Origin of the sequence: Nostoc sp. NZL, assembly GCF_015714705.1 — a bacterium.
GTDB lineage: Bacteria > Cyanobacteriota > Cyanobacteriia > Cyanobacteriales > Nostocaceae > Nostoc > Nostoc foliaceum_A.
This window is the reverse complement of sequence record NZ_WBKL01000095.1, coordinates 1-57,671: the sequence shown is the minus strand read 5'-3', so window position 1 is coordinate 57,671 and position 57,671 is coordinate 1. Positions and strand designations below refer to the sequence as shown.

The window sequence follows — 57,671 nt, the reverse complement described above, 5'->3', positions numbered from 1 at the left end:
GAATAATCAACATTCAAGTTATCGGCACCAGCACCACCATTGAGGGTGTTATTGCCCGATGCCCTGCGATAGACTGCTTCGCCGTAGTCGCCGTACTCGTCGTACTCGTAGCCAGAAGCGGAGAGATAATCATTGCCATTGTCTCCATTCAGCAGATTATCGCCTGATGAATAGTCAACATTTAAGTTATCGTCACCAGCGCCACCGTTGAGGGTGTTATTGCCAGTGGTGTTATAAAAGCTTCCTCCGTAGCCGCGGCCGTAGCTAGAGCCGGAGAGAGAATCATTGCCATCGCCACCAGATAGCAGATTAGCGCCTCGTGAATAATCAACATTTAAGTTATCGTCACCAGCGCCACCCTTGAGGGTGTTATTACCTGAAGTGTTATCAAACCTATAGCCCTCGAAGTCAGAGGCAGAGAGGGAATCATTGCCATCGCCACCAGATAGCAGATTATTGCCTGTTGAAATGTTAGCACTCAAGTAATCGTCACCAGCGCCACCCTTGAGGGTGTTATTACCATTGGCAAGATTGACGTTAAGATAATCATTGTCATTGCCACCATCGAGGAAGTTATCGCCTGTTGAAAAGAAAGCACTCAAGCTATCGTTACCAGCACCACCCTTGAGCGTGTTATTACCAGACACCTCAGGGTCGTAGTAGCCACCAGAGACAGAGAGAGAATCATTGCCATTGCCACCATCCAGTAGGTTATCGCCTGCTGAACTGTCAGCGTTCAAGCTATCGTTACCAGCGCCACCCTTAAGCGTGTTATTACCAGACACCACATCGTAGTTACCTAAAGCCGAGAGAGTATCATTGCCATCGCCACCACAGAGCAGATTATTGCCTGGTGTAGAGTCAACATTCAAGTAATCATCACCAGCGCCACCAATGAGAGTATCATTCCCAGCCTCGCCCCGCAGCAGGTCATTACCAATACCACCGTCGAGGGAGTCATTGCCCGTACCACCAATGAGGGTGTCATCCCCCGCACCACCAATGAGAGTATCTTTTCCCGTACCACCCCGCAGCAAGTCGTTGCCACTTTTGCCATCGATTTTGTCATTACCGCCTTGACCATTAACCACATCATTTGAGTTGTCTAAACCCTTAATGTTGTTGTCGAGGTCATTGAGAAAGGTCACTGTGTTCTTGATGCCCAGACTAGTATCAGTGGAGTTGGCATCCAAGACATTGAAGCTGTCAGTAATGCTAGTTTGCCCATCAAACAAGATATTACCAATAGCTGGTCTTGTTCCAGAAGCTCTCAAATTATCCAAGTTTTCTAGTTTGAAGTCTTTTAGGATAACTATGGTATCAGTTTCCTCTTCAAAGGTGATTTCCAGATTCTTGCCATTTTGGGTGAGTAGTAAATTTCGAGCCGTCAAACCAGCACCCTGGAATTTGATGGTATCCACTTCAGCAATGACTGCTGCTGTCGGATTAGTTCCTTTACCTACGCCACCAAAACCAGTGATTGTATCAGTACCGTCACCCAATTTGTAAACAAATTTATCCTTGCCGCCACCACCAGTTACAGTGTCGTTACCCTTCTTCGCTGTGATGGTATCGTTGCCCGCTTTGCCGTTAACCCTGTCAGCGTCGTTACTGCCCACTAGAGTATCATTACCGTTGGTTCCAAGGATATTTGTCATAACTTTAACCTACCTAAATTGATGTTTTTTTTCAGTAATTTGAAGTTCTTAGCCCTGAGTTAATACTGTTTTAGAACACAATAAATCGCCGAGAGTTAATACTTTCGGTATATTTTTATGTCACCCTTGAGGGACAGTAATGTTTCTCAAAAATCCACTCTATTGATCAGCTTACAACTAGCATCTATCTAATTAACAAGGTCTCACGCACTGTACAAATTCATAGCCAGATGGATGAAATGAAATAAGTCGTTTCAGGCTTTTATAACCATTCCCGATTAAATAGCAATCACTGAAAAATATTGCTAAATCAAGCTTAAATGCCTAAAAATAACACTTCATACTTTAATTTTTTGCCAATGCGTCAGTCCTAGTGACTTGAAAATAGGGAACAGTTGACTCTTGATAGAGAAAGGGATTTTCATACCCTTGTTGTAGGCTATTGCCCGTGGGTATTTAGCTTAAAAATAGGGAACATCTCAATAACTTGATATTAACTAAATACTGAATATTTACTTAGATGTCTATACTTCAAGAACTATCTTTGCATACTCTTCACATTATATGCCGAGAAATGTAAATAAGCTGGCGCAATAAAATCAAACTAAGTGAATAAAAATGAACTAGGTAAAACCCTTATAAATATTGCCTTTTGCCTCTTGCCTCTTACCTCAACCCAGCAACAATTATTTACACCGATTTATTTATTTGCTAGGCAATTCTCTTGGTGTATTCTTCACATTTTTAGAGTTTACCTAGTTTGAGCCGTACTCCTTCTCTACGGAATGCTGCGCGAATGTAAAAGCAAGGTAAGGACACCTCGACAGGAAAAGACAGGGTTCTAAAGGAGCAAACTTTGGATATGCTTGAAAGACTGACAAAAAAATATATCTTTTTCTTTTTGACCGCAGCGATGCCTGCGGTTCTTTCTAGCCTACGCCTGGCAATGTCTTATATTTAAGCAAGAATTGCTAGAGGTTACCAAAATTACCAACGCAGAGATGATTCAACTTAGCCAAGAACACTTGCAAAATATTCGCACCCATGCCGAAAGCACCTATCCAGAGGAGTGCTGCGGTATAATTTTAGGCTATCTGGCTAATGATGACAAAACTGTGGTAGAAGTCATGCCAACAGAAAATGCCTGGAATACAGAAGCGGCTGCTGAGTTCTCAGGGGAACACACAGCAGAAAGTAAAAAACGGCAATATGCGATCGCACCTGAAGTTATGCTAAAAACACAAAAAGAAGCACGAGATCGCTCACTAAACATCATCGGCATTTTTCATTCCCACCCAGATCATCCTGCTATCCCTTCAGAATGCGATCGCTTATACGCTTGGCTAGGATACTCGTATATAATAGTTACCGTCCAAAACGGTAAAGCTGGAGAACTCCGAAGCTGGAGCCTTGACGATCATCATCAGTTCCAAGCAGAGGCAATTGAAAATATAATTTAACGGCTTAATTTCAAGACGGATATCGTTTTTCGATAGGATTAATATTCCGCTCTCCCAGATCATAACTGCTATGCTCAATCCCAATCTGGATGAAATCCAGTTGACCAAAGACGATTACGAACGCTACTCCCGACACCTAATTTTGCCGGAAGTCGGACTAGAAGGACAGAAGCGCCTGAAAGCGGCCAGTGTACAGTGTATCGGTACAGGTGGACTAGGTTCACCACTACTTTTATATCTGGCGGCGGCGGGTATTGGACGCATCGGGATTGTAGATTTCGATGTTGTCGATACTTCCAACTTACAACGCCAAGTAATCCACGGTACATCCTGGGTGGGTAAACCTAAGATTGAATCGGCAAAAAACCGCATTCACGAGATTAACCCCTATTGTCAGGTTGATTTATACGAAACCCGCCTGACTTCCGAAAACGCCCTGGAAATCCTCCAACCCTACGATATCGTCGTGGATGGTACTGATAACTTCCCCACCAGATATCTAGTTAACGATGCCTGCGTATTGCTGAATAAGCCCAACGTCTACGGTTCAATTTTACGCTTTGAAGGGCAAGCTACTGTATTTAACTACCAAGGTGGCCCTAACTATCGTGACCTGTTTCCAGAACCACCACCACCAGGAATGGTTCCCTCTTGTGCAGAAGGTGGCGTATTAGGAATATTGCCAGGAATTATTGGTTTAATCCAGGCAACAGAAACGGTCAAAATCATTCTGGGACAAGGTAACACCTTGAGTGGACGGTTGCTGCTATACAACGCCTTAGATATGAAATTTCGGGAGTTGAAGTTGCGTCCTAACCCGATTCGCCCAGTAATTGAAAAGCTGATAGACTACGAACAATTCTGCGGAATTCCACAAGCTAAGGCAGAGGAGGCGAAACAGCAGATGGAAATGCAAGAAATGACCGTTAAGGATTTGAAGGAATTGCTGGATAGTGGTGCAAAAGATTTTGTACTGCTGGATGTCCGCAACCCCAATGAGTATGATATTGCTAAAATTCCTGGTTCAGTGTTGGTGCCCTTACCAGACATTGAAAATGGGAATGGCGTTGCCAAGGTAAAGGAAATATTGAACGGTCACCGCTTAATTGCTCATTGTAAGATGGGCGGACGATCAGCAAAAGCCCTTGCCATCCTCAAGGAAGCCGGGATTGTTGGGACGAATGTCAAAGGCGGAATTACCGCTTGGAGTCGAGAAATCGATCCTTCAGTTCCAGAGTATTAACAAAAGAGGCAGGAGGCAGGAGGAATACTGCTCCGGAGGCGGAGCAACTCCGTCTCCGCTCTGTTTCCTACCACGACTAGAGTGAGTTTGCGGTTGAAGTCTCCCATTCCTCCATCTCTTGATGACCTTTTTTGAATTAAAAGTTAAAAATTAAAAATTAAGAAAAAGAATAATTTTTAATTAATTTTGGGTACAGAGCCAACAATGAATCAAAGATTCAGTGGTCTACAAGACGCTCGCGGACTCGCTAACGCTACGCTATCATTGGTGGGTACAGAGCCAACACTGATAGCGCAGCGTAAAGCCAACGGCATGACTTCTGTATGAGAGTCCACGTACCCTTACAGGGAAGCAAGCTACGCGCAACTGGAATTTTTAATTAATAATTTTTAATTTTTAATTGGAGCGAAGCGACTTGACTACCTCGACATCTCGTCTCAATATTTTATGGGTGCAAGTTTGGGTGTTGGCAGCAGTGCAGGGAGCAATTACCCTCACCTGGTTAATTTATAATATATATTTGCCGCAACTTTTGACTCAGTTTGGTTTTCCCGCCTCATTGGCAGTTGGTTTGGTGCTAGTCGAAAATGCCTTGGGTGCAATACTGGAACCCCTAATGGGTGGACTTTCAGATCAAGCTAGGCGCTGGGTAGGAACTAGGTTTCCCTTCATCTCAGGAGGGATGATTTTGTCAGCGACTTTGTTTATTGCCATACCATGCGTTGTCAGCTTGATCCCGCCTACTACCGTGATGCGATCGCTCTTACCTATAGTATTGGTAGCCTGGGCATTAGCAATGACAATATTTCGCTCTCCAGCTATGTGCTTATTGGGGATGTATGCAACACCAGCCCAGTTACCTTTAGCAGTAAGTTTCGTCACTTTGGTAGGTGGTGTAATTGGGGCTTTTAGACCAATAAGCCACAAGTTTATTCTTAATTTAGGGCCAGTTTATACCTTTGCGATCGGTTCTTTCGTCATGCTGGGTGCAGCTGCTGTGCTGCGGTTAGTCAATCCCCCAGAAGCGCCAGTGGATAGGCACCAAGCAGAAACAGTAAAATTGCCCTTGCAGAAATTGGCTTTGATTTTAGGAACTGGCTTCGGTGTAGCTTGGGGTATCCGATTTCTCATGGATGTCTTGGCAAAAGTACTGAAAAACCAACTGAATACTGATAATATTGATGTGCAAATGGTGTGGATTGGATTAGCGATCGCAATTGCAAGCATACCAGCAGGGATGTTCGCCGTCAAAATTGGTAATAGTCAAGCAATGCTTTGTGGCATCTGTGCAATCATTCCCTCGCTACTGATAATGATATCTGTGGGCGCACAAATTCCGATAATTGTGTTGCTCGTCGCTGGCTTTAGTTTAATTGTCAATGGAGCAATTCCTTTTGCTTTAGGACTCGTACCCCAGCGATGGGCGGGATTAGGAATTGGGATGTATTTTGGTGGGTTCGCTTTAGCGATGAGTTTGTTTGGCGTTCTATTTCCCCAACTACAAGGGATAACACCTCCTGTTGGTGCAATTGCAGGTGCATTGGCATTTTTGTTAGCTGGTGTTTGCATTGTAGTGAGTAGCATTTCTGAAACACAAATGAACGCAGAGTAACGCAAACTTATTCTATGCTTACCTCTGCGTTTAAAATTCCAACCTTCTAATATGCGACAGAATCAGGACTAAGCTTCCTTGGCGCTATAGGCGCTTGTGCCCGCAAGCTTGAAGCGATGGCTACGCCCGTCGCAGGCATCGCATAATTTATACTTTAATTCAGTAACACCAAGTTTTTTATATCATGAAACAGAAATGGGCAAGCATATACAAATGCACTCAGCTACTTTGGAGTATTTTGTTAGTGTTGGTAATTTGGAATCTACCCCAATACGCTCTAGCAGATATCAACCCACAGGAGATAAATGCAATTATTCGTACACGAGATATTGCCCTCCAAGCCCTAAATACTCGCGATTTTGCTAAAATCCAGCCTTACTTGCACCCAAACTTCACAATAACAACAGTTGATAACCAGATTTTTCACAAAGTTTCTGAGTTTGAAAGGTACTGGAATCAGCAGTTTTCCAGTTCCATTAAAGATATCAAAATGCAGCTAAAGGGAGAAACTCTCAGAAATTTTCTCACTCCAGAGATAGATGTCGCCTCTGGAGAAGCGATCGCATCTTTTTCTTTCAAAGATGGCAAAGCGGCTGATATGGCGTTGCGATGGACAGCAGTGCTGCAAAAACTCCAAGATAAATGGACGATTCAATCGCTGCATTTCTCTTCCAATCTGCTGGATAACCCGGTCTTGAATGCTGCTCAACAATTGGGGCGGATTCTAGCAGTTGCAGCAGGCGTAGGCGGTTTCCTTCTGGGAGCAGTGACGATGCTAGTATTGCGTCGCAGGACTAAGCAACGAACAGAAAGGATATAGAAGAGAGTGGCAAAAAGCACTTTTCAACTAAGAAAAAATACTAGCTTTTATCGCCGTCTCAAAGCAACCATAATACTTTTATTGGTCTGGGGTGGCGTGAGTTTGCTGCACTGGCTACCAGAAACACAATGGTTGTTGCTGGGATTAACGGCAATCCTGGCTGTGCAAACGTTACGGATGCTGATAGCAAAACCAGCGGCTGCGGTGATGGAGAGTCAGATTTTTTTACCGCCAGTCTCGATTTTAGTTCCGGCTAAAAATGAAAGTCCAGTCTTGGCTAATCTAGTTTACAGCTTATGCCAATTGAATTATCCCAGCGATTCTCTAGATATCTGGGTTGTTGATGACGGTAGTACCGATGAAACCCCCCAGGTTTTGAGGGAATTACAAACTCAATTTCCATCTTTGCAAGTTCATCGACGGAAATCAAAAGGTGGTAAATCAGGGGCGTTGAATGCGGTGTTTCCCTTTACGCAAGGGGAGATTATCCTAGTCTGTGATGCGGATGCTCAGTTACCTGCCAATTTTCTCCGGCAAACAGTACCTCTGTTTCAGAAGCAAGCGATCGGTGCAGTGCAAGTGCGAAAAGCAATTTCTAATGCTAATACCAATTTCTTAACCCGTTGCCAGCAGATGGAAATGAACTGTGATAGCTTTCTCCAAACCCATCGCATTGCTATTGGTGGAATGTCTGAACTGCGGGGTAATGGGATGTTAGTTCGTCGGGAATTGTTAGAAAAGTGTCAAGGTTGGAATGAGAACACTGTCACGGATGATTTGGATCTTTGCTTCAAACTCTATTTAGCGGGTGCAGAAATTGAGTTTGTTACAGTTCCATCAATTCAAGAAGAAGGTGTAACTACTTGGGAAAAACTTTGGAATCAACGTTGTCGTTGGGCTGAAGGTGGCTACCAGCGTTACCTAGATTATTTTCCGCAAATTCTTACTTTAGGTTGTGAGAAAGAAATTGATTTATTATTGTTTTTTTTATTGCAGTTTATTCTACCAATTGGACTAATACCCGATTTACTTTGGACAATATTTTATAGCCATCATCCAGTTCTGTTTCCCCTCCAGACACTACTCAGCATCATTTTGACAATTGCCTTTATTGCTGGACTTTACCAATTTCAAAATTTAAGAGGATGGTCTTTGCTTTGGGCAACAATTCAAGGATCATTATACATGGTGCATTGGATTCCTGTGATGATTGTGACGACTTTAAAGATGTGTGTGCAAAAAGAGCGATCGCGCTGGGTTAAAACTGAGCATTGTGGTGGAAAAAATTATGGTTGAAGAATCAGATAATCTGATAGAAAAGCAGAAAAAATACTTTATGTTAATTGGAGTAAGTGTTTATGAAGGTCAAGCAATTGAATATAAGCTGAAAAAGCTTAGTAAATTTATTCATCCTAATATTGACGATTCATTGCCTGAAATTACCAAAGAAGATTTTTTAGCGAGAGAGAAGATTTTAGATAAAAGAACACTAGGGTTTATTTTCAACTATTTAAAGCAAAATAAATTTTTATTAAATGATGATGCAGAATTTTTAGTTAATAGGTTTGTAAATTATAGAAATACTATTATTCATCACCTTATAAAATTACCAGGCTTTAATCTTAATACAGAAGAAGGTATAGATCGAGGAATACAGTTTTTAGAGGAATATAGAAAAGCAATAAAAGATATAAATGATATTTTTGATCCAATTTTTATTTCTGCACATATATTATTATACGAAAATGTCGATAATATAGATGACATTAACAAGTATCAAAATAGTCTAAATAATTTGTATTCACTCTTGAATGAATCCTTAACAAGAGCGGGTGGCTCTCTTGAAATAGAGGTTCAAAATAATCTTGATGAACGTTTTGATTACCAGATAAAAAATAATTTTAATAAAAACAATTCTTCTACATTTAACCCGCAAGCAGAAAAAAATAAATTATGGCAAAATACTAAAATAGTTCGTGCATTGAGTCGTATTGGAGCAGAGATAGCAAATCAAGATGGATGGATTTCTTTATCTATTTGTGAACAACGGCTAAAAACAGAGTACCCAGAAATAAAACCTAATGATTATGGCTTTAATAATATTCTGGAAATAATCAAAATATCTAATTTGTTTAAAGTGAAAAAATCAAAATGGAAGAAACACAATAAATATAAAATTTATTTTCGGTTTTATCAAGGAAAAAATGAAATTAGCTGAAATTATCAAATTAGAGAATTATGTTAGATTTGCTGATTCAAAACGGGTTAATTTTCGATGGCTTAGGCTCTCCACCTGTGCGCGGAGATATCGGCATTCAAAACGGACGCATTGTCACCCTTGCGCCCTCCTTAACTACCCCAGCGCGTGAAGTGGTTGATGCTTCTGGTTTATGGGTGACACCTGGATTCATCGACATTCATACCCACTACGATTTAGAGTTAGAAATTGCACCAGGATTGAGTGAATCAGTTCGTCATGGTGTTACTAGCGTGGTTATTGGTAACTGTAGCTTGTCTGTTGCGATCGCAGAACCCCAAATCCTGGCTGATATTTTTCAGAGAGTAGAGACACTTTCCCATCGGCTGATTGCAAAATGGTTGAAAAAGTCGGTTTCCTGGCAGACACCAGCAGAATATTTACAGCATTTGCAACAGTTACCACTTGGCCCCAATGTTGCCCCAATGTTTGGACACAGTGCTTTACGCGCTCATGTGATGGGATTAGAACGCAGTTTAACTGTTCAGCCGACAAAATTTGAACTAAAACTTATGCAGCGCATAGCCAGAGATGCAATAGATGCTGGCTTTATTGGCATTTCTATTGATATGTTTCCCTGGCATCGGATGAGTGGAAAATGGCAAGGCTGTACAATTCCTTCCCAACACGCCAAATTTAAAGAATATGCGATGTTAGCAGATTTATGTCGACGGTGCGATCGCGTTTTTCAAGTCACACCCAATTTACAACGGCTCGCTTCCTTTGTGGATATTTTGCGGATGGGTTCAGGGATTGGACAAAAACCGCTGCGGCTAACAGTCCTCTCAGCCTTAGATGCCGTACACGATCGCAAACTATGGCGAATATTTTCCCCCCTACTTTTTATTTGGAATCGGCTTCTAAATGGTAATGTGCGCTTTCAAACCTTAACGGAACCCTTCACCATTTACTCTGATGGATCTGTGACTCCCTTATTTGAAGAATTTTCCACAGGCGCACAACTCAATGGCTGTCAGTCACGAGAAGAAAGGCAACAACTATGGGCATCGGAAATATTTCGTCGTCAGTTTCGCCAAGAATGGCTCAGTAAACGGCGTAAATCATTCCATCGTCGGTTAGATTTGATGGAAGTTATTCACTGTCCCGAAGCAAGTTGGCAAGGGTTAACTTTTGCTCAAATTGCTCGTCAAAAGCAACAAGAACCAGTGGATTTATTTATCCACGCATTACAAAAATACGATACAGATTTACGCTGGGTGGCGACAGGAGCGAACGATCGCCTAAAACCCCGTTTAGCGATGATGCAGCATCCGCATATTTTGCCTGGTTTTACTGATGCTGGCGCTCATGTCCGTAACCTGGGCTACTATGATGGAGCTTTATCTGTGCTCAAACAAGCAGTTGCAACGAAGTTCCTTTCACCAGAAGCTGCAATTTGCCGCGTTACTGGAGAACCTGCTGGTTGGTTCCGTCTTAATACGGGAGTTCTCAAAGTTGGTGCGAAAGCAGATATAGTTTTACTCGATCCCAATGCTTTAAATCAGCCAATTAGCCCGCAGGTGCAGATATCAGATCCCGTTTTAGATGGTGAACTTCGGATGGTTAAGCGTGGCTCGGATGAGATTGTGCAAGGGGTTTATATTAATGGAGTTCGGGTTGTTTGTCGGGGGAAAGTGAGCGATCGCTTGGGGCGTGAAAAGTTGGGAACGGTTTTGTTTCCTTGTTGAATTATCTCACGCGGAGGCTTGAGAGGGGAGGATTGAATTGCTTTTACCCCACACCAGCAATCACTTGTCCAATATCTTGAGGAGTTGCACCTGTGGCTAACATTGCCCGGATCAACAATTCAATTGATACTGAAGCATCGCCATTTTCAGCTTTAGCAATCCGAGGTTGGCTGGAACTAATTTTAGCAGCGAGTTCACTTTGAGTCATCAGTTTTTGCCGACGCTCCTTCAAGTTTTGGCTGAGAGCTAGCTTAATTTCAACCAAGATAGTTTCTTCGGGTGTTAACTCCAAAAAATCTGAAACTGTGCCAATTTTCCAGCCTTTAGATTCCAAACGTTCTCTCTTGGCTTGATCCATCACATTACTCCTGTTGATCGGTATCATATTTACTCAGACGCTTTTTGCAGACCTCAATTATCTTCTTCGATGTTGTTCTCGTTGTTTTATTAAAAACTTCAACAATCAAGATTGCATCGTCATCAATTCGATAAATGATCCTCCAGTTTTTATCTGCATCTCGAACACGTAATTCATAACAGTGAATTCCTATACTTGGCATAGGGCGTGAATGTGGCAACCCAAGGGATTCACCTTCCTGTAATTGTCTGAGCAGAACACCCGCTTCTATGCGTGCTTCTTGACTGAAAGGTGGGGTTTTAACTTCACCATGTAACCAAACTAAAGGTTTACTTTGATCTCCCATTCTGTATTTATATCATATCTGATATATCGAGAAATTTACTTAAAGGTTATGGGCAAACTACATTGATGTTGTGTTGGTCATAGCTTCTAACGCTACGTTAACGAAAATATAACGCACTATTTTTATGAGAGTAATACCTACAGCGGGTGGAGCGATCGCTTTATTCAGGACAGGTATGACTTTGCTATATTAGATAGTGCCTCACCAATAATCACTCCTAAATAACTTGTAAAATTTAAACAGCAAAAAATCCTACCATTCTTATGAGTGAAAAACTTCAGACCGAAAAAGACAAGCTACAGGCAAGCACTAGTATAGAGATAAATCAAGAAACAGAAAACGAAAAAGTTTTATGTTCTCATTGCCAGCGTACTGCTACGAACGGTATTAAATGTAAAGGGATTTGTGTGGCTGATAATGACTATTAAGGTATAAATTATGTTGATTTCTCATACACTCTCTTATGATTAATATCAATTCTAATCCTAAACAAAAGCTAAAAAATCGAATTAATAATCAAATTACAGATCATCCTTTTACAGATTATTGGGATATTTTTCTTCTTAAACATCAACATCCAATTAATATTACTTTACACATTCTCGGAATATTATTTTTTTACGGTTTACTCTTTTATACTTGGAAGTTGCAAAACTTTTGGTTGCTCTTGGGCTTACCGTTAACTCAATTGGTGGGATTAACTGGACATTTTTTATTTGAGCGTAGCCATATTGATTTACAAGATGCTGTATTTTCTTGGCGGGCTTCTTATTGTTTAGGTAAAATGTTATTTAGAATTTTGACGGGTAAATATCGAGATGATATTCGCCAACGACAAGAAATATTAAATAATTATCTATCAAACAATTATGCAAATATTCAATAATTGGAATGTAATTGCTAAAGGTTGGTACATTGCCTGTCCTAGTCATGAAATACCTAAAAAAAGAGCAAAATCTGTAGAAGTATGCGGTCATAAAATTGCCATTTTTAGAGGTGAAGATGGGCAAGTACGCGCCTTAGATGCTTACTGCCCTCATTTGGGGACAGATTTAGGAATTGGAAAGGTTGATGGCAATTGGATTCGTTGTGCATTTCATCATTGGGCATTTGATGAAACAGGAATTTGTCAAAATATTCCCTGTCAATCAGAAATTCCTACCCAAGCTAAATTACAAGCTTATGCAATAGAAGAAAAGTATGGATTTATCTGGATTTATCCAGATGCTAAAGCACCAGAGGGAGTGGCTGATTTTGATGAATTGAAGGGAAAAGAAATTGTTGCACAAGCTGATATTGCATTTGCAAGAAGTTGTCATCAACATATTTGTATGATGAATGGGATTGATGCTCAACATTTAAAAACAATTCATCATTTAGATATCAAAATGGATCTGTCCCTACATCGCAGCGAATTAGGCACACAAATCGACTTTACAATGCGGGGACAATTCCCTCAAACCACCTGGAGAGAAAAGTTAGGTCAAAAATTTCTTGGTTCTACATATCAATATTCAATGCGTTATGCTCATGGTTGCATTGGGTTGTTAACAATGATGAAAGATGTTAGGCTTTTTCCGCCACTGTATATGATATATGCTTATACTCCAATTGCACCTGGAAAAACGAGAATTCAACCGATTTATGTAACTGAAAAGCGTCAAGGTATTCTAGGGTATCTGCTAAGTCAGTTTTTGCTATTCTGTACGCGCTTGGCTTACTATATGCTTAGGGATGAAGATGGTAAGATTTACGACAATATCCGCTTTAATCCGAAGTTGCTCCTTAGTATTGATCAACCATTAGCTGAATATATGGAGTATGTAAATCAGCTAAAACCGTCTCGATGGTCAAAAAATAGGGGTGTAGAATAATACATTGGGTTAGGGACAGCGTAACTTAACAAAAACTTTGGTAATCTTGGGTTTCTTAATCCTTTGCAGAATAGGAAATGCCTACTAACCCTTACTGAAAAGGCGCAAGATGTGAATATGAAATTGTAGCGTAGATAACCATTTTGTAATCTGTCACATTACACCGTAAATTTACCAAATTGGTCGATAAAGTTTTAAATAAATACATCTTACCAATCGATTTTAGGTAATTTCCGAGTAATGAAGAGTTTGCTGATTCCTGTTCAAAATTTGCAACCAAGCGATCGCATCGCCATGTATGCGTTACTGCAAAATCACTTCCAAGGTATAACCTGGGATGGGTTTCAAATTGATCTAGAGCGCAAAAACTGGGTTTTGTTGTTGAGAGATGAGACATCCAACGCACTGAAAGGATTTTCAACTCTGATGTTATGCCAAAAGACTTATTTGGGAGAAAAAATTAGTGTGGTGTATTCTGGCGACACTATTGTTGATCCTAGTGCTTGGTCGAGTACAACACTACCACGTAGTTGGATTGCCGCTATCAATTTTCTGCGTCAACACTATGCAGAAAATAAACTTTACTGGCTGCTAATTTGCTCTGGTTTTCGCACTTATCGTTTTCTCCCGACTTTTTGGCAAGATTTCTACCCGCGTTATGATGTTACAACACCTGCCGATGTTAAGAATCTAATGGGGAATTTAGCACGCGAATATTATGGTAGTTTATACCAAGAATCAACTGGTATCGTCAATTTCCCGCATCCCCAAATTCTCTGTGAGGCGTTAATTGAAATCCCCACAGGAAGACAGACTAACCCCCATATCCAGTTTTTTGAAGAAATAAACCCCGGCTATCGATTAGGGGATGAATTAGTTTGTTTAACTGAAATTAACTATGACAATCTCACTCGTGCTGGAAAACGGATGTGGGAGTCAGAATCATCGTTACAATTTGTGCAAGATTGTGTTCTCATTTAATTCTTATGGTATCTACAAACCCACAATCAAACTTTAACAATCCGACACAATTTATAGAGGGATGGTACTGGACATTACCATCCAAAAAATTAAAAATTGGCAAGGTAAAAGCTCTAAAGTTGCTAGGTAGAAATCTGGCAATTTATCGGGGAGTTAGTGGTCAGGTAGTAGCTATAGATGCTTATTGTCCACACATGGGCGCACATTTAGCAGAAGGTAAGGTAGAAGGTGATGGAATTCGCTGCTTTTTTCATAATTGGAAGTATGACAGTCGCGGAATTTGTGTAGATATTCCTTCTCTCGGAAAACTGCTACCTGTGTGTATTAAAACTTGGCACACAGCAGAAAAGTACGGCATGATTTGGGTTTGGGTGGGAGAAGAAAAGCCAAGTTCGCTGCCTTTTGTACCAGAACTAGAACAGGCAGATTGTGATTATATATTGGGGACTCGATTTATCAAAAACTGCCATCCCAATGTCTTACTAATTAATGCGATTGATGCTCACCACTTCAATACAGTACACAATTTGCCTTTAGAGATTGTATTTGATTCTCAAAACCTTAACCCCAATGCTATTAGCTTCAGCAACACTACACGAGGAGGGGATGATTCGTGGTTAGTTCGCTTGATTCGTCCTTTATATCGCAACGAAGTTACTTATAGTATGTGTTACTGGTATGGTAGCACTGGCACTGTGACGCTAGGGCCAGATTTTCTGCATTTCTACATTATATTTACACTGCGAATGATAGAAGGTGGTAAAACTGAAGGGCAAACAATTCTTGTCACTCCCAAGCGTCCGGGATTTTGGGGATGGGTTTTAAATCGTGGTTTGTTATGGTTAACTCAGCAAGTTGGTAATTACTTTGCAAAAGGCGATACACAGGTATTTCAAACAATTCAGTTTGATTTAAAGACTCCTACTAAAGCAGATCAATCTATTATGGAATTTATTCAGCATGTTAATCAACAAAAAGCCTTAACCTGGGGAAAGTGGGAAACTGTTAATTATCCAGATATTCAAACCCTATCAACACCTAGCCCTGAACATGAATTCAAAATATAATATTGTCGGTTTTGACCTACCGCATACAGATAATGATGACCGTTTGCGACGGATATTAACAGCAGCATTACCCAATCAGAATAATTATGGTAATTACCCACAATTAAATTATTGGGGTGCTGAATTTTTCAATTTACATCAAGTCAAAATTTTTCAACAATCTAATATTAATGAACAATCTGCTATTTTGGAACTTGCGAACCGCAGTTTATTAGAAGAATCATATTTCATTGAAAAAGCAGGCGTTGGCTACATGGCAAAAATGGTACTTTTAGCAGAAACAATTGAAGAGCGAATGCTTTATGGACTGTTTACAGCTGATGAAGCTACCCACCTTCACCAAATTAGCCATTTTTTACCAGAAATGGAAGTAATTAGCACGAACGATCCGTTTTTGCGCTTACTATCAGAAGTGGTTGAAAGTGCAGATAAAACAGTTTTGTTGTTTGTGCTGCAAGTCGTTTTAGAAGGATGGGGTTTAAGCCATTATCGGCGTTTAGCGAAAGAATGTCGCTATCCAGTTTTAGCAGAACTTTTTTCCAGTTTTTTACAATCTGAATCCCGCCATCATGCTACGGGAAGCACCTTGTTTAATCAAATTACTGTTTCAGCATTGAGTCAAACAACAATTATCGATGTATTGGCACAGTTTTTATTTATGGTACAGGTGGGGCCACAAAGCTTACTCGCAGCAATCGAACAAGTGAAAGGACATCTGACGCGATCGCAAAAAATCCAAATTCTAGAAGAACTGGATACTGAAACCCACAGTGGAACCCGATTACAAATATTGCGATCGCTCATGGGAGGAACATCAGCCCAGTCTATCCTGCAAAATTTAGAAGAACGCGGAGCCTTTAAACCCCTCCCCGCCCATCAATGTGTGTAATCAATATTAATCTTATCTCTGCGTGAAATAAAAACGGATATGGAAAAAACTATTCATCGCAAATTACAAATTAACCACACTCGCAATAAACAGCAAGATCATACTGCTTTAATGGATGAAGCTGTCACCAAGTTTTGCTATGAAGATTGCCAAAACGAGTATTGGAACCCAGAGGAATTTTCTCTGCTATATGGTACACCTTTATGGGAACAGTCCAGCCAACATCAGCGTATAATTTTGAACCAACTTTACTGGGTAGCCTACTACTCACAAATTGTTTCTGCGGAAATTGCAACTATCTTTTTCAATCAAACCAGTGCAGCCGGACTCTACGCCCAAGAGGATTTTCGCTTAATCTGCGATACATTAGACTTGGAATCCGCCCAAGAGCGATCGCACATTAACGCCTTCCGCACAATTGCCAAACAGGTTGAGCAAGCGTTGTTTGGGGAACTTATCTTTACCTACCCCATGCGCGGCCCCTTTACAGAAACGATGGTTTATGCTGATACCAATGCCCTAAAAACTTGGTGGAAAAAAATTCAACTTCAATACTTTGGGCTGATTTCTGCGAATAATACTTTTTTGGCTTGTCAGTATTTCACTGTCCGCGGAGTGCGGACACTAAACGGCAAGTTAGTACAGCACAAACTCAGCAATTATTATCAAAAACATCCTCATCCTGAAGCGGCTCCAATTCCTGCTAAAGTCTCCTATTATCACTTTATGGATGAAAGTTTTCACTTCAATAGTTCGACAATTATATCTCACGATGTTGTCACTTGCCTTAAGCCGCCAAGTGCTTATGAGCGACTGGTTGCTAATTTAGGATTGCTGGGATGTCAGCGCGATCATTTTCATTTTTCTGCTGCAATTAACGGGATATTCTGGTACGATCCGGCGCTGTATAGCAAGATTTATCGGGTGTTGCGATCGCCAATTTTTGAGATGAGTGACAAAGATGCTAAAGAAATAATGCGGCGTTGTTTTACGGAGGAGTCGGAAGGATTGCAGCGCAGTTTTTCAACTCATCAAGAAGCGATGAAATCTTATCAGGTTTATGTTGAAAAACTCGATTATCTTTGGCAACGTAATCGAGATATGTCACTGATGGGTACTAATTCAATTTCTCGATATTTGGCGACTCAACAAAGGGCTTTTAAAGGTTTTGAACGGCAAGAGGATTTGATTTTATCTCACACAGATACGCAGCACCTCGGCTACGCTCAGTGACCAGCGCAGAGAGGAATGGAAGAGTGTTTTTTAGGTAAAATTATTGCGTATCATGGCTGACTTCTGTAAAATATCGTTTCCAGTAAGTGATTTTGTTACTATCACTCTGGAATGTCATCAAAGTTTATCTGAACATCTCACGATTCAGAATTCACCTGTTTTATTTGGTTGTCGGACTGGAATTTGTGGTACTTGTTTGGTTGAGGTTATTGGTGATATTCCTCCTCCTCAACCTGAAGAACAGGAAATGTTAGAGACTTTAGCAGCTAATTATCCTTATGCCCGGTTAGCGTGTCAAGTTGATGTTACAGGTAATGTTGAAATTCGTAAGATTTAGATGGTGATTTAAAAACAACAAAAAGAGCAAGTATGGATTGGTTAAAGCGCGTCACAGAAATTCGTAAAACTTGTAACGTGCCAGCACCAGCCCGAAATGTTGCTATTGCTAGAGTATGGGTAGATGAGACGTTTACTGAGCTATTCGCTTTTAGTGGTAAGCTATTGCGAGAGGGAGCGGTTATTTTACCCAATCAACTGATGTTTAAAACCTTTGAAGTTACCGGACACCGAAGAGATTTAGACTCAGAGTACAAAATATTAGAATCGATCGCCGAAAAATATACAAATAATAGAGAAGTAAAGGGTAAGATTGAGTTATTCACCGAAAGAGAGCCATGTGATTCGTGTGAGTATGTCATTAAGCAGTTTAGGCAGACTTTCCCGAACATTCAGCTAAATGTACATCACGGAAACATTGCGTAAAGGAGTCGGTATAAATGTCAATTCGCAATTTACCCGAACCACTTCAGCTTATTTTTAACGAGAATCAGGTTTCGCCATGTTCAGATTTGGAAATAATTCAATTTGAACAACAACAAGGTATTACTTTGCCCAGTATTTACAAAGATTTTCTCAAGATTATGGGGCATGGTGCTGGTAAGTTTTTGCGTGGCTCAGATTGCTTCTACCAGCATCTACCGCAAATTCAAGAATGGGCTAAACAACTTTTGGTAGAAAATGATTTTCCTGAAGCTTTGCCAGAGGACGCTTTTGTATTTTTCATGCACCAGGGTTATCAGTTTAGTTTTTTCAGGCTTTCAGAAGGTGATAACCCACCAACTTACTCATATTGCGAAGGACAGCAAGAGCCTTATTTTGTCAAAAGTCATGATACGTTTAGTGATTTTATAGCAGTGGAAATCGAGCTATATTTAAAATCTTCGATGTCTCTAGCGAGTTAGATATTTGCCATATCAAATTGACAATCAGCTTTTCCACTATTCAATATCGCACTTGTAAATTTTTGGAAATGTTAGGTTTCTTAATGTTAACTCAACCTACTCGCTAAAACCCTTTTGCTTCAATCTCTAAACTTTAGTTCCAAGGTACTCAACCTTCCAAGATATTTGACGACCTGAACGACCTGAACGCACAAAATGGAACCCTTCGTAGTCAAAGCTGACAGGATTTTTGGTGATGAACGAACTAGATACACCAAGTAACTGAGCAATTTGGCTAGTTGTTAATTCTAAGCCTTGAGATGCTGCCTTCTTCAAAGGTTCCAGATGTTCTGGCAGAAGATCCACTTCTGGCAAGGTAGCTTGAAATTGGCTATCTGATGTGGGTAGAGGTTCGGTACGAATATCAGATAAAGCCAGAATTCTAGAAAAGGACTGAGTAAAGGATGAAGCAATTCTAAGATTGGAAACAATTAAATAAGCGATGAAATTTTGGGTGGAGAAAACAACTACTCCATATTGTACGATTGGAAGCTGGCGATTATTATTGAAACGTCGGTCAGCACCACCATCACGGCGGACATACTTCCAAGTTTTCCCAATCACTGTAGCATCGCTAGGTAGTTCCTCTTGTTCGACGTACTCTAGGTCTTGCAAGGATGCTTGGATTTCACTATAAGGTATCGCACTATAAACACCATCTTGGAATACAAAAAAGCGATCGGGAAGTAGATATAACTTAATGCTTCCAGCATCAATCCCCCAAACGTCAACATTGGTTTTGAGGAGGTTGGGGTTTTGTTTACCAATATTTGATCGCTGTCGGATAAGAGCCGCGTTTGAGCCAGCGTTTCGCTTCCAATCACCAACAGCGACTTTTGACATCAATCGCCATGAGCTTTTCGTCATTGCTAGATTTGAAAAAGACGCAATACTTTCATAAAATTTTTTTTCTGAGTAATCATCAGAGAATTCATAAAAAAGGGGTGTTGTCTTTCGTGCAACATCCTTTTTGTAAACTATATAAGTTACAACCGCTAAAATTATGGACAAAGGAAAGAAAACAAATAGTAAAATTAATGCTGCGATTCCACAATAGAGAGAGTAGTAAGGACTCTTAACTCTCTTGTTAATTTGATCAATAATTTCTGCCGCTGATCTATCTACAATCGCATCCTCATACTCTTCTAAATCTTCCTGTGTAGAACCATGAACTCTTTCTGTAGACTGATACGTTTTTTGTTGGTAGGTAACACCTTGTCTACCAACTTTGATTAAAGTAGCTGGAACTTTCTGTTGTTTTTTAGATAAAGCCATTATGCGTTATGTTATTTATTGTTGTGGGCAGGGGTCAATTTGTTCAAAAAATCGAAGTAATGGTGATTTCTCAAAACAATGCCTGACGACACTATCAGGGTTAATCCACAAATAATTATCAGAAATGGGGGCAAGCTCCAACCTAGATGTTTTTGGTTATTTGATTTAATCTGATAATTATTAGGTGATAATATCTTGTAAATACGAGTTGAAAAGATATGTAAATCATCCTGAGAAGTCAATCGATAAACTCGATTAGATTCTAATAGCTTGGAATTTTTGATAGCTGCGATTAATTTAGGATCAGGCGAACTTGGGCGAAAATCATCCCACTGGTATTCATAACTCTCATAAAATAATCGAAATTCAATAACTTTGAAAATTCTAGCTTCATCTTTATCAGCAACTATAAAATACTTAATTTCATCTATACGCCCTTTCTTGAATAAGCGGTTAATGTAATAAATTGCCTGAGCAATAACCTTTGCTGCAACTTCTATATCTCCAAGCTTGACCGAGTATTTGAATTCAAATAGAATTTTGTTAACTACCAAGTCATGTCTTTCCTGAGTTTTGACAGGTAGAGAAAATTCTCTAACATAAGCTGCTTTAACTTCTTCTTCATTAGTAGCAACCAACAGAACCTGAATAAAATTAAACTCCTGAGCTTGTGACCAGTGCTGCCTATGTTCATTTGTCTGCTTTGCTTGTTCTTCCCACGCTCCCATATAAAATAATTCCTAGCAGTAAGATTTGATAAATACCGACATCATCTTAACTTACTGGATCTACAGATCGACACCCTCTAAGTAACATCCATACCTAGTAATTAAGTAACTATCCCTTTCAAGGTCTTATGGTTGATCGCTCTCTCCCACCCACCATGCAATTTGCAGATTTCTGGTATATTGTCGCACTCAGCGAACAGTTACAACCTAACAAGGTATTATCACGCACCGTTTTAGGAGAATGGTTAGCGATATTTCGCGGTGAAGATGGACAAGCCGTAGCTTTGCGCGATCGCTGTTTACACCGCAATAGCCGTCTATCATCAGGTAAAATCTGTAACGGTGCTTTACAATGTCCCTATCATGGTTGGGTATATGACGGGGTTGGAAACGTGATTGCTGTTCCAGCCGAAGGAGATGACTTCAAACCTTCCCCACAGCGTCGAGCCAAGTGTTATGCTACCAAAGAACAGGATGGCTATGTTTATGTGCGGTTAGCCGATACCCCAAAGGTTGATTTTGAACCCTTTTCTATGCCTAACTACGGACAAACAGGATGGGAGACGGTGCGGGTAATTAACCGTTTTGCTAATAATGTTACTAATTGTGCAGAGAACTTTATTGATATTCCCCATACGGCTTTTGTTCATCCTGGTGTTTTCCGTACTTCCCGCCAACAAAAGTTAGAGATGACTGTTGAACGGTGGAATGGTTCGGTTTTGGTGGAGTATCGCAATGAAAACAATAATTTGGGATGGTACAGCCGTTTTCTGAATTTGCAGGGTGCAGAGATTAAACATAGCGATCGCTTTTATATGCCAAATATTACCTCTGTAGAGTATAAAATGGCAGATAATCGCCATTTGTTCATTACCAGTCAATCTATTCCAGAAACCGATAATTCAACTCTGGTTTACACCGATGTCACCTATAACTATGGTATTTGGAATAAGTTAGCACGTCCCTTTGTGCGGTGGACTGCTCAACACATTATCCGCCAAGACGTGGAAATTTTGGATATTCAGGGAGAAGCGATCGCTAAATACGGGACACAATTTTATAATACGCCTGCGGACACAATTCATATATTTGTCGAGTCAATTATAGCGGCTATATCTCGTGGAGAAGATCCGCGTTTATTGCCAAATAAATCAGTAAAAGTTACATTCTGGGTTTAAGAGGTTGTTTGAAAAGTATTTAGCTGTGATTTTAGGCATTTGTTGATCCCCCCTAACCCCCCTTAAAAAAGCTACGGTGTACACACATCTCTGTACAGACCCAAAATCGTTTTAGATCCCCCTAAATTCCCCTTTTTAAGGGGGATTTAGGGGGATCTAAAACGTTTTTCTACTAAGAAAAGGACTTTTTAAACATCCTCTAAGAATGATTCGTAATTAATTAAAATCGGCGTGAGCAATCAGAAGTGGGAATACAAAACTTTTCACAACTACTAATTTTTGGCTCTTTTATCGGATTAGTTGGTTGGACTATTACCAATCAGGTGGGACGAACTCAACTTCAAGTGAAAAGTCGTGAAGATTGGCTAATAGATAGTACAGGGTTAACGATTCAAGGAATTTTTATTCCCTTACTACAAGCTACTTTGGTTTATTGGCTTTATCAATATTTACTACCAACTCAACAAGGATATTTAAAAGTATCAGTAGTTTCGGCTTTTATTATCAGTTTTGTTGTGGTTGATTATTTATATTATTGGAATCATCGTTTATTACATACTAAATTGTTGTGGAAGGTTCACCAAGTCCATCATACTGTTACTCAGATGGATGTACTAGGAACTTCTCGCAACACACTTTGGACAAGTTTGTTAATTATTTATTTATGGATACACACTTTATTTTTGTATCTGTTAGCAGATCCAACAGGTTATTTACTTGGAGTAAGTCTAACTTCTGCCTTAGATTTATGGCGACATAGCAGCTTAATAATTCCTGAAAGTAGCTGGTTTTATCAACTTTTATCTCCTTGGCTAATTTTACCACAAGATCATGCTTGGCATCATTGCCGCGAAGTCCAAAATTATAACTACGGGGCTAATCTGAAAATTTGGGATAAGTTACATGGAACATATTATGAAAGCAAAAACTTGCCATCTATAATCGGAATTCCTAGCTCATTAAACTTGTTCCAAAAACTTTTATTCCCATTTTAATGACAGTTCTAAGTAAAATTCTTTCGTTTTTTCCCGCCTTTATATTATTGCTAACTGGGGCAGCAATAGTCTACCTCGCCTATTCACCCAATATCTTCAGCATTCTGGCGGTGTTCCTTTCTATTTATGGGCTACCAGTGCTAGTTTATCGCTTGCATGAACGGTTTTATCCTGTGCGGGAGGGGATTAGTTATCTACAAGGTAAAGAATATAGTCCCTGGTGGGGTAGTCATCAAATCCAGGTAATTTATATTGCAATTCCGGCGCTAGAAGCATTGCTGCGATTGATTCCGGGGGTGTTTTCGTGTTGGTTGCGATTGTGGGGTGCTAAAGTGGGGCGAGATGTATACTGGACAACAAGATTGGAGATTGCCGATCGCAGTTTATTAGAAATTGGCGATCGCGTCGTTATCGGGCATGGTGTCGGTATCTATTCTCACATCATTAAACCCCGCAAGCAAAATTTAATGTTGTATGTCAAAAAAGTCAAGATTGGCAGCAATGTCTTTGTGGGAGCCGGTTCTAATCTTGCTGCTGGTGTAGTCATTGGCGATGGTTCTTATTTACCAGTAGCCACCAAGCTTTATCCTAATCAAAAGGTGCAATAATGCGTCCGATTATTCAGCTTTTTGGGCAAATACTCGCACCAACTGCGAGGCGATTTCATCAAGCTTTGGATAACCCAGAGTTAATGCAGACATCTGTACAAAGGGAGATTTGCGATCGCTTAATCAAGAGTGAGTATGGTAAAACTTTAGGGATTCATTCTGTAGATGATTGGCAGCGTGTACCAATTGTAGATTATGATGCGCTTGAACCCTGGTTAAATCAAAAACAGCAGCAAATTTCGCTCACACCAGAACCGATTTTGTTCTATGAAAAAACCTCTGGTAGTAGTGGGGCGGTAAAATGGATTCCTTATACTCAATCTTTGCGGCGATCGTTTAATCAAATGTTTTGTGTATGGGCGCATGATTTGATTGTAAATGGCCCGAAATTTTCTACAGGGAAGCTTTATGCTTGTATATCGCCGCAATTAAATGTAGCTGATAGCCAAAGTTTACAGGATGATTTAGATTACTTAGATGGCTGGTTACGTTGGTTCTTGCGTCCTTGGCTGGTGATGCCAAATAAACTTAATCGGCTGCATGATGCGAATTTGTTTAAACATCAACTTGCTTTGGCATTATTAGAGGCTGAAAAATTAGCAATTATTTCTATTTGGAGTCCTAGCTTTCTACAAGTACATTTAAAATATATTAAAGAAAATCAGGATTTATTGCGAGGAGAATTACACAATCGGATTTCACATCATCGGCTGCAAATCCTCAGCGAAAGTAATATTAGCTGGATGCAACTCTGGCCAAATTTGAAGCTGATTTCCTGCTGGGATAGTGCCAATGCAGCAGATCAAGCTCAGGGATTGCGATCGCAATTTCCAGGTGTATTAATTCAAGGTAAAGGACTCCTAGCAACCGAAGCACCAATAACGATTCCTTTGATTGTCGCTGGGGGATGTGTTCCAGTTCTCGATGAAGTGTTTTTCGAGTTTGAGGATGATACTGGTTCCCTGTATGGTTTGCATGAACTCAATATTGGCAAGGAATACACGATTATTTTATCCCAGAAAGGGGGTTTGTATCGTTATCGAATTGGCGATCGCATCCGGGTAACTCATTACTATCGCCACACTCCCTGTTTAGAGTTTCTCGGACGACATCAAGCTATTAGCGATTTGGTGGGCGAAAAGTTGCAAGAAACCTTTGTAAATAATGCTATTAGTCTGTTGAACTTGCAAGAAACTAATTTTAAAAGCTTGATGCCGATTGCCGATCCTCCACACTATATTCTATTACTAGATTCGGCAAAAGAAACTCCAGAAATTCTTGCTCAAAAACTGGATCAAGCTTTATCAGAATCATATCATTACCAGAGAGCGCGAACCATCGGTCAACTTGCACCACCACAGGTTTTAATCTCTAGTCAAATTCCTCAAGTGTTAGTTTCTCATCGTATCCGCACTGGAAGTATTTGGGGAGGTATTAAGCATCCAATTCTGGCAACATCACCCATTAGCACTGAACTTTTACAAGAATTGAAGTTGGAAATTGTCTAGAAATAGCTTACCAAGTACTAGCCTAATCACAATAAGTTATCTACTTCAAACCTTCACTTTTTTTCTAGACCATAACAGTTGTGAAAAGTGCTTATCCGAAACGTATTGCGATCGCTCCTTCTAACTTGCCTACGGGAGGCTTTGCGAAAGCGCTTGCCATATTCAAACAGGAAATGTAAGATGTGGCAGTTCGGGCGATCGCGCCGGGAGCAATTAAATATGTTCTTGTTGGCTGCTCCTGATCTTCATCGTAGCGAGCAAAACCAGGACAATTGCCAAAACCAACGCGGCATTTCTGAGCATTGAATTATCAGAGTGCTTGAGTGCGATCGCCACCAGTGCCCAGAGTATTACTCCTGTATAAGCGATGTCTCCACGCTGGATGACAATAACTGCTGCAACTGCTGTTGCGATCAATAACATGATGAGAGTCCATATTACAGCAGAAATTCCCCAACCATTCCACCCCTGAAAAGACAAGGCACACGCTACGTTGACAATGGTCGCCACGCTAATCCAGCCTAGATAAATGCTGATAGGAAAGTGAACACACCATTTCTTGAGCCGAGGTACACGCTTGTTGCCAATTTCTAACTGCACATAAACAGCAATCAGGGGCAATAGAATAAAGAGCATTGCAATTACAGAAAGCGCAAAAAGCCGAGACAAAAACAGATACACCCAGATACTTTGAGCAACACAGGCAATCACCAACAGATAACCTGTCTTACGAAAATCAGGTTCATGTCGTTGTTCAGGTAGAGCTTGGTATACCCCAAAAGCAAACAACCCAAGGTAAATCAGACCCCAGATAGCAAAGGCGTAATTGGCAGGGATAATCAGGACATTTTTAAATAAAGTATTGGAAATTTCCCCTATGCTGAGTCCATTGAGCGGAAAAACGTTCGATACTACATTGATAATGAAAGCACCAAAGATTGCAGCCAAAGTAACAAGCTGCCGCCAAAAATCCCGGTAATTGCTAGAGTTGGACTGCTGCATAGGATATTAACTCATATCTTTTATGCTTTTAGCTTACATCTGAAAAAGAGCGATGCCTAAGGCACAAGAATTCAACGAGGATGCGTGACCATATTCTCTGTGTCAACTGGAGCACTCTACCTGTTCTAATGCTGGATCGACCAAAATCACCGTTTTAGTCCCTAAACCTGTAATCAAATGAGTATATGTACTTATTTATAGTTCAAAGAGTTGTCGAAATAACATGATGCATAACTCTAGATGAAATTGTTTTATTATCTAGATGTCGATCAAAATAGACTTGTCGCCTAATAAACTTTTTGAGTTTTTCGAGCGAGGCAGAACAAGGGTTTCAGATACTAATTTTTTATAAACCGACAAGTCTAATGAACTTATGTAATATTTGAGCTTTCTCACAAGTTCCTCACAATCTTTACCTAACCTTTGAGTAAAGCTAACTCAATGGTAGAGGTATGACTTTATCCTCTCAAATACATAATTTACCGATACCAAGGGATTTTGATTAGCTGACTTGTGATTTCTTCGCTCAATTTTATCGAGTTCAAGAGGAATGAAAAATGAGTTTAGAAACTTACCAGAAAGAAGTAGAACACCTGGGAGAATCGCAGGGTCTTAAAGACCACGACCACGATCTGGTTCACGATCTGAGTCGAAGACTCGATGCCCTATGGCGGTATGACCAATATTTTGCTAATGCTGAGGGGTATGATTCAGTACAAGCCTTTTGGAGAAAGGTTAAGGAACAAGAGAAGCAAAACATAGTGGAGTTAAAGAAACTACTCTCGGAACATATTAGGCTTGGTGATTTCTAGGAGTGTTTTCAAAAAGCCTCAATAAAGCTACTTTTCCTCTTATTAACTGAGGAGACAGTTATTTTCAGAGGGGGCTAAAGGCTTTGATCTGTTCAAATTCTTTAGCCCGTTTTTGTATTTGGTTGCCAATGCGATCGCAAATTCCTCTCGTTACGATTAGTTAATTGTTTACTTATTTTGGGGTTTGATAGCGATCGCACTTCCCGGAATTTGGAATGATCGAGTGGGCAAGGAAGAGTCACCTTGCTCCTGGTGGGCTTTTTGCTCTAATTGCTGTAATTATCTAACTTTGTTGCCAATTTGAAGTAGCAGCTTATACTGTTTCCAACCAATCAAAAATTTGGGCTAACTGATCCAATGTTACCAGCCCATATTGCCAGAGGGTCATAGCTAGAAAGTTGGGGGTATGCTCACAATGCCGCAAAGCAAGAGAAATTGCTCCACCAGAAATACCCAACTCTTCCTCTAAAAAATGCACCAATTGATCTGTAGGTTTCATAGCCATGTTAAACAATGTTAATTAAGTTCTAATTTTTGTCTTAGCAATCTTCTAGCATTTTCTTATTTATGTAGCTAAACTTAACAATTAAATTAATCTTTGGGAACTAACAAGCAAATACGGTTTACCGTACTCAAAGAATTAACACCACTCGAAAGGAGAAAACTTTAGCCAAGAGAACGCCGTTAAAGAAGATGCAGAGATTGGGTAACCACTGGGATACGTACAAAATGGGACACATTGGAACATGAAGAATGCTGAGAATTTTCTACTTTACTCAGCACTCAGATCCCTCAATGCCCCATGCCCAATTGTCAAACTAGAGCATATACCTTAGCTTCCCAAGGTACGATGCCTTCTCTGCCTACCCAGTCTGGTGGAACTATCCTTTCTTGAGTGATTTCTTTCCACTGTTTACCAACTGGGGTTGCGGGCCAATTTGGGACTCTATACTCAGAAGCAGGAGGAGTACCATAGTCAGAAAAGTTTGCTACTACAACTACTAACTCATCAGCTTTGTTACCACGTTGCCAGACTAAAACTCGTTTGCCTTCATTGAAGTCAATATGAATGAACTGGGTCTCATTCACAGCTAAAGCATTAGAAGTCTTGCGGAAGCGGACTAATCTTGCAACGTATTGGAATATGCGTTGTCGCCAATCTTCGCTTACACGGTCGAAGTTAACTGGGTCAATTTGTTTGCGATTACTATGATCATCGCTGATGTCCAAATCTTGCTGGTCGGCAAATTCATCGCCAGCTAGAATCATGGGAATTCCTACGGCGGTGAGCAAGCTGACAAATCCTAATTTAATGCGTTCTTCTGTCAGCTTCACGCCATTATTAACCAAATAGTTGAAGAGACGCTCATTACCATAACCGCCGATATCATGGGAAGTTAGGTAATTTACTGCTTGTGAAGCATCTCTAAAGCCTAAGTTGCGGCAATCAATGAGCTTGCGGACACTCCATTCAAAGCTAGGTTCATCCCAGGCGTTCTTACCTAGAATTACCTGCCGGAAGATTTGCTTAAATTTTTCATTCCATAATCCATCTAGACGATTTTGTTGGATAAGCGCTAGTGGTACACTTAATTCTTCTCCAACAACCAAGAAGCGAGACGCTTCCGCTTCGCTAACGTCGCTTCCCCCTCTTTCATGCCATAGATTACGCGCAAAATCCTTAAATTCTTGTAAAAAGTCGTAGTTGGCAACATTATTGACGCTATCTAACCGCAGACCGTCAACCCGATAAAATTCTAGCCAATGGGCAATATGGACTTTTAAGTATTCCCGTGCTGGCACAAACCATGATTTTTGGCCAGTGATGGGGTGATACCCTTCTACCCAATAATTGTATTTAAATAAATCTCCGCCAAAACCATCTCTTGACCCTTGTTCTGGGTCACCACTGCCCCATTTAATGTAAAAATCCAGAAAATTCACATGATGGTAAGGGTTCTTCAGCGAGAATGCCATCACCACATCTATAAAAAAGCGCAACCCATGTTGATGAGCAGCTTTGATCAAATTCACTAAATCAGTTGTAGCTGTAGGTGCTGATTGATGATCTGGGCGTCCTAAATCGAAATCTGCGGCAAAATAATTCGCTGTGCCGTAACCCCACTCGTTAACATAGCTGCTATCTTCTGGGGGTAGTAGTTCGAGGGCGTTGACTCCCAGTTCCACAAGATGAGCGTGGTTATTCAAAGCATCGACTGTGGTAAAAGTTGGAGATTTTGCTTCTTTGACCAACAGTGCTAAAGCATCACGGAATGTTCCATTTCCTTCTTCAATACCAGATGGGCTATTCTTTGCCCAACGGGTAGGTAATTCGTAAATCACCAATTGATTGTTAGTTGGCAGTTCTTTTAAAGGAATATCGTCTTCCCAATTTACAGTTTGTCCTTCGGGATCGCAGGGAGTCAGTTCGCCATTGCGGTAAAGTATAACGCTTGCCGGATGATCTGGGCTAATTGTTACCCCCGATTCCAGCCGCTTATTAGCAAATCTTCGATCTACAGTTGTTGCTGTCGGATCTGTAGCATAGATAATTTGGTTGGCATTATCAGAATAGCCATCTGAGTTGCGGACTTTAAACCAGTAGAAGTAAACTTGTCCTTCGCTCAACCCCACTTCTTGAGCTGATACTTCCCACAGTTCAGGAAATTGAGTTGATTGACGAAGCGGAATTTCTCTAAATTTAGTTAATGGTTCCGGGTTGCTGGGAGGTGTGCTGCCAATATAGAGAGTGGGAGATGGTTCAGAGGCACCGGGACGCCACAACACAAAGTGAGTCTTTTTGCGGCTCAGTAAATCAGTAGGCATTGGAAAAACCTCTAGTTGATGTAATTAAGTCATTTGTGGAGTTATTACACAACACTCAGTTGCTATTCCAGATAATTGAGTTGAATTTTTTCAACCTGTAAATCTTATCGGACGTTTACTAGATAGTCGCACTACTAAAGCCAGATGTTAGTTTGAGCAACTTTGATTGATACAACTTACGTAGAAAATAAGCAATTTTTTATATCTTTTGTTCTAAATAAATAAACTAATACAGTTCAGATCACAAATGCACTTACCGATCGCAACGTTTCCGCGTCTCTACACACCTAAAATTCTCGCTTGGTAAAAAAACTTGACAGCGAAGCGTGTTTATAGTATATTTGTACTATAAACACGCTTAAGTGTTGCATAAAACTTTAACACTCCCGACTACGCCCGCAGGAGAGCACAAAATAAATGAAGCTATCTAAGGTAGACTTGAGCAGTTTAGTAGCGATCGCTCACTCTGATGGATATTTGCAGTTGTTGCTCGATCGAGGCGACGAACTGGAGTTTTTGGAAATACCGGCACCGATACAAGCTTATGAAGGATTACAAGAACTGAACGAGGTGATCGCCGAAACGACCCCACTACCTTTTGAAGAGGAACCAATTATCATGCTACCAGTTGTCTCCTCGATGGCCATGGCTGTAGGTTACGATCGCGACGAACATATTTTGCAAGTTGAGTTTCAAAGTGGGGCTGTTTATCAGTACTTAGGCGTAGACGAGGATACTTGGGAAGATTTACATTCCTGTGACTCAATTGGCAGCTTTTTCAATCAAGAGATTAAAGGCAGATATGACTGCGATCGTTTAGATCATGCAGATTATACTATTGACTAATAATTGTATGTAGGGTTTTCAATAATTCTTGCGTTGTGTAGGGTTTAGCTAAAAAGGCTGTATGTTGATCTGTTTTGTCGATTGGAACTTGTTCACTTGTTGCAAGTCCACTTACAATAATAATCGGCAATAACGGATTTATATTTTGCAATGTGCGAATGGTAGTTGCTCTATCCATATTGGACCAGGACTTACACAAAATAATGAAAAAACGAACCGCAAAGGACGCAAAGGATACAGAGGAATAATAATTTGAGAGAGTTATTGCGTAAGTCCTATGGACATCATAATATCGATAATCGCGGCACTAATTTTCTCTTTATGCTGGGCATAAATTGCTAATGCTTCCATGCCATCACCAGCAGTAATTGCCGTGTAATTATAGTTTTCTAGGGATGTTTTAGTAATTTCTTATCAGATTATTTAAATAACTGAGCAAGCATATAGCTTGATGACTTTAATTATACTAATATGCCTTAAGAAAGGTGAACAATAATTTTGCTAATTTTAAGTAAATTTTGGAAGATTTACACCCTTATAATTTTTTGTCAGCACATAAAACTACTTCCAGTAAAATTTAGGTAGGTAGTAATATACGCAACTATGTTAATGAATTTAAATTGTAAGATGCGTTAGCAGCGTTTGTTCAGAGACAATAGAAAAAGCCCACATAATATGAACGCAGTTATGACGACTACACTTACCTCTGCTGTTAAACCAAGAGCCGAAGATAGTTTTGCCATTACCTTTGCACCATTGTCTCTTGAAGAAATCTATGCCAAATCTGACGATCCGGCCAACGGTGCCGTGGTTGTGATGAGTGGCGTGGTTCGCAATCAAACTGATGGTAAACCTGTCATTGCTTTAGAGTATCAAGCTTACGAACCTATGGCATTGCAGATATTTTATCAAATTGCTGCTGATATTCGCTTATCTACGTCTGATGTGAATCGGGTAGTGATTCATCATCGCACCGGACGTTTGCAAGTTGGAGAAATTAGTGTTTTAGTAGCAGTGGGTTGTCCTCATCGGAGTGAGGCGTTTGAAGCTTGCCAGTATGCTATTGATACCCTCAAACACAATGCGCCCATATGGAAGAAAGAACATTGGCAAGATGGTTCTAGCCGTTGGGTAAGTATTGGTGCTTGCGAAACATCAGGAGAAAATTGTTAAGATTTCTGAGCTATTTTCTTCAAAGAAGTGCAATCTCTTGAAAAGGCAGTGATTCATTCAGCAATTAGCAAACTGATGTGTGCATAGATATAGCCCTTGGTAGACATGGCTAGTTGCTGGATGACACTTTTTTAACTACAGTTAACAGGTAGAATCGCATAATATAATATATTTATTATTCAATATTATTTAAATAATGAGTTTTAAAAAATGAGTTTTAAAAGTTTGTTACCATACGTCTGAGACTGGGAATGGCATCCTAGAGGCTCCGCCTCCCTTGCTGGCGGCAGAGCCGCTTTTGAGTTGCATTTCCAGCCCAGAGGCTGGAAACGAGATTTGAAAAGGCTTTTAGCTTAAGTTGTATGGGCACTGCCGTGCGCCTACACCTGGCGATATAATCTTGTACCGCATCTGAGTGGGAACCGCTATATCAACAACAAAGTGTCTTTGGGCAAATACTGTGATTTGCTTTTAGTTCAAAAACGAACTGCGGTAATTTGCAATGTGTTTTTTGATTTGCATGAAAAATCCGCAACTTTTTTATTTGTCCAAAATCTAAACAAAGTAATTTCTAATTCCTAAACACCTACTTAACAGAAATGTTTAATTTTTATTAAAAATATTTAAATTTGCAAAACAACAATTTTTGTTGCATTTGTTTACATAAACTCCATGACCTATTGAGGTTTGTAAATATTTTGTATTTCTACAAGGAATATTCCTTTAGACTGATCTTCAACAGAAAAATGTGGGGATAAACACAAATGCATTCGTTAAATATCTTTTGTCACGAATTTGTAGTTGCTGTTTCCTGTGTAGCTTGCATTATTGGACTGCTGTTACTGTGGGACGGTAAGCAGCAAAAAAATGATGTGGAAGAAACAGAGCGGATTCTATTTAGAATGAGCTTTAGTTACTGGCTAGTTTACTGTCTAGCCTTTGGCATAGAAAAAATAGTTTTACCCGACTGGGAATCTGTGCTCATGACTTTGAGAATAACTACGGCTCTGTCATATTTTTTAACTTTTTCTTGCATTCTCAGTCTGCCACTACACAAATTTGCAGTCCACCGTGTTGAGGAATAGTCGTGGGGCATGAGGCATTGGAAATTGGATATGATTAAGATTTCATAGCGATCGCTAATGCCGTTTCCAGTTCTGACTGCGCCAAAGGGGTTAAAATAAACACTTCCTGTACCGTCTTCCCCTGCCGTGCAATTACTTTATAGCCGCCGCGAATCGGTACTGAAACACGCAATTGCATTTTCGGGCAATGACCTTTTACCCGCCCAATGACTCCCGGCGTCACGGTTTGAATGCAATCCTGCTGACAAAGACGTTCTAAAATGGGGATAAGACCATCAAGGTGTGTCGAGTGATTCCAAACCAGTCTGCCAGCTTTTTGCGAAGCTGCTCGGAGGGAATCTGCGGTGGGTTTGCCCATAATAATTAAGCTGCTTCTAGAGGTGCCATTGTCAAACCTGCTCGGCGCAGCTGCTGATGATAGAGTTCCGCAGGTTCTTGGGGACCAACCCAGACGATCGCTTGACCTTCATAGTGTACCTGATTAGTCAGATCCCACGCGCGATCGCCACTCATCCCTGGAATATATTTCATCAAACATTCAGTCACGTGTTGGAATGTATTAAAATCATCGTTTAATACAATCACTTTGTAATTCGGATAAGTCTTACGGGTAACTTGATCAGACTGTTTCGGAGCTATAGTTGGTGCTGTGGCCATCCCGTAAACATTTGCTGAAAATATCGTAACCATAGAACAATTAGTCAAGAGTATTTTACAAAACTACATTACAAATAACTAGTTTAGTCCATTGTCTGGGGACTGGAGATTTGGGAGTTGGGAGTTAGAGATTAGCTATTGTGTATGGGGAAAAATTTAGTCCCCATACCCATGCCCAATACCTAATGCCCTACCGCCAATTATCCCAGTTTTCGTTAAAAATTGATGTATCGGGGAAGGCGGTGGGGTTGCCATTTTTTTGTAAAAGCCGTTTGAGCGCTTCTAGTTGTGGCTCTTGTTTGGGTAAGTCATCGACTAGTTGGTAGGGTGCGATCGCATTTTTGATGGCAAAACTAGCAACAGTTCCCGCCGCTGCGCCAGCCGACCATTCAAAGGAATGGACTCGATAGGCAGCAGCGGCAATATGACTGGTACCAATGCTTTTGCCTCCTACTAGCAAATTGTCAATTTTCTGGGGAATCATTGCCCTCAGAGCAATTTGGAAGGGATAAGCAAGGCCTGCACCACGCCTTTCACCTGGACGTTCTATATTACCAGGGGCTTCTGGCGGACTATTCACCATGCAAGGATGGAAATCGATAGCGTAGTGGCCAATACCCACAGCATCGGGAAAAATGGTAGAACGAGTCCGTCGCATTGCTTTGTCTGGTGAAATCCCACCGCTAATTACAGATGTGGCTTCCAATCCTGATAGTGCGGCTCTTAACTGCCGATACATATCTGCTGGCAGAGTTTTGCGGTAATACTCATCATTGTAATCTCGCCGAGATATATCAATTTCCCAAATAGTAAAACCTCCAGGTTGTCCCCAACTAGGGCGGCCAATGATGCGGCGTCCCTCTCGCATATAGGGATATTTCGATAAGCCATGTGCTGTGCCCATTGGGGAATTTAACCCGGAAACAAAGCGGTTATTAGTTCGCTGCTGCTTTACACCCTCCCCCAGTTGGGAATCTGTAGTTCCAGCTACTAACCAGTAATAGTATGAGAGGGCATTTTCTTCAGCGTTGCGGAGGGTTTCTGTTCGCAGTCCTCCCATCCAGCCCCCTGGTTTTAACTGCCCAGTCCCTTGTAACTGTTGGCGACTGTAAACTAAGTTATCCTTGGCTGTTCCGGGGCGGTAGTCGTTACCCCAAGTCCAGTTTTGCATAGAGATGTCCCCTGGTGTCGCAGCAGTAAAACTTACACCACCGAATTTTGCTGGTTTCCCTTTGTTTGGACTCCAAATGCGACGATAGGTAAAAACTAAATCAAAGTTAGCCAGTCGCGTTAATTCATAGCTGAAATATGGTGCGTATTGTAAATAAAATGGAGGCATCGTCTGCGGTTGCGGTTCCTTGGTTGCCTCCATTGCAAAGGTGTAGGTAAAGCCTTGAGGGCAATAAGGGTCATTGTTGGCGCTGGAAGCCGAAGGTTCCAGGTAGGAACGGGCATCAATGCCTAATCGGTAGGGGACATCAGCAAGGGCGATAATTTCTCCAGTTTCGCTCGCGTCTATAACGTACCACTTAGGAGCATCCCCTTTCGCTGCCTTGGGGAGGAAACGGAGAATAGTTTTGGTAAATCGAGACGAGTTTTCGTAGCGATAAGCATCTTCAATACTTTGAGATAAAGTAAAAGTATTGAGAGGTGGTGCGCCTTTTGGTGGTTGATGTTGGATAGCGATCGCACTATTAATTATTTTGCCATCAGCAGCAATTTCTAAGTCCTTAATTACTGTATTGGGAAACCATTGCAACTTCCCTTTGCCTTGTTTCTCGGCATCTTTGAGCATCTGGACTAAAATGGTGTGAGCATCGCGGGGAAGAAAGCAAGAGTCACTTACCCAACAGTCACCGGGGTTAAGTTCACCGTATTTGCGCCCAATCCGGTTTCGTAATTCTAGGTAGCCGCGAGAATAGAATTGGAGAGATCGCTGAGTTGGGCGTTCGTCTAACGCAGATGTCCCTTGAGAAGAAATTTGTCCTCCCAGCCAGTCAGTAATTTCCGTGAGACAAACCGTTCGCCCTGCTAGTAAAGCCTCATAAGCTGTAGCTACGCCAGATAGTCCACCACCCACAACTAAAATCTCGCAATTGACATTTTTATCTGGGGTTCTCGGTGGTGTGGCGATCGCTCCATCAAATGCAACTAAGGTGGATATGAAATTGAGACTGATCAGCGATGTCAAGCTATAAGCTACTTTGTGTCTGCGCTTCATGGTTAAAAAACCGCTCCAAATCCTGTGTCACCTTGTAGAAGGTAGCATCCAGGAAATGATCATCACAAGTTTATAAGAGTAAATATATTTAAATACAATTTTTACACTTAAAATACTGAGTATGGAGGCTAAATTTACCCTGAAGTTATTAAAGCTGAGTTAAAAGTGCTGATTACTGAGTACTTTTTTCCTCATCTATGAGAAACATTGATTCAGACTTCTACACCAAGGATGCATAAGTGATCTTTTATTAATTGTTTGCCTAAATGCATTGGATATGGTGGATGAATATTACCCATTGACCACGCTGGTGAGATTCGTAAGTAGTGTGGCACTCGGCAAAGTGACTTTAGGCTTTCTTCTGTTTTTTGAAAATCCGAACGGATGAAGAAGGGAAGCATTTCTAACATCTGCTGGTGCTTGAATGCGATATTTACACCGTATTCGTCATTTTGAGAATCGAGCATATAGAGTTCGCGTGCTGTTGAGGTATCTTGGCCTTTTTGTGTTTGCGGTAATCTTCCAATAGAGAAGTAATGCAGCAACTCAGGTACAGAGGAATCGTAAAAACCACTTAAGTGAATTAAATCTCGTGCTGGAGAATTCTCATTCCAAGCTTGTCGATTGGTGATGTATTGAGTTGTCTCGTTGCCAGTGCGGAAGCGAATTATTCCAAGCAGGTTCCTAAGTTGGTTATGGTCACGAGGATATACACAAGCATGACCTGGGACATGTTGAAAGTCTAAAACATCCCGGTTTGCAAGGAGATATTCATTTTTTAGTTGAAACCAAGCTTGGCCTCCATTTTCCTCACCACGCTCGTTACGCCATACATCGGCTTCGATTAAGACAAGAGTCGGTTTGTCACCCACTTGAGTTAGTACATCCGCCGCAAATTTTGCAAGTTCTATTCCCTTCAACTGAATTGTTTTAAGATAATTGCGATCGCGGCGTACCCGTGAGAAAATTTGCCCAAGTTCAATCCCTGCGCGTGGGTAAGGAATCCAATCCTGGCTATCAGGAAATAACACATCAACTGCACCAGTTGCCCGCAGACGAACAGCCAAAGCATAGTGAATATTATCTTCACCTTGAGTGGTTTTTCGGCGACAAAGCGCAATTACATCTAGATTTTGTGCAATTTCTTTGGATATTCCTGCCCGTTCATAGACTTCTGAGGGCAGTCCATAGAGTGCCCCAATCTGACGTAGGGTTATATCCAGTACAGCATTCAGAATACGTCCTTCTGTCTTCTTGCTGTAAGATGGCGATGTGTCTGTACTTTGATTTTCTTTGTCAACTGATTTTGGTTTAACCGTTTGCACCATTTGAGAACTGATTTTTTCTAACACACAAGCTTCACGAACTGCTCTATAGATACTTTGTTTAGGATGAACTCCCTTCTTTTTCGTTTGTCCAATTTCAATAATCGCAAAACAGTAAGGCTTAGTAGTAAAGTCAATTGAAGCAATAACCTTATGTTTCAAAAAGTCGCGCCATGCATCGAGTTTCATTTGATGCTGCTTGCGGATCTGTTTGTCAAACTCTTGACCATCTTTAGGTGCAAATCCGGCTGTGTCGAGGGGTTTCAAAATATTTGGATCATCAATCCACACAGATGATACTTTGACATGCTCTGGAAAATCTTCTCCTTCATTGAGCAGGAAAGCATCACGCAATGTCTGGTAAGTTACATCACAAGTATCTCGTTCGCGCCACAGAAGAAAAAGATGTATGGGTTTTGCTTGCAATGCCCGCTCAATAGCATCAGCAATGATCGTTTGTCTTTCTTGACGGCGATTATCTACACGTTGCTTAATTTCTTTTTCAGTCAGCTTTTCTTTTTGTTGTTTTGTAAAACTTGGAGGTTGAGAGATATATTCGTAATCGCGCATTGCCAAGGGTGTTTTTTGACCAGATGGAGCAGGAATATCACACTGCATTGGATTATCAGGTATTAAAACACCGTCTAGAAGCTCTAACACTTGAGCAACAATATCACCGCGTTCCTGTAAACTAAATCCTGGTTTAATACTATGTCCTCTTTTATGGTTTTCATGTTCATACTTGTATCCTTCAGCATGAACTAAATAATATTCATCTCTATTCCAGTTAGGATGATTATCTAAATTGCCGTATCTAGCAGGGTTGCAACGAATGTTATAGGTTGTTTCAAGGGGACGGGCTTTGAATGCAGATAGCAGATTTGGCAATTGAAATTTCCATAGATTACTATCTTCTCTTCCATTGTTCTCAATGGTAAGACGTATTAACGTTGAATCTACTTCGTAACCAGAGAGGCGTTCCTCATTCATCCCCATTAGTACAGAGATATCACGACCATAATTAGTTTCAATTAATGGCTCATGAGCATATCGTTGACAACTTAAATGTAAAAAAATCCACGGTTTAAGCTTGCCATTTTGGTTGAATCGCCCTGCTTGAGTCTGAACGCGAAAATCTAAGCGATAGACAAAATAACCTTCCCTTTCTTTGCCATAGTCATCTGTGTACAGTGCCGGAAATGCTTGACTGACTAGGAATAGTCCAGTACGACCTGAGCCATCGCCTTGTACCTTGCGCCACCGAATTTCTTGCTCTCTTTCCCTGGAGCGAATTACGCACTTTTTTCCATGCAGCAATGTTGCCAAGAAACTCGGAATCGCTTGGAAGCCAAGTCCTTTTTCGGTATTGATGCTTTGAATGAGCGTTTTTGGACTGATAGGTTGCCAATTCCAATTAGTAGGAATTATGGCCATGTTTTCAAGGAAGCGATCGCAAACACTATTCACCTGATCCGCTTTCCCCTTGCCATCAAATTGTTTTGTCCACTCCTGCGCCCAAATAATCACTAACTCATGTATTTGCTCAGGTGTTGGAACTCGTAGCGGATTTTCAACCGTTCCCACAGCTAAAGCTCGATAATCGCCTGTATCAAAGTATTCAAAACCATACGTCAATGTTGATGCACAGGCAAGCAATCCATTGTTTAACTGTCGATACGGCCAACGAATCTTGGATTTACGCTGAGGCAGCAGAACTTGTTCCATGCTGTTACAAAAGTCACCAACAATTCCTAAAAATGGAAATGGAAGTACAGCAATTTTCAGATTTTCAAGTGCATCTGCCGCCACATTCATTCGAGCAGGTAGGAGAATAGGAGGTGGTTCTTTTTTAGGCATTATGAATTTACTAATACAATAAAGTTACCAATGTAGGTCTTCAATTTTTTCGAGTGCATCGGCTAGAGGCTTGTAAAGCGCATTACCTACTGTGTTTTCCTCGCTGGCGTAATCACAGATTCGTAGAAGCATGGCAACCAGAAGGCTTGTCTCTTCTGTATCCACTTCAGAGAGTTCCGGATCGGCTTTCCTAGCAGCACTCTTGGGTGCCCAAGCTTCATCGACAAAATAACCACGAAATGGGACACCTCCACGCAAGAGACGACCAACGGCTTGAATAACTAACCCAGCAGTAGTTGCAGCAAGGTCAAATCGGGGAAAAGCAAGTAATTCTTGATTATCACGTAGGGTTTTGTAGTAGGAACGTTGCTCTACTGATCGCCAGTAACGCGCCGCTAGTTGGCGCACCTTTTCAGCACGTTGTACAATTCCGTCTCCTTGTTGCCATGCTAGAAAGTCTGCTTTATCTGCCCAGTCTAAAGCGCGACGGTTCATTTCTTGGGCGATCGCTTGTGTATCATGTGGATGTGGATATGGACGAGTCAGAAAGTAAACAGCGCCAAATGCGGCTTTACCATTTGCATTCAAAATATTGAAACCACGCCCGATCGCATTCATAGGAGCAACAAGAATCTTTCCCTTAGTTTGCCCAAAAGTTTCAATATCTGCACGATTGAGCGCACCCTTATCAGGTACTTTGACAAATTTCGCTAGCTCATCAAAGTCATCTTCCGTGTATGTCTCTATATTGTCAGGGACTAAGTGATAAACTAAGTCCTGCATACTTGACCAGCAATTGCGAATTTCGTTTGCTGCCCAACGGGCTTGATCGTATGAGTTGACTAACAAAAGAAGGCGATCGCGATCCCTCCAATGGTTATCCAAATCATTTTCTCCAAGACGTTTTAATTCCCTGAGTTCTTGCCCCAAATGACCTGTACCGTTACTACCAACTAGCGATCGCGCTATTTCCTGAAACAAGCCCATTTTCTGGTATTCGGGTTTCCCAGAAATGCGGAGGGGTTTGTTCTTTTGGTTGAATTGGGGAAGAAATTTGAAATGACTTTGAGCGATCGCATCTCTCGCCCCCTGTTCTGGCATTAAAACACCCTGCGGATTACCAACATGGAAGCTGGTAGAATCCGGTAAGTAGGATGTTCCAGAAAGTGCAAGTACATTGGGGCCACGTTGACCATTGAAATCTGTTAATAAACGGTGAAAGTTTAAAATGTAGCAGCGTCCAATATTGGTGTAGGCAAACAGCGTCAATGCATTATTGCTGCCATTTCTGGATCTTTTGTTGTCGTCATTTCCTCTGGAGTAATAAGTGCCAAACTGTCGTCCCGTGGGAGGCAATGGCAAAATATTCAACATTGCAGCAGGCATTCGACGATGGGGTGATTCGTCGTTAATTGATGTCGGTCGATTATGCCATTCATAAAAGACAATACAAGTGTGTCGATCCAAAAGAGCGATCGTCAGCGCAAATTGGAGGCGATAAGCCAAAGTTTCAATAGTATCTACTGGATCTAGCTCATCCCCGTTTGGTGAACGTCGCTGTTGTTGAGTTGATTGTTGCGAACTTTGATTGCGATTCTCCAATTCTGTTCGCAGTCGCGCTAAACGCCGTTCTGTATTTGGGAAAAATTCGAGAATCCAGGCTCTGCAAGCCCTGTAGATATTCTCATCTGAAGCACTTTCTCCAGTACTATTGATCTCTTGCATAAGACGCGCAAGGCGAAAGACTGGATCTCGGTTTGGGTTAGATGAAGGCTGCATTCGCAACGGATCATCCTCGTTGAGTAGTGCATCAAAATAACGCACGATTGGCTGAACAAGTCGAGTATTTGCTCTTGAAACTGCTTCAGATGTATCAGAAGGTTCAAATTCTTCCAATCCAGCAAGACGACGCGCAAATTTGAACAAAAGGGAGTTAGGTGTAAAGTAACCTCGCCTAATCCAATTTCTGAGAAATTGATGTCCAACCTGTTTATCAAGTAGGGTCAATGTTGCTGTAATAGCTTTTTGTGCATCACGTTCTGCGCCAGTCCATCGCTGTGTTAATGGGGGCATAACACGGTTAGTTTTTGAGAATTGTTCTGTTTTCACGCCAATATCATCAAAAACGCCGCTATTACCACCGTCAGTCAAAACAACTTCCTCAGCGTAGGTATCATCAAACCACTTGATGACTGTCTCTACCTCATCAAAGACCACAAAATCTGATTGTTCGTTGACGAGTTCACCGATTTTGATAGGGCGCAACTCTAAATGACGAGGTAATCCTGCCATTGCCATTGCGCCAGGAGTTGTAATCCAAACACGGGCGTTTGGCATATCACGATAAGCTTGTTGGGATGGGCATTTGTCGAAGAATGGACACAAATAGAATGAACCTCGGCTTTTACGTCGCTGCTGGCGATCGCTTTTAGGCATTTCTTGGAGAGAATTACATGGTTCAGTTCCCGGTTTAAGTGCTTTGTTATTTAAGAATTGACGAACAAAATTCTGATTGAGACGACCTTGCAGAGGGCAAGCAGTACCTAGCCAACGCTCACCCCAGTGAGGCTGTCCACGTTGTCGATGTTCCTGATAATCTTTTGAGGCAGAGAAACTCCGCAGATGTGCATCCCGTTTACTGCGCCCCAAGATTGGCACTGCGACTGGATCATCATTCTCTGGATCGTTACAAAACCACCAGTTAATCTGATTAGCTAATTTAATCGCTGATTGCACATCACTAACGACTAACGTAATGCGGCGATCGCAATGATGCCGCAAAATATTAACACTGAACAACTGCGAAACTGTGGTTTTTCCAGAGGCAACCATACCTGCAATGTTTGTAAAGCCATCTAACTCAAGAATTTGCTCTTCTTGCGAAAACAGTGTTCCGTTCTCCTGAACTTTGTGGAAGTTAATTTTGCGAAAGCGCTCAACCCAGTGTCCTCTAGCAGTTTGATCCCAGCCATATTGCCGTGCTAACGCTTCCTCTCGCTGATCAATCCATGCTGCATCTAACTCTAAATCTGATATACGAAGCGAAAACGAAGTACGAGAACGAGTTGTAGCAAACCAAGGTAACGGCTGTATTTGTACATTTTGTACCTGCTGCTGCGTAAATCTGACTGGTACTATAACCGTCTCTTCTCCTGTCTTTGCCTCAAATTGATAAGTGGTTCCGGCTTCTACCTGTTTAACTTTGCGAAGCCGGAAATCTAAATTGGCAATTAGACAACGTTCATACAAATCTTGATGAACTTGATGCCGGAGATTTTTGGCAGCATTAATAATATAGCTATCCCAGTTTTGCGGAGTGAATTCGTCATAGTTACGCCAATCTAGAGGAATCCTTAGATAAGAACGCAGTGCGCCTAACCAAGCGAAACGGGCAGAAAAGGGAACTATTTGGCGAGTATTGGCGATCGCTCGACGTTCCATCTCATTCAAATTCTGTAAGCGTGGATGTCTCAAAGGCATTCCACTCAAAATTGCCCAAGGTGCGGTAACTGGCTCATCATCAAGTTCCAAATGCTCCATGAGAGCAAAGCCAAGCTCTACCTGAAGCAACAATTCAGCTTGAGTACGCTCCAAACCTGCTTCCTTCAACTGTTCGAGGCGGTCTTTAAACTCGGTCGGTAGCTCAAATAGAGTCATCTGGCTCATTGACTATTCCCTCAAGCACTCAATTTTATTGATAACCCGTTCCTCAAATACAGCATCACTCAAAAGATGGGTACTGCTTGGCAGCTTTGTCGCCTGTTCGCGAAGAATTTCAATATAGTCCTCTCGTTCTTGCAGGCGTTGGATGGGAATAACATAAAAGCTATCGTCATAACGCAGCTCGCCCTCACCGAATAGAGGTGTAAGCTTTGGTGCTAAATTGTAGGGGCTTCGGTAATCTTTAATATCCACAGCCCAGGTTGATTGGTCACAGAAGCGTAGTTGTAAGTCATAGCGATCAATGCCTGGATAAAGATGGATGGCACAAAGCTGATCTGAATATTTGCTGTGAAGTTCTTCCAACGCTTTAAATAAGCGCATCTCAGGTATACCCGGTAAACAAATACGCAAATGGATACCAAACTTCAGACTACGCAGCCCTTGTTTCCAGGTGATTTGTCGAATAAACGGCAAATTTTGACGATGATCGTTGCAAGCACTGGGTTTAATACCACGTAACTTTCCATATTTTTTAAACAAAGGCCCGCAGCGATCGCAATTCCAGCAAGCCTCCTCTTGGCACTCTTCGTAAAGTTCGCCAACTTCTTGAATATCAATATGTCGAGTTTTGGAAAATACTTTGCGAAGTTGCGCCGGAGTTGTGTACCCATTCTCGATTAAAAATCGACGCAGCAAAACATATTCCTGTTGAACGCGCTCAGGATCGCGATCGTTGTTGTATAGTTCTTGCAAACGGATAAAAATTTTGTAAAATTGGTAATTTTCTATGGCAATCTGCTTAGTTGTAGCAGTGGCGAACTCAGGTATTTTGTCTTGTTCAAGCAGTTCTTCATAAAAGTATCGACTTGCTTCTTCACTCAATCCCCCTTCGTAGAGTAAACCAAAATCTGAGTCAAACTCTTTTGGTAGTAAACGCGGTGGATACCAAGTTTTCACGGGTTTTTCGAGTAAAGCTAAAAGACCTGTTAGAGTCCGCGGGTATGTTACAGCCGTTACCTCTAGAGCTAGTTTATTGAGGGCATAACGCAGCAGTTCAGGATATGGATACCTGCCATCTCGCCGCATAAACTCTGCTAAACCAAGGATAAGACTATCAAATTCATTACTTCCCATTAGAGGTAATCCTTCTTTGAGAGGATTTACTCAATAACACGATTTTTCATTCGTGATACATTTGTTGCATATACCGTACAACATTATTTAGGCTGTGTCAATCAAGAAACGGTTTATTCTTTGGTGACACAAAACAGGAGAATGGGAAGTTATCTAGATATAGAACGGTTGGGAAGTCTAGTCCGCAAGAAACGCGCTAGCCGAGGACTACGCGAAACGGCGGCGGAGATTGGTAATGTTAGTCCATCTACTCTTTCAAGGGTAGAGAGCGGCAAAATGCCGGACATGGAAACCTTTTTAGCACTTTGTAACTGGCTACAAGTGCCTCCTGCTGAGTTGTTTAGAACCTCAGAGGAGGATCAACTGGATACACCTGAAGCGATCGCTATTCAACTACGTGCTGATAAAAATCTTGATCCGGCGATCGCTAATGCTTTAGCATCCTTAGTCAAAGCAGCATATCGTGATTTGTCTCAAAATGATGGCGAATTGAAGCAAGATCCTTAAATATATGCCATTAATCCAAAGTCTATCCCCTGAATTTAGACAACGCTGTGAAGCGATCGCAACTGAACAACGAAGCTTACTTCGAGTGCGATCGTTTGAACCGTTACCGGCAGACACTCTAGCAGCCAAGCTAGGAGCAACACTTTTTACACCCGATCAGCTTCCCAATTTAGAGCCAGAGAAAGTAGCAGTATTACTTGCTAGCGATGGGTGGTCAGCAGGGATTATACGCTATAACCCACTATGGATTGTATACAACCCGCGTCATGCACCTAGACGGTATGAATCAAATTTGATGCATGAAATAGCTCATGTGTTGTTCAATCATAAGCCTGTTGGCTTTGATTCGGTAACTGGACTACCAAAACGCAAACAAAACAACGAAGATGAAGCAACTTATCTAGGGGGATGCCTTCAAATTCCCAAACGTGGTTTATTATGGGCGACACAACGAAACATGCTGTTACCTCAGATTGCAGCACATTTTGGCGCTAGTGAAGCGATGGTGAAATTTCGCAGTAATGTAACTGAGGTGTCTGTGAAATGCTAATTTTTTATAATATCTACTCTGCCAACAATAATGAATAACTAATAATCTTTAGCTGAAACTATAATAATTTAGTCTCTTTTTCTTAAATTAAAAACTGCTCTTGCTGAAACTAAACTAAACAAGAGCAGTTTTTAATAGCAAAGCCCAAAAAAAGAATTTAGGCATCTTCAAGTTCAAATTGAGCCACCGTAACGGCGTTAAAAGCGAAAGCCATAACTAATGGCATCGGCGACTGCAACCAGAAGGTAAAAAGAACAGCTAGGATTGTGCCAATTACTGCGGACATAGACCACAATCGTTCTTCAAAAGTCAATCCCTTCTCGGCTTTAATCACTCTGAGAACGTGAACTGGAATTGGTTCCGGCATTACCCCACCCGGAGGGAAAGCCCAGAAGTTGTTACGTCGCTCTACAAATAAATCTGTCCAGCCATTTTCTTGGCACCATGCCTCAATCCATTGAAGTGAGTAATGATTCATCATCGGGTTTCGGAGTTCGGTTTGTGGAAGTTGTGTACTTGGTGAATGTAAACTCTTGGAGATTCCTGAAGAACTAACTAATCGCTATAAAATTAACGCTAATTATCCAACTTTTAAGCTTTGTTAAGCAATTGAGACGCTTATAATTACGCTCAAACCTTGCTTTCATTACTTAAAAGGCTAACAGTTGATAGGGGCTGTTGAATTTAAAAGACAACAAACTTTACTTGAAACATTGAAAGTCAAGAATTGTAAATAACTCAGTGAGTATTACTGCTCAATAAAACTCTTTATATCCTGAAATTCAAATCTAAGAATGTACAATTGTGAACAAATAAACAAGCGTAGGCATAGTCCATTGTAGACATTGCTTTATCCAGCCAAACTATTGCTTTAGAATTAGGGATTTCAATTTTTCCCATCATCAAAAGTGATAGGTTATGCTCCCCGTCTATGTTTTGCTAAAGCTTGCTTGATGTGACAGGTAATTTATAAGTAAGTCGGCCTAAATAATTATTGTTGCAATAAGGCAGGGAGCAGGGAGCAGGGAGCAGGGAGAGAAAGAGTTTGAGCTTTATTTACTTTTATTTACATAGTTTGGTTTTATTGCACCGACTTACTTACTCAGTCATTATTGTCCTGATATCTAACTTTAGTGCGAACGCTCCTAGATTGCGTTCTCTACCTCAAGTAGCAGGGAAAATTTTACTCAAGGTGAGAAGCGGTTGCTCTTTTTGCGTTACAAAATATTAAGCAACGGAAATATAACTTCCCCAAGTCCAGTAGCAAGGCTGCGAGCCTCAATTATGATGATCCAGCCTTGCTAATATTCAAATGTGGTAATTAAATGCAGCGATCAGACACCAAATTAACTCTCAATATGTTTTGGCGGCAAGGGTTGGCGTTCCTTCTAGGAATAATTATATGGTGTGTGGCTGATCCCGTACTGGCAGTAGACTGGACTCATCCGCTTTCATTTAGCAATGCCGAATTATCAAGACGTGATTTTTCTGGTGAAAGTTTGCAAGCTGCGGAGTTTTCTAACGCCAATATGGAACTGGCTAACTTTACAAACGCTGATTTGCGGGGAGCAGTGATGAGTGCTTCGGTGATGACAAAAGCAAATCTCCACGGGGCAGATTTAACTAATGCAATGGTTGATCAGGTAAACTTGACTAAGGCAGATTTGAGTGATGCAGTTTTCAAAGAAGCTCTTTTGCTCCGCGCCATCTTTAATGATGTGAATATAGACGGTGCAGACTTTACAGATGCAATTTTGGATAGAGCGCAAATCAAAGAACTGTGCGGTAAAGCCAGTGGTGTGAATTCCAAAACAGGTGTAGAAACTCGTGATTCTCTAGGATGTCAATGAAACGTGTTGGTGTAATTGGTGGCGGACAACTTGCTTGGATGATGGCGGATGCAGCACAAAAGCTAGGAGTAGAATTGGTAGTACAAACTCCTAGTAAAAATGACCCGGCTGTGTCAATTGCGAAAGAAACTATTTTCGCCCCAGTTGATGATGCAACTGCTACGGAGATATTAGCTAGCAAATGCGATATTATCACCTTTGAAAACGAATTTGTTAACCTGCAAGCTTTATCTGATTTAGCACAGCAAGGCGTTTGTTTTCGTCCCAAATTAGAAGCTTTAGCTCCTCTTTTAGATAAATATCATCAGCGTTGCTATTTACGCGACTTGGGCTTACCAGTTCCTCGATTTTTCGCCCTTGACGAGGTGGAAAATATAAAATCAAAAATAGAATATCTAGGTTTTCCATTAGTCCTCAAATCCCGCCGCCACGGTTATGATGGTCAAGGTACTTTCATAATTCAGGATTTTGCTAGTTTAGAGGAGAAGTTAAGTTATGAAAGCACAACACAAACTTCAAATCAATCACTTTTTTTGTTAGAAGAATTTATCCCTTTTGAAAGAGAACTAGCAATAATTGCAGCTCGTTCTGTGGAGGGAGAAATTGTCAGTTATCCAGTAGTGGAAACTCAACAAGAACAACAAGTGTGTCGGCGGGTAATTGCGCCAGCCCAGATTACACCCAATCAAGTAGCAGAAATCCAAGCGATCGCACATACTCTATTAAATAGCCTAGAAGTAGTGGGAATTTTTGGAATTGAGCTATTTCTGGGTGCTGATGGCAAAATCCTGGTAAATGAAATTGCGCCTCGTACCCACAATTCTGGGCATTTTTCTATTGACGCCTGTGAAACTTCGCAGTTTGAGCAGCACCTGAGAGCCGTTTGTGGTTTACCTTTAGGGAATCCGGCTTTGCAGTGCGCTGGCGCTATAATGGTCAACCTACTGGGGTACGAAAATTCTGACAGCGACTACCAAAGCCAGCGTCAACAAATAGCAGAGATTCCCCAGGCGCACCTTCACTGGTATGGGAAGACAGAATCACGTCCAGGGCGGAAGTTGGGACATGTCACCGTTTTGCTGGATAATCATAATCGAGAGCAGGCGATCGCCAACGACATCGCCCACAGCATAGAATCTATCTGGTATCCCAGGTAAATTGCTCAGAAAGTTTCGATGTTGAACACACAACATCTTTTGAAAAGCTATAATGAGTGAGTTGCACTACGACGTTGGTGACTGCCATCAAGTTTTTTGATCTATGCCTTTAAAGACAAGGGAGTCAAACAGTTCTCGTGGCAGTAGACCGGGCATGTACCCGGAAACTTTAAACGAGGAATTTAGGTTCCCACCTGGTTAAACCAGGTCATAAACTTAGGTAAAACGGCGTCGCGGTGAACTTAAAATTATTAGCTCCTACAGTCAGTCAGAACTTGGGAGCTTTAATTGTTTAAATCAGTATTACTTATAGAACAAATAAGAAATTCTAAACTAAAAATCTGAAACAACGCAGATTAAACATTTTGGCTGTACTAATCAAATAAATTTAATCTTTATTAACTTAGAAATTAGCAATAACTGCTGATAAAAACAAAATCTGTATAACTTGATTCTAAATTAGGTATCGTTCAGAGTTAAGATGACAAAATTATCTGAAATTGTGGTTAAAGCTACAAAAATTGTTACAACAACTAACTAATACCGTGTTTCCAGCCTCGGTCTTCCGACTAGAGAGTGGTTTAACTTTTATTCATCAAGAGATTCCCACTACTCCTGTAGTTGTGGCAGATGTTTGGGTGCGTGCTGGAGCCAGCCTAGAGCCAAAACCGTGGTTCGGCATGGCGCACTTTTTAGAACATATGATTTTTAAAGGTACGGCGGCGCTACCCCCTGGAATGTTCGATTCCAAAGTTGAAAATCGGGGAGGCGTGAGTAATGCGGCGACAAGCTATGATTATGCTCATTATTCACTTACCACAGCTGCTCCTTATCTAAAAGATACTCTGCCCCATTTGGGAGAACTACTACTCAATGCGGCAATTCCAGAAGATGAATTTAGCCGCGAACGGGACGTGGTACTAGAAGAAATTCGCTCTTGTCAGGACGATTCCGACTGGATAGGATTCCAAGCTTTGATTCAAAGCATCTATCCGCATCACCCTTACGGACGTTCGGTGTTGGGTACTGAGCAAGAACTGATGCAGCAATCCCCAGAAGCAATGCGCTGTTTTCATCGCACTCACTATCAGCCGGAAAACATGACGGTGGTAATTGCTGGGGGTATAGCCAAGCAACCAGCTTGGGAACTAGTAAATAGTTCATTTGCTGATTTTGCCGAACGCTCTAATTGTCCGCAGTTTGAGAAAGTGACAAAGCCAGTAATAACAGGAATTCACCGTCAAGAACTGTGTTTGCCACGCATAGAGCAAGCGCGATTGTTGATGGCGTGGCTGGTACCAGGAGTAGAAGAAATCCGCACTGGCTATGGTTTAGATTTGTTGTCGGTGATATTGGCAGAAGGGCGGACTTCACGTTTAGTACGCGATTTGCGAGAAGATTTGCAGTTGGTACAGGGAATTTGCAGTAGTTTTTCTCTACAACGGGAATCAAGTTTATTTACAATTACTGCTTGGTTAGAACCAGAACATCTGGAGGAAGTTGAGTCCTTGATTTGCGCTCATTTAGATGATTTGCAGACTATAGGAATTAGTGAACAGGAACTTGCTCGTACACGCAGGCTGCTATGTAATGAGTATGCGTTTTCCACCGAAACGCCAAATCAGCTTACAGGGCTTTATGGGTATTACAATACCATCGCCCAAGCTGAATTAGCTGTGACATATCCCCAGCAGATTCAGTCTTTTGATGCCAAAGAACTGCAAAAATTAGCTAAACAGTATCTATCGCCGGAGAATTACGCGGTTACTGTACTTAAACCGTGTTAGTCATTAATCATTAGTCATTAGCAAAAGACAAATGACCAATGACTAATGACCATTGACAAATAACAAAGGACAAAGGACAAATGACAACCTTGCTGCAAAAATCGCCTATCCATCGCACCGTTTTGAACAATGGCATTGTCGTGCTGGTGGCAGAAAATCCGGCTGCGGACATTATTGCGGCGCGAATCTTTGTGCGTGCCGGTAGTTGTAACGAAAACCGGGAGCAAGCAGGGTTGGCACATTTGCTATCAGCAGTGATGACAAAGGGATGCGATGGACTTTCTAGCTTAGAAATTGCAGAAAAAGTCGAGTCTGTAGGGGCGAGTTTAAGTGCGGATGCTGGCACTGATTATTTTTTGCTATCTTTCAAGACGGTAACATCCGATTTTGGGGAAATTTTAACATTGGCAGGGCGGATTTTGCGATCGCCTACTTTTCCCGAAACTCAAGTGGAACTAGAACGGCGTTTAGCACTCCAGGATATTCGTTCCCAAAAAGAGCAACCGTTTACCGTTGCCTTTGAACAAATGCGGCAGGTAATGTACCAAAATCATCCCTATTCTATGTCAGTGTTAGGAGATGAAACCACCATGAGCCGCTTAACTCGTGCGGATTTAGTCGAGTATCACCAAACTTATTTCCGTCCAGATAATGTAGTAATTAGTATTGCAGGTAGAGTTACACCCACAGATGCAGCAGCGTTGGTGGAAGAAGTTTTTGCTGATTGGCAAGCGCCAGCCCAAGCACTGCCAATACTCAATTTACCTGAGATTAAGGTGGAACCGCAGGTAAGGGTTAAGCCAGTACAGACACAACAATCAATCGTGATGCTTGGGTATTTGGGAACATCGGTGAGTTCTGTTGACTACGCCGCATTAAAGTTACTGTGTACCTATTTGGGAAATGGGCTTTCTAGCCGCTTATTTGTGGAATTGCGGGAAAAACGCGGTTTAGCTTACGAAGTATCCGCCTTTTACTCCACAAGGCTATTTCCAGCGTCGTTTGTGGTTTACATGGGTACAGCACCAGAAAATACCAGCATTGCCCTGGAGGGACTGCGTACAGAAGTAGATTTATTGTGTACGACGGAAATATCTGAAAGCGCACTCCAAGCCGCTAAAAACAAAATCCTGGGCCAGTACGCCTTGGGTAAACAAACGAACGGGCAAATTGCTCAGATATACGGTTGGTATGAAATTTTGGGCTTAGGAATTGATTTTGATACCAAGTTCCAAGAATTGATTGCAGCGGTGAGTGCCAAGGATGCGATCGCAGCAGCTTGTAAGTATTTAAAAGAGCCTTACTTGTCTTTAGTTGGTCAAGAAGAAGCAATTAATGGGGCGATCGCGTAACTGAAAATGTGCAATAGTAAAATACAGCAGCTGTTTTTTAGACCAAGCGGCTGTACCATTAGCATGAGAATATTCTGGGAGTGAATTCCATGCAAAGCAGCCTGACAGCAAGTATTTTGAGTTACTTAAAATTACTAGACCCAACTGTAAATCGCTGTAGGATGGAAAAAAGGCAAAAGGGCTGGTGGTCAAAGAGGTCTAAATCTTTATCAGCCATTGAAATACTCTTGTTCTCCACTACGCCTCTCTTGATTGCCTCAACATGTGTAGTATCAATAGCAGCACCACAAAAAATTGCCCAAGTAAATCCTGGAGATAGCATCAACCGTCCTACCCTCAAAGTTGGTAGCCAAGGCGAACGCGTTGCTGAACTTCAGGCAGCTCTGAAACTTTTGGGTTTTTATTCTGGTGCCGTAGATGGTACATATAGTGAAAATACAGCCAGTGCTGTTGCGCGGTTTAAACAAGCCGCTGGCTTGAATCCAGATGGCATTGTTGATGCCAGCACTTGGCAACGACTTTTCCCTAAAGAACCAGTAGTAGCATCAACCGTTCCTTCATCCCAGCCAAGATTTAACTCAGCTACCAACTTTCCTGTTCCAACCCAGGCTAGTAACCTCACCAACGTTACAAATCCCAACCCCCCAAGACAAGGTGTAACCCAAGTCCCGACTAACCCCGAACCAAGACCTACTACCCCAAGACAAGTTGCGACTAACCCTGAACCAAGACCTACTACCCCAAAAAAAGCCGTAACACAAGTTGCAACCAGCCCTGAGCCAAGACCTGCTACCCCAAGAAAAACTACAACTTCAAGCACACAGAAAACGCCGAATCGTACTACATCAACTACTCGAACTCAGTCAACTACACGGACTGGGCAAACTACTCGAACTCAGTCAAACACAACTACTAAGCGAACCCCTGGTATTCAATACACCTCAGAAGGATTGCCAATTTTGCGTATAGGATTACGTGGTTCTGAAGTTGTTAAGTTACAACAACAACTGAAAAAGCTTGGTTTCTTAAAAGGCGATGCCGATGGAGACTTTGGTGCGACAACCGAGACTGCTGTAAAAGCAGCACAAAAGCGCTATGGTTTAGAACCTGACGGTGTAGTTGGTGGCTCTACCTGGGAGGTTCTTTTGCGTCGTTAGCCTTACTAGGGAGCATAGCCAACGCCTCCTTTGCCTATAACCAAAGATAGCGGGCAACTTATTTCTTTTTTGGAAATCCCCAAGGTACAGAGGTTTTTCAACTTCAATAAACCTCTGTAGGGGTTTTGGACTTCACAGCATTTTTGATGAATTTAACTAAATCACCGTAAGTCCCCCACTTAACGTGTACTCAGGCCAGTGTAGGTAGTTCACTGCGGTACATCCTGCAATACGATAAAGATACACCGATTAAAAGTATCTCTCTATGCCAGCACTGAAAAATTACATTGCTTTTGGGCTGACAAATGATGATGGCAACTTGATAAGTCAAGCACAAGGACACCTGATAGTGTTACAGATCACAGCTGTCAATAGTGAAATTAATTAAACTTACTGCTAATTCCTCTAAAAAAACCTATGCAACACTTTTTATTAACTTGGCTCGGTACTGCGGTGGCGTTATTTCTGACTGCTAATATCGTTCCAGGATTCTTTATCAAGAATTTTATGGTTGCCTTGGTTGCTGCCCTTGTTATTGGTCTGGTTAATGCATTTATTAGACCAATTTTGCAGATTTTGACCTTTCCGATTACCTTGCTCACCTTTGGTTTATTTACATTGGTGATCAATGCTTTAACCCTTTGGTTGGCAAGTGCCTTAACTCCTGGTTCTGGTTTTGAGATTCAAGGCTTTTTACCTGCTTTGTTGGGTTCAATTGTACTAGCTATTGTTTCTAGCATAATTAACTATTTTTTGAGAGTTGTTGACTAAAAAAATTACTAAATTACGCAATGTGCTACTTATTCTTAAAACCCCTCTCCAAACCTCTCCGCGAAAGGTCGAGAGGCTTTTATTTTTGCTCCCTTTCCTACCAGGGAAGAGGTTAGGGGTTAGGTTCGAGAGAAAGTTGCACACGGCGTTCAATTGTAATACTCATATTTGAAGCTTGGGCAACAGCTAATGTTACCGCTCCTGGTTGCCCTTTTGGCTGGAAAATCTGTTTAGTAACTAAAAATCTCACTCTCAATGCTTCTATGCTGGTAAAAGGGGAAGCAGTCAACAACGGGGTTTGAGTAGCTGCAAGAATAGCAGCTGCCTCTGCAACGCTAGGTGTACCTACTTTTTGGTCGGTAATTGTAGCGGGGTTGGGAACACAGACACAGCGAAGGATTTGGGCAGAAAAGGTTTTTAAGGGCAAATTCCGTAGGTGGCAAAGTTCTACTAAGCCAACTTCCGAGGCTTTAGTGTCAATGGTAGCAAGACCTGCGATCGCACTTTGAAAAAGTTGATTTTCTCGAAATATTTGCTCAATTGCCTGATCAATCAACTGCCATGAGGTTCCCCGTTTACAACCGATTCCTACCCATAAAACCTGTTGCACTTAGTGTATTTCCTTATTCAATTCTTCAGGGTTTGGTTTACTCCAACAGCCAACCAAATAAATCTCCCACCGTCAGCCTCAACTCACTTGCAAAATCTGGCACAGGCAGTAAAGCTTCTAATTCATCCAACATAACTGGCTGTTGATTGCGGATGTACACAAATACCGTTTGTTCTTCTGGATCAATCAGCCAACCCATTTGTGTTTCATAATTCAGGCAATGCAGAATATTTTTTGTAACTTTCGTTTGTCTTTGGTCAGGTGATAGAATCTCGATAGTCCAATCGGGAGCTGCTTGGAATACGTTGGCAACTTCACCATTTTCATCACGGGGAATTCTTTGCCAAGTAAACACAGAAACATCTGGCACTATTGACCTTCCACCAAAAGTACACCGCAGTTCTGGAAAAGCACGAGCAATTCGCTTGGGCTTGACCGTTAAGTTGACAGTGCTAACCATTTCACCTTGAATTATACTGTGCTTTCCCTGTGGCATAGGTTTTTGAATAATTTGACCATCGATGTATTCACTAGCGGGCTTCGTTTCTGGTAGCTTCAGAAACTCTGCCAAAGTTATGCTTTTTGATGGTGTCCGTACCATTTGCGATCGCCTCCAAGTCCAGCACTTCTGATTAACAAACCGCAAAGTACACAAAGAAAAATCAGCTTAACTCCTACTCTGCGTACCTTTGCGTTAAAAAAAATTACATCCTCTCCAATACCTGAATTCCCAATAAAGATAGTCCCAACTTCAGAGTTCTAGCAGTCAAATCACATAAAACCAAACGGGATGTACGTTGCGGTTCCTCCGCCTCCAACACCTGAACTCCCTGATTGCGATCGTAAAACTGATTAAACTTTTTACTCAGTTCGTACAAATACTCACATAAACGATTGGGTAGCAAGTCTTGCTCTACACTACTAATAACTTCATCCAGTTGAAGTAAATATTTTGCCAGCGCTAATTCTGTTTCATGCTGCAATAAAACAGCATTGTTTCCCAACTCCTCAAAGTTAATGTCACCCTTGCGGCTAATGCCCTGAATCCGCGCATAAGCATACAGCATATAGGGCGCAGTATTACCTTTGAAATCCAGCATTTTGTCGTAGCTGAAAATGTAATTACTAGTGCGGTTTTGGCTTAAGTCTGCGTATTTAACTGCGCTGATCCCAACTACCCTAGCAACTTCATTAATGAATTCTTCCGTTTCTTGGCGTTCTTCTTCTTGTAACCTAGTTTTTAGGTCAGCATTGGCACGAGCGATCGCTTCATCTAATAAATCCCTTAACCGCACAGTATCCCCAGAACGAGTTTTGAATTTTTTACCATCTTCTCCTAACACCAACCCAAAGGGCACATGCACTAATTCCACATCATCGGGAATCCATCCAGCTTTACGTGCAACTTGGAAAAATTGGGCAAAGTGATTTCCTTGTCCAGCATCTGTTACATAAACTATCCGTTTTGCTTCATCCTGCTGAATCCGGTAGCGAAGGGATGCTAAATCTGTTGTGGCGTAGTTATAGCCGCCATCTGATTTCTGCACAATTAAGGGTAAAGGTTCACCTTCTCTATTTGTAAACCCTTCCAAGAAAACGCATTTTGCCCCTTGGTTTTCTACCAGTAACCCCGATTTTTCTAAATCTTCCACAACGCCAGCTAGTAAAGGGTTATAAAAAGATTCTCCACGTTCAATTAGCTGAACATCCAACAAGTCATAAATTATTTGAAACTCTCGCCGCGACTGTTCACACAGCAGTTTCCAAGCATGGAGTGTATCCTCCGCACCTGCTTGTAATCTGACGACTTCTTGGCGTGCTGTCTCTTGAAAAGCTGCATCTGTATCAAAGCGTTGTTTGGCTTTGCGGTAAAAAGAGACTAAATCACCAATATCTAAAGCATTAGCGGTGGTAAGCGCGTCTGGGTACACTTCCCGCAGATAGGCGATTAACATTCCAAACTGCGTACCCCAATCACCCACATGATTTAACCGCAAAACATCGTGTCCTTGAAATTCTAAAATCCGGGCGATGGAATCACCAATAATCGTAGAACGCAAGTGTCCGACGTGCATTTCTTTAGCAATATTTGGACTGGAAAAATCCACAATTTCCCGTTTCGGCGTTTTCGCGGCTGGAACTCCCAACCGGGGATCAGCTTGAATTTTGTTCAGTTGTGCTTCCAGGTATGCCGTTTTCAGTTTCAGATTGATAAATCCTGGCCCAGCGATTTCTGGCGGTTCGCAGATTTCGGATACATCTAGTTTCTCAACGATCGCACCTGCGATCGCTCTTGGTTGCTTTCCTAACTTTTTACTCAGGGATAAAGCCACATTCGCCTGATAATCACCAAATTTAGGATTGCTAGCAGAAACCAATATTGGATCTACTCCCGCGAAGTCAGCGCCAAAAGCTGCGACTAAAGCCTGTTCAAGCTGAACTTTTAGTTTTTCTTGTGTAGCGTTCATAATATAAATTTTATCTGAGAGAGAGAGAATGTAGCTCTGCAAAAGCTTGATTATTAACTTTAGCATTTCATTTTGAGCCACTCGATTCATGAGGCGATCGCTCCCTACCACAAATAGGAAATCTTATTGACTTTTGACTTCTCAATTAGCGACTCTATCTGTAACAGAAATTTTCTCTGTAGAGATAAGTAGTAACATGAAAGTACGTGATGTGATCAAGCGAGTGGAAGCTGATGCTTGGTATCTTGATAGAACTAAAGGTAGTCATCGACAGTTCAAGCATCCTGATAAACCAGGTTTAGTTACAGTTCCAGGTAAATTGTCTGACGACTTAGCCCCTGGTACTCTCAGTAGTATTTGGAGGCAAGCACAGTTATAAGGAGAACGGCTATGCATTACGTAGTGGTGATTGAAAAGGCGGATAGTAATTACTCTGCTTATGTCCCTGATTTACCAGGTTGTGTAACTACAGGTGCAACCTTAGAAGAAGTCAAGCAGATGATTGCAGAAGCTATTGAATTTCATATAGAAGGAATGCTAGAAGATGGTTTACCTATTCCTAAACCTACAAGCATTGCTCATGAGGTTGAAGTTGCAAACTACAGCAAAACATAATTATAATAGGCAACCACTAAAATTAGCTCTAAACAATCCTTCTATAATATTTAAGTTTATCTGATGATGCGATCGCACCGCACTTTTAGGTTACATATTATCTGATGATGCGATCGCACCGCACTTTTAGGTTACATAATTCATTCACTGTGTAGCTGCAAGTCACACAGTAAATGAATTAAGGCAGAGAAGATGAAAGAATCGAGTTGTATTGAAGCTTCTCTCCTTCTGCCCAAGCAAGGCACAACTGACGGAAATGATCGCCCCGCACCTCAAAATTCGGGTACTGATCGAAACTCGCACAAGCCGGAGATAGCAACACCACAGGCGCTTCATACTCCTTGGCTAATTCCGCCGCTCTAGGAACTGCCCTTTCCATAGTTTCCACAATGTGGTAAGAATAATATCCCACCTCTTGAAGACGTTGGGCAAATGTGGGTGCAGCAGAGCCAATCAATAAAACAGCAGCAGCTTTGGTTTGTATTTGTGCTAGCCAGCCAGTATCATCACCTGCTTTTGCTTCTCCACCAGCAATTAAAATCGCTGGAATTTTTACAGATGCTAAACCAACTTCAGCAGCATCGTAGTTGGTGGCTTTGCTATCGTTAATGAAATCAATACCTTCCCAAGTGCAGATATGCTCCAAACGATGAGCAACACCGGGGAATTCAACAATAGCACGTGCGATCGCATCACGATTAATTCCCGCTAATCGTGCCGTTGCTACTGCCATCAAGAGATTTTGCTGATTATGTTCACCCACCATCCGCAAAGTAGATACTTTCACAATCGGTTCTGGTGCTGAGGTTGCAGTCAATTTTTCCACAATCCAGCCGTCCTCGATGTAAAAGCCTTTTTCGCTAATCAGGAAATCTTTTCCTTTGACACTTGTCCAATAAGCATTAGGCCAAGCACTTAAACCTAACTGGCTCAAGTAGGCATCATCGCCATTGAACACTTGCAACTCTGACTGATGCAACAGCTTTGCTTTGATGTTGTAATAGTTCTCTAAAGTCTTATGGCGACTAAGATGATCCGGTGTGAAAGTCGTCCAAACACCGATACGGGGTGCAAGAGAACTGGAAGATTCTATTTGATAGCTGCTAACCTCCGCAATCACCCAATCGAGTGAAGAGTGAGGAGTTAAAAGTGAGGAATTATCAAATGCCTCCCCTGCTCCCCCTGCCC

General features: G+C 41.4%; 57 protein-coding genes, 1 other RNA gene and 1 pseudogene (1 of these 59 running past the window's edge). 38 read left to right on the top strand and 21 right to left on the bottom strand.

Annotated features, from left to right (window positions below; genetic code table 11):
- Positions 1-1,658, bottom strand: partial view of a beta strand repeat-containing protein gene (locus F8R90_RS13800; protein ID WP_196511221.1) — the 5' portion only. It extends 1,195 nt beyond the left edge of the window; only the first 1,658 of its 2,853 coding nucleotides appear in the window; its start codon is at positions 1,656-1,658; its stop codon lies beyond the left edge, outside the window.
- A gap of 1,001 nt (positions 1,659-2,659) precedes the next feature.
- Between F8R90_RS13800 and F8R90_RS13795 the strand changes: the two genes are divergently transcribed.
- The 8 genes from F8R90_RS13795 to F8R90_RS13765 all read left to right on the top strand — a co-directional run bounded on the left by F8R90_RS13795 (position 2,660) and on the right by F8R90_RS13765 (position 10,738).
- Positions 2,660-3,118 carry a Mov34/MPN/PAD-1 family protein gene (locus F8R90_RS13795; protein ID WP_196511220.1) on the top strand — a complete coding sequence of 153 codons (459 nt, stop codon included), beginning with the start codon at positions 2,660-2,662 and terminating at the stop codon, positions 3,116-3,118.
- Positions 3,119-3,188: 70 nt separating this feature from the next.
- Positions 3,189-4,361 (top strand): molybdopterin-synthase adenylyltransferase MoeB, encoded by a 1,173-nt coding sequence (moeB, locus tag F8R90_RS13790; protein WP_152590576.1) that lies wholly within the window; start codon positions 3,189-3,191, stop codon positions 4,359-4,361.
- A 204-nt stretch (positions 4,362-4,565) separates the two neighbouring features.
- Positions 4,566-4,688, top strand: a complete 123-nt coding sequence (locus F8R90_RS33440) for a hypothetical protein (RefSeq protein ID WP_269141762.1) — start codon at positions 4,566-4,568, stop codon at positions 4,686-4,688.
- Positions 4,689-4,776: 88 nt separating this feature from the next.
- The gene (locus F8R90_RS13785; protein ID WP_196511219.1) at positions 4,777-5,973 is read left to right on the top strand and encodes an MFS transporter; all 1,197 of its coding nucleotides are present in this window, start codon (positions 4,777-4,779) and stop codon (positions 5,971-5,973) included.
- Between the two features lie 184 nt (positions 5,974-6,157).
- On the top strand, positions 6,158-6,793 hold the full coding sequence (locus F8R90_RS13780; RefSeq protein ID WP_230966300.1) for a YybH family protein: 636 nt from the start codon (positions 6,158-6,160) through the stop codon (positions 6,791-6,793).
- Positions 6,794-6,799: 6 nt separating this feature from the next.
- Positions 6,800-8,089 (top strand): glycosyltransferase, encoded by a 1,290-nt coding sequence (locus F8R90_RS13775; RefSeq protein WP_196511218.1) that lies wholly within the window; start codon positions 6,800-6,802, stop codon positions 8,087-8,089.
- Complete coding sequence (locus F8R90_RS13770) at positions 8,082-9,011, top strand: OST-HTH/LOTUS domain-containing protein (protein WP_196511217.1); 930 nt, start codon at positions 8,082-8,084, stop codon at positions 9,009-9,011. The genes F8R90_RS13775 and F8R90_RS13770 overlap by 8 nt, the downstream gene beginning before the upstream one ends.
- Before the next feature lie 20 nt (positions 9,012-9,031).
- Positions 9,032-10,738 carry an N-acyl-D-amino-acid deacylase family protein gene (locus F8R90_RS13765; protein ID WP_196511216.1) on the top strand — a complete coding sequence of 569 codons (1,707 nt, stop codon included), beginning with the start codon at positions 9,032-9,034 and terminating at the stop codon, positions 10,736-10,738.
- Positions 10,739-10,781: 43 nt separating this feature from the next.
- On the opposite strand, the gene F8R90_RS13760 is transcribed toward F8R90_RS13765, so the two are convergent.
- Positions 10,782-11,096 carry a helix-turn-helix domain-containing protein gene (locus tag F8R90_RS13760; RefSeq protein ID WP_196511215.1) on the bottom strand — a complete coding sequence of 105 codons (315 nt, stop codon included), beginning with the start codon at positions 11,094-11,096 and terminating at the stop codon, positions 10,782-10,784.
- Between the two features lie 4 nt (positions 11,097-11,100).
- Positions 11,101-11,442, bottom strand: coding sequence for a type II toxin-antitoxin system RelE/ParE family toxin (locus tag F8R90_RS13755; protein ID WP_196511214.1), 342 nt, complete (start codon positions 11,440-11,442; stop codon positions 11,101-11,103).
- Positions 11,443-11,705: 263 nt separating this feature from the next.
- On the opposite strand from F8R90_RS13755, the gene F8R90_RS13750 reads away from it, so the two are divergent.
- From F8R90_RS13750 to F8R90_RS13705, 10 genes are all read left to right on the top strand, one after another.
- Positions 11,706-11,870, top strand: coding sequence for a hypothetical protein (locus F8R90_RS13750; RefSeq protein ID WP_179073616.1), 165 nt, complete (start codon positions 11,706-11,708; stop codon positions 11,868-11,870).
- Positions 11,871-11,905: 35 nt separating this feature from the next.
- Positions 11,906-12,328, top strand: a complete 423-nt coding sequence (locus F8R90_RS13745; RefSeq protein ID WP_196511213.1) for an Mpo1-like protein — start codon at positions 11,906-11,908, stop codon at positions 12,326-12,328.
- On the top strand, positions 12,312-13,316 hold the full coding sequence (locus F8R90_RS13740) for an aromatic ring-hydroxylating oxygenase subunit alpha (protein WP_196511212.1): 1,005 nt from the start codon (positions 12,312-12,314) through the stop codon (positions 13,314-13,316). The genes F8R90_RS13745 and F8R90_RS13740 overlap by 17 nt, the downstream gene beginning before the upstream one ends.
- A gap of 240 nt (positions 13,317-13,556) precedes the next feature.
- On the top strand, positions 13,557-14,297 hold the full coding sequence (locus F8R90_RS13735) for a hypothetical protein (protein ID WP_196511211.1): 741 nt from the start codon (positions 13,557-13,559) through the stop codon (positions 14,295-14,297).
- A gap of 5 nt (positions 14,298-14,302) precedes the next feature.
- Positions 14,303-15,364, top strand: a complete 1,062-nt coding sequence (locus F8R90_RS13730) for an aromatic ring-hydroxylating dioxygenase subunit alpha (RefSeq protein WP_196511210.1) — start codon at positions 14,303-14,305, stop codon at positions 15,362-15,364.
- Positions 15,348-16,253, top strand: a complete 906-nt coding sequence (locus tag F8R90_RS13725) for a ferritin-like domain-containing protein (protein WP_196511209.1) — start codon at positions 15,348-15,350, stop codon at positions 16,251-16,253. The genes F8R90_RS13730 and F8R90_RS13725 overlap by 17 nt, the downstream gene beginning before the upstream one ends.
- Positions 16,254-16,292: 39 nt before the next feature.
- On the top strand, positions 16,293-17,486 hold the full coding sequence (locus tag F8R90_RS13720) for a P-aminobenzoate N-oxygenase AurF (protein ID WP_196511208.1): 1,194 nt from the start codon (positions 16,293-16,295) through the stop codon (positions 17,484-17,486).
- A 52-nt stretch (positions 17,487-17,538) separates the two neighbouring features.
- Complete coding sequence (locus F8R90_RS13715) at positions 17,539-17,823, top strand: 2Fe-2S iron-sulfur cluster binding domain-containing protein (RefSeq protein WP_196511207.1); 285 nt, start codon at positions 17,539-17,541, stop codon at positions 17,821-17,823.
- 32 nt (positions 17,824-17,855) lie between these two features.
- Complete coding sequence (locus F8R90_RS13710; protein WP_196511206.1) at positions 17,856-18,248, top strand: deaminase domain-containing protein; 393 nt, start codon at positions 17,856-17,858, stop codon at positions 18,246-18,248.
- Positions 18,249-18,262: 14 nt separating this feature from the next.
- A complete protein-coding gene (locus F8R90_RS13705) occupies positions 18,263-18,727 on the top strand; it encodes an SMI1/KNR4 family protein (RefSeq protein ID WP_196511205.1) in 465 nt (154 codons plus the stop codon).
- Between the two features lie 126 nt (positions 18,728-18,853).
- On the opposite strand, the gene F8R90_RS13700 is transcribed toward F8R90_RS13705, so the two are convergent.
- Both F8R90_RS13700 and F8R90_RS13695 read right to left on the bottom strand, forming a co-directional pair.
- Positions 18,854-20,041, bottom strand: coding sequence for a hypothetical protein (locus tag F8R90_RS13700; protein WP_196511204.1), 1,188 nt, complete (start codon positions 20,039-20,041; stop codon positions 18,854-18,856).
- A gap of 11 nt (positions 20,042-20,052) precedes the next feature.
- Positions 20,053-20,679: a hypothetical protein gene (locus F8R90_RS13695; RefSeq protein ID WP_196511203.1), complete on the bottom strand. Its 627-nt coding sequence runs from the start codon at positions 20,677-20,679 to the stop codon at positions 20,053-20,055.
- A 245-nt stretch (positions 20,680-20,924) separates the two neighbouring features.
- Here F8R90_RS13695 and F8R90_RS13690 point away from each other — a divergent pair, with 245 nt between their 5' ends.
- From F8R90_RS13690 to F8R90_RS13675, 4 genes are all read left to right on the top strand, one after another.
- On the top strand, positions 20,925-21,947 hold the full coding sequence (locus F8R90_RS13690) for an aromatic ring-hydroxylating dioxygenase subunit alpha (RefSeq protein ID WP_196511229.1): 1,023 nt from the start codon (positions 20,925-20,927) through the stop codon (positions 21,945-21,947).
- Positions 21,948-22,192: 245 nt separating this feature from the next.
- Complete coding sequence (locus F8R90_RS13685) at positions 22,193-22,942, top strand: sterol desaturase family protein (protein ID WP_196511202.1); 750 nt, start codon at positions 22,193-22,195, stop codon at positions 22,940-22,942.
- The gene (locus F8R90_RS13680; protein ID WP_196511201.1) at positions 22,942-23,550 is read left to right on the top strand and encodes a DapH/DapD/GlmU-related protein; all 609 of its coding nucleotides are present in this window, start codon (positions 22,942-22,944) and stop codon (positions 23,548-23,550) included. The genes F8R90_RS13685 and F8R90_RS13680 overlap by 1 nt, the downstream gene beginning before the upstream one ends.
- Positions 23,550-25,058, top strand: a complete 1,509-nt coding sequence (locus tag F8R90_RS13675; RefSeq protein ID WP_196511200.1) for a GH3 family domain-containing protein — start codon at positions 23,550-23,552, stop codon at positions 25,056-25,058. The genes F8R90_RS13680 and F8R90_RS13675 overlap by 1 nt, the downstream gene beginning before the upstream one ends.
- 213 nt (positions 25,059-25,271) lie before the next feature.
- Here the strand turns inward: F8R90_RS13675 and F8R90_RS13670 are convergent, their stop codons facing one another.
- Positions 25,272-26,060 carry a tryptophan-rich sensory protein gene (locus F8R90_RS13670; protein WP_196511199.1) on the bottom strand — a complete coding sequence of 263 codons (789 nt, stop codon included), beginning with the start codon at positions 26,058-26,060 and terminating at the stop codon, positions 25,272-25,274.
- A 557-nt stretch (positions 26,061-26,617) separates the two neighbouring features.
- Here F8R90_RS13670 and F8R90_RS13665 point away from each other — a divergent pair.
- Positions 26,618-26,872: a hypothetical protein gene (locus F8R90_RS13665; RefSeq protein WP_190894997.1), complete on the top strand. Its 255-nt coding sequence runs from the start codon at positions 26,618-26,620 to the stop codon at positions 26,870-26,872.
- Between the two features lie 101 nt (positions 26,873-26,973).
- Here the strand turns inward: F8R90_RS13665 and F8R90_RS13660 are convergent, their stop codons facing one another.
- The 3 genes from F8R90_RS13660 to F8R90_RS13650 all read right to left on the bottom strand — a co-directional run bounded on the left by F8R90_RS13660 (position 26,974) and on the right by F8R90_RS13650 (position 29,698).
- Entirely contained in the window at positions 26,974-27,114 is a 141-nt protein-coding gene (locus tag F8R90_RS13660; RefSeq protein ID WP_196511198.1) for a hypothetical protein, read from the bottom strand.
- Between the two features lie 71 nt (positions 27,115-27,185).
- The gene (locus F8R90_RS13655) at positions 27,186-27,371 is read right to left on the bottom strand and encodes a DUF2949 domain-containing protein (RefSeq protein WP_196511197.1); all 186 of its coding nucleotides are present in this window, start codon (positions 27,369-27,371) and stop codon (positions 27,186-27,188) included.
- A gap of 314 nt (positions 27,372-27,685) precedes the next feature.
- A complete protein-coding gene (locus F8R90_RS13650) occupies positions 27,686-29,698 on the bottom strand; it encodes an alpha-amylase family glycosyl hydrolase (RefSeq protein WP_196511196.1) in 2,013 nt (670 codons plus the stop codon).
- Positions 29,699-30,115: 417 nt separating this feature from the next.
- On the opposite strand from F8R90_RS13650, the gene F8R90_RS13645 reads away from it, so the two are divergent.
- Positions 30,116-30,544, top strand: a complete 429-nt coding sequence (locus F8R90_RS13645; protein ID WP_196511195.1) for a KTSC domain-containing protein — start codon at positions 30,116-30,118, stop codon at positions 30,542-30,544.
- Here the strand turns inward: F8R90_RS13645 and F8R90_RS32870 are convergent.
- Positions 30,534-30,955 (bottom strand): annotated as a pseudogene (locus tag F8R90_RS32870) (response regulator); the annotation flags it as partial. The gene F8R90_RS13645 and the pseudogene F8R90_RS32870 overlap by 11 nt on opposite strands.
- A gap of 276 nt (positions 30,956-31,231) precedes the next feature.
- Here F8R90_RS32870 and F8R90_RS13635 point away from each other — a divergent pair.
- Together F8R90_RS13635 and F8R90_RS13630 are read left to right on the top strand one after the other, a co-directional pair.
- Positions 31,232-31,717, top strand: coding sequence for a molybdenum cofactor biosynthesis protein MoaE (locus tag F8R90_RS13635; protein WP_230966298.1), 486 nt, complete (start codon positions 31,232-31,234; stop codon positions 31,715-31,717).
- Between the two features lie 764 nt (positions 31,718-32,481).
- On the top strand, positions 32,482-32,802 hold the full coding sequence (locus tag F8R90_RS13630) for a hypothetical protein (protein ID WP_190895004.1): 321 nt from the start codon (positions 32,482-32,484) through the stop codon (positions 32,800-32,802).
- 34 nt (positions 32,803-32,836) lie between these two features.
- On the opposite strand, the gene F8R90_RS13625 is transcribed toward F8R90_RS13630, so the two are convergent.
- The 6 genes from F8R90_RS13625 to F8R90_RS13595 form a co-directional block, all read right to left on the bottom strand.
- Complete coding sequence (locus tag F8R90_RS13625) at positions 32,837-33,160, bottom strand: DUF2103 domain-containing protein (protein WP_190895005.1); 324 nt, start codon at positions 33,158-33,160, stop codon at positions 32,837-32,839.
- A 5-nt stretch (positions 33,161-33,165) separates the two neighbouring features.
- Positions 33,166-33,492 carry an ATP-dependent Clp protease adapter ClpS gene (gene clpS, locus F8R90_RS13620; RefSeq protein WP_196511192.1) on the bottom strand — a complete coding sequence of 109 codons (327 nt, stop codon included), beginning with the start codon at positions 33,490-33,492 and terminating at the stop codon, positions 33,166-33,168.
- 157 nt (positions 33,493-33,649) lie between these two features.
- Complete coding sequence (locus tag F8R90_RS13615; protein ID WP_196511191.1) at positions 33,650-35,680, bottom strand: FAD-dependent oxidoreductase; 2,031 nt, start codon at positions 35,678-35,680, stop codon at positions 33,650-33,652.
- Positions 35,681-35,892: 212 nt separating this feature from the next.
- A complete protein-coding gene (locus F8R90_RS32865; protein ID WP_230966297.1) occupies positions 35,893-38,862 on the bottom strand; it encodes an RNaseH domain-containing protein in 2,970 nt (989 codons plus the stop codon).
- Positions 38,863-38,886: 24 nt separating this feature from the next.
- Entirely contained in the window at positions 38,887-42,528 is a 3,642-nt protein-coding gene (locus F8R90_RS13600; RefSeq protein ID WP_196511190.1) for a hypothetical protein, read from the bottom strand.
- 3 nt (positions 42,529-42,531) lie between these two features.
- Positions 42,532-43,659 (bottom strand): restriction endonuclease-related protein, encoded by a 1,128-nt coding sequence (locus F8R90_RS13595; protein WP_196511189.1) that lies wholly within the window; start codon positions 43,657-43,659, stop codon positions 42,532-42,534.
- A gap of 141 nt (positions 43,660-43,800) precedes the next feature.
- On the opposite strand from F8R90_RS13595, the gene F8R90_RS13590 reads away from it, so the two are divergent.
- A complete protein-coding gene (locus tag F8R90_RS13590) occupies positions 43,801-44,166 on the top strand; it encodes a helix-turn-helix domain-containing protein (protein WP_196511188.1) in 366 nt (121 codons plus the stop codon).
- Positions 44,167-44,170: 4 nt separating this feature from the next.
- Positions 44,171-44,716, top strand: coding sequence for an ImmA/IrrE family metallo-endopeptidase (locus F8R90_RS13585; RefSeq protein ID WP_196511187.1), 546 nt, complete (start codon positions 44,171-44,173; stop codon positions 44,714-44,716).
- Between the two features lie 157 nt (positions 44,717-44,873).
- Here F8R90_RS13585 and F8R90_RS13580 read toward each other — a convergent pair whose 3' ends face one another.
- Positions 44,874-45,197 carry a hypothetical protein gene (locus F8R90_RS13580; protein WP_196511186.1) on the bottom strand — a complete coding sequence of 108 codons (324 nt, stop codon included), beginning with the start codon at positions 45,195-45,197 and terminating at the stop codon, positions 44,874-44,876.
- 877 nt (positions 45,198-46,074) lie between these two features.
- On the opposite strand from F8R90_RS13580, the gene F8R90_RS13575 reads away from it, so the two are divergent.
- From F8R90_RS13575 to F8R90_RS13545, 8 genes are all read left to right on the top strand, one after another.
- The gene (locus F8R90_RS13575) at positions 46,075-46,566 is read left to right on the top strand and encodes a pentapeptide repeat-containing protein (RefSeq protein WP_196511227.1); all 492 of its coding nucleotides are present in this window, start codon (positions 46,075-46,077) and stop codon (positions 46,564-46,566) included.
- Positions 46,563-47,723 (top strand): 5-(carboxyamino)imidazole ribonucleotide synthase, encoded by a 1,161-nt coding sequence (locus tag F8R90_RS13570; RefSeq protein WP_196511226.1) that lies wholly within the window; start codon positions 46,563-46,565, stop codon positions 47,721-47,723. The genes F8R90_RS13575 and F8R90_RS13570 overlap by 4 nt, the downstream gene beginning before the upstream one ends.
- A gap of 60 nt (positions 47,724-47,783) precedes the next feature.
- Positions 47,784-47,967: non-coding RNA, 6S RNA (gene ssrS, locus F8R90_RS13565), on the top strand.
- A gap of 301 nt (positions 47,968-48,268) precedes the next feature.
- Positions 48,269-49,510 carry a M16 family metallopeptidase gene (locus F8R90_RS13560; RefSeq protein WP_196511185.1) on the top strand — a complete coding sequence of 414 codons (1,242 nt, stop codon included), beginning with the start codon at positions 48,269-48,271 and terminating at the stop codon, positions 49,508-49,510.
- Between the two features lie 80 nt (positions 49,511-49,590).
- On the top strand, positions 49,591-50,862 hold the full coding sequence (locus F8R90_RS13555; RefSeq protein ID WP_196511184.1) for a M16 family metallopeptidase: 1,272 nt from the start codon (positions 49,591-49,593) through the stop codon (positions 50,860-50,862).
- Positions 50,863-50,951: 89 nt separating this feature from the next.
- Positions 50,952-52,019, top strand: a complete 1,068-nt coding sequence (locus F8R90_RS13550; protein ID WP_196511183.1) for a peptidoglycan-binding domain-containing protein — start codon at positions 50,952-50,954, stop codon at positions 52,017-52,019.
- A gap of 265 nt (positions 52,020-52,284) precedes the next feature.
- Positions 52,285-52,407, top strand: a complete 123-nt coding sequence (locus F8R90_RS33435; protein WP_269141761.1) for a hypothetical protein — start codon at positions 52,285-52,287, stop codon at positions 52,405-52,407.
- Positions 52,408-52,436: 29 nt separating this feature from the next.
- Positions 52,437-52,790: a phage holin family protein gene (locus tag F8R90_RS13545; protein ID WP_190895015.1), complete on the top strand. Its 354-nt coding sequence runs from the start codon at positions 52,437-52,439 to the stop codon at positions 52,788-52,790.
- 112 nt (positions 52,791-52,902) lie between these two features.
- Here the strand turns inward: F8R90_RS13545 and F8R90_RS13540 are convergent, their stop codons facing one another.
- The 3 genes from F8R90_RS13540 to argS all read right to left on the bottom strand — a co-directional run bounded on the left by F8R90_RS13540 (position 52,903) and on the right by argS (position 55,868).
- Entirely contained in the window at positions 52,903-53,400 is a 498-nt protein-coding gene (locus F8R90_RS13540) for a cobalamin biosynthesis protein (RefSeq protein ID WP_196511182.1), read from the bottom strand.
- Positions 53,401-53,437: 37 nt separating this feature from the next.
- Positions 53,438-54,001, bottom strand: a complete 564-nt coding sequence (locus tag F8R90_RS13535; RefSeq protein ID WP_196511181.1) for a Uma2 family endonuclease — start codon at positions 53,999-54,001, stop codon at positions 53,438-53,440.
- A gap of 103 nt (positions 54,002-54,104) precedes the next feature.
- On the bottom strand, positions 54,105-55,868 hold the full coding sequence (gene argS, locus F8R90_RS13530; RefSeq protein ID WP_196511180.1) for an arginine--tRNA ligase: 1,764 nt from the start codon (positions 55,866-55,868) through the stop codon (positions 54,105-54,107).
- Positions 55,869-56,001: 133 nt separating this feature from the next.
- Between argS and F8R90_RS13525 the strand changes: the two genes are divergently transcribed.
- Complete coding sequence (locus tag F8R90_RS13525; protein WP_331000651.1) at positions 56,002-56,247, top strand: type II toxin-antitoxin system HicA family toxin; 246 nt, start codon at positions 56,002-56,004, stop codon at positions 56,245-56,247.
- 11 nt (positions 56,248-56,258) lie between these two features.
- Positions 56,259-56,483, top strand: coding sequence for a type II toxin-antitoxin system HicB family antitoxin (locus F8R90_RS13520; protein WP_012410354.1), 225 nt, complete (start codon positions 56,259-56,261; stop codon positions 56,481-56,483).
- A gap of 178 nt (positions 56,484-56,661) precedes the next feature.
- Here F8R90_RS13520 and murD read toward each other — a convergent pair.
- The coding region (gene murD / locus F8R90_RS13515) for a UDP-N-acetylmuramoyl-L-alanine--D-glutamate ligase (protein WP_196511179.1) at positions 56,662-57,671 on the bottom strand (1,010 nt) is incomplete at its 5' end.

Bases quoted from the DNA above. Each gene is read 5' to 3' on its own strand.
- argS (WP_196511180.1), bottom strand. From the start codon at position 55,868: ATGAACGCTACACAAGAAAAACTAAAAGTTCAGCTTGAACAGGCTTTA.
- F8R90_RS13535 (WP_196511181.1), bottom strand. From the start codon at position 54,001: ATGGTACGGACACCATCAAAAAGCATAACTTTGGCAGAGTTTCTGAAG.
- F8R90_RS13570 (WP_196511226.1), top strand. From the start codon at position 46,563: ATGAAACGTGTTGGTGTAATTGGTGGCGGACAACTTGCTTGGATGATG.
- F8R90_RS13700 (WP_196511204.1), bottom strand. From the start codon at position 20,041: ATGGCTTTATCTAAAAAACAACAGAAAGTTCCAGCTACTTTAATCAAA.
- F8R90_RS13595 (WP_196511189.1), bottom strand. From the start codon at position 43,659: ATGGGAAGTAATGAATTTGATAGTCTTATCCTTGGTTTAGCAGAGTTT.
- F8R90_RS13585 (WP_196511187.1), top strand. From the start codon at position 44,171: ATGCCATTAATCCAAAGTCTATCCCCTGAATTTAGACAACGCTGTGAA.
- F8R90_RS13675 (WP_196511200.1), top strand. From the start codon at position 23,550: ATGCGTCCGATTATTCAGCTTTTTGGGCAAATACTCGCACCAACTGCG.
- F8R90_RS13645 (WP_196511195.1), top strand. From the start codon at position 30,116: ATGAAGCTATCTAAGGTAGACTTGAGCAGTTTAGTAGCGATCGCTCAC.
- F8R90_RS13780 (WP_230966300.1), top strand. From the start codon at position 6,158: ATGAAACAGAAATGGGCAAGCATATACAAATGCACTCAGCTACTTTGG.
- F8R90_RS13750 (WP_179073616.1), top strand. From the start codon at position 11,706: ATGAGTGAAAAACTTCAGACCGAAAAAGACAAGCTACAGGCAAGCACT.
- F8R90_RS13730 (WP_196511210.1), top strand. From the start codon at position 14,303: ATGGTATCTACAAACCCACAATCAAACTTTAACAATCCGACACAATTT.
- F8R90_RS13545 (WP_190895015.1), top strand. From the start codon at position 52,437: ATGCAACACTTTTTATTAACTTGGCTCGGTACTGCGGTGGCGTTATTT.
- F8R90_RS33440 (WP_269141762.1), top strand. From the start codon at position 4,566: ATGAATCAAAGATTCAGTGGTCTACAAGACGCTCGCGGACTCGCTAAC.
- F8R90_RS13680 (WP_196511201.1), top strand. From the start codon at position 22,942: ATGACAGTTCTAAGTAAAATTCTTTCGTTTTTTCCCGCCTTTATATTA.
- F8R90_RS13635 (WP_230966298.1), top strand. From the start codon at position 31,232: ATGACGACTACACTTACCTCTGCTGTTAAACCAAGAGCCGAAGATAGT.
- F8R90_RS13725 (WP_196511209.1), top strand. From the start codon at position 15,348: ATGAATTCAAAATATAATATTGTCGGTTTTGACCTACCGCATACAGAT.
- F8R90_RS13670 (WP_196511199.1), bottom strand. From the start codon at position 26,060: ATGCAGCAGTCCAACTCTAGCAATTACCGGGATTTTTGGCGGCAGCTT.
- F8R90_RS13625 (WP_190895005.1), bottom strand. From the start codon at position 33,160: ATGGGCAAACCCACCGCAGATTCCCTCCGAGCAGCTTCGCAAAAAGCT.
- F8R90_RS13760 (WP_196511215.1), bottom strand. From the start codon at position 11,096: ATGGATCAAGCCAAGAGAGAACGTTTGGAATCTAAAGGCTGGAAAATT.
- F8R90_RS13765 (WP_196511216.1), top strand. From the start codon at position 9,032: ATGTTAGATTTGCTGATTCAAAACGGGTTAATTTTCGATGGCTTAGGC.
- F8R90_RS13580 (WP_196511186.1), bottom strand. From the start codon at position 45,197: ATGATGAATCATTACTCACTTCAATGGATTGAGGCATGGTGCCAAGAA.
- F8R90_RS13735 (WP_196511211.1), top strand. From the start codon at position 13,557: ATGAAGAGTTTGCTGATTCCTGTTCAAAATTTGCAACCAAGCGATCGC.
- F8R90_RS13655 (WP_196511197.1), bottom strand. From the start codon at position 27,371: ATGAAACCTACAGATCAATTGGTGCATTTTTTAGAGGAAGAGTTGGGT.
- F8R90_RS13520 (WP_012410354.1), top strand. From the start codon at position 56,259: ATGCATTACGTAGTGGTGATTGAAAAGGCGGATAGTAATTACTCTGCT.
- F8R90_RS13615 (WP_196511191.1), bottom strand. From the start codon at position 35,680: ATGAAGCGCAGACACAAAGTAGCTTATAGCTTGACATCGCTGATCAGT.
- F8R90_RS13705 (WP_196511205.1), top strand. From the start codon at position 18,263: ATGTCAATTCGCAATTTACCCGAACCACTTCAGCTTATTTTTAACGAG.
- F8R90_RS13755 (WP_196511214.1), bottom strand. From the start codon at position 11,442: ATGGGAGATCAAAGTAAACCTTTAGTTTGGTTACATGGTGAAGTTAAA.
- F8R90_RS13650 (WP_196511196.1), bottom strand. From the start codon at position 29,698: ATGCCTACTGATTTACTGAGCCGCAAAAAGACTCACTTTGTGTTGTGG.
- F8R90_RS13745 (WP_196511213.1), top strand. From the start codon at position 11,906: ATGATTAATATCAATTCTAATCCTAAACAAAAGCTAAAAAATCGAATT.
- F8R90_RS13665 (WP_190894997.1), top strand. From the start codon at position 26,618: ATGAGTTTAGAAACTTACCAGAAAGAAGTAGAACACCTGGGAGAATCG.
- F8R90_RS13690 (WP_196511229.1), top strand. From the start codon at position 20,925: ATGCAATTTGCAGATTTCTGGTATATTGTCGCACTCAGCGAACAGTTA.
- F8R90_RS13590 (WP_196511188.1), top strand. From the start codon at position 43,801: ATGGGAAGTTATCTAGATATAGAACGGTTGGGAAGTCTAGTCCGCAAG.
- F8R90_RS13720 (WP_196511208.1), top strand. From the start codon at position 16,293: ATGGAAAAAACTATTCATCGCAAATTACAAATTAACCACACTCGCAAT.
- moeB (WP_152590576.1), top strand. From the start codon at position 3,189: ATGCTCAATCCCAATCTGGATGAAATCCAGTTGACCAAAGACGATTAC.
- F8R90_RS13740 (WP_196511212.1), top strand. From the start codon at position 12,312: ATGCAAATATTCAATAATTGGAATGTAATTGCTAAAGGTTGGTACATT.
- F8R90_RS13630 (WP_190895004.1), top strand. From the start codon at position 32,482: ATGCATTCGTTAAATATCTTTTGTCACGAATTTGTAGTTGCTGTTTCC.
- F8R90_RS13550 (WP_196511183.1), top strand. From the start codon at position 50,952: ATGCAAAGCAGCCTGACAGCAAGTATTTTGAGTTACTTAAAATTACTA.
- F8R90_RS13795 (WP_196511220.1), top strand. From the start codon at position 2,660: ATGATTCAACTTAGCCAAGAACACTTGCAAAATATTCGCACCCATGCC.
- F8R90_RS13575 (WP_196511227.1), top strand. From the start codon at position 46,075: ATGTTTTGGCGGCAAGGGTTGGCGTTCCTTCTAGGAATAATTATATGG.
- F8R90_RS13710 (WP_196511206.1), top strand. From the start codon at position 17,856: ATGGATTGGTTAAAGCGCGTCACAGAAATTCGTAAAACTTGTAACGTG.
- F8R90_RS13770 (WP_196511217.1), top strand. From the start codon at position 8,082: ATGGTTGAAGAATCAGATAATCTGATAGAAAAGCAGAAAAAATACTTT.
- F8R90_RS32865 (WP_230966297.1), bottom strand. From the start codon at position 38,862: ATGCCTAAAAAAGAACCACCTCCTATTCTCCTACCTGCTCGAATGAAT.
- clpS (WP_196511192.1), bottom strand. From the start codon at position 33,492: ATGGTTACGATATTTTCAGCAAATGTTTACGGGATGGCCACAGCACCA.
- F8R90_RS13555 (WP_196511184.1), top strand. From the start codon at position 49,591: ATGACAACCTTGCTGCAAAAATCGCCTATCCATCGCACCGTTTTGAAC.
- F8R90_RS33435 (WP_269141761.1), top strand. From the start codon at position 52,285: ATGCCAGCACTGAAAAATTACATTGCTTTTGGGCTGACAAATGATGAT.
- F8R90_RS13715 (WP_196511207.1), top strand. From the start codon at position 17,539: ATGGCTGACTTCTGTAAAATATCGTTTCCAGTAAGTGATTTTGTTACT.
- F8R90_RS13600 (WP_196511190.1), bottom strand. From the start codon at position 42,528: ATGAGCCAGATGACTCTATTTGAGCTACCGACCGAGTTTAAAGACCGC.